Origin of the sequence: Streptomyces sp. Y7 (assembly GCF_043195415.1) — a bacterium.
Classification (GTDB): domain Bacteria; phylum Actinomycetota; class Actinomycetes; order Streptomycetales; family Streptomycetaceae; genus Streptomyces.
Genome location: NZ_JBIDDQ010000001.1, coordinates 230,687 through 285,731, shown reverse-complemented (window position 1 = coordinate 285,731; position 55,045 = coordinate 230,687). Strand labels below are relative to the sequence as shown.

Sequence of the window (55,045 nt, the reverse complement as noted above, 5' to 3'; positions counted from 1 at the left end):
CAGAAGCAGTACGGGCAAACTGTCGCGGTGAGGATGAACGAGACCTTCGCTACAACAGTCGCTGCAGTAGTGCCAGTTGTTCTGCTGGTGGCTGTAGTCGAGATGTCCAATCGCAGACAGGTGCTCCGCGCTTGGTACGCCAGGGCGGGTGAACACCAGAGGCGAATCGATGCGCTGTACGCCGATGGGCAAACGGTCAGTGGGGAGCAGTTGGAGGCTGCGGAGGAATCCCTACTCAGTTCCTCATCTGCTCCGCTGAGGGATCTGTGGCCCCTGCTTTACGTACTTTCCGCCGCGGCGGTCGGCACGCTGTTGCTCCTGGCGGAGGCTGTCGCGCTCGTGTGGCTCGCCACCCCTGGATCCGGCAATGCGCCCGGTCTGGCCGTCTTTTGCCTGGCGGCCACCCTCATCGGCTTCGGGTGGGTCACTTTCGCGCCGCTGCTTGCTTCCGTGGTGTCTTCTGCCTCTGATTTCTGGGTCGTGACGAAGGGGCTTGGACGGCAGCTACGGTTCGTGCGCGAGCTATCCGCGCATCGACGTCAGCAGCAGCGCCAGGAGGAGTAGGTCTGATCAGCCTCGTGGGCGTCAGCTTTCGTCCTCCTCGATGGCGGTCTCAAGTTCCTTGGAAAACCAGCCCCAGCTGCCCGCCATCGTGTCTACGGTGCGCATGCGAGTGCTGTGCATGGGAGCGGTGTGCCCACGTATGTGGGGGCGACATTGTTCGCCGGCGGTTCGTCGTGCCCGGAGAAGCCATGGCAGCGACCGAGTACAACGCCCGCGACGTGGAGTTCGACGTTGAACCGGCGGAGTTCATGGAGGCCGGCCGCAGCGCTGAGCGTCGCTCTCAGCCGCGCAGGGTGCGGGACGGGCTGGTGCCGTACATGTCCCGGTAGAGAGCGGAGAAGCGCCCGGGATGCGGGAAGCCCCAGCGGGCGGCGATGGCGCCGACGGTGGAGTCGTCGCCCGGCCGCGCCGCCAGCAGATCGCGGTGGGCGTGGGCGAGGCGGACCCGGCGCACATAGCCGAGGGGCGTGGTGTCGAGCCGGCGGCGGAACGCGTACTGCAGCGTCCGGACCGTGACATGGGTGGCGGCCGCGATGTCGGCGACGGTGATGGGCTGGTCCGCGTGGTCCTCGATGTAGGCGATGGCGCGTCTGAGGGTCGCCGAGTGGGCGTCGGCACGGTCCCGTGCCGTGGGATCGGTGGTCGCGTTGTTGGGGAACGCGGCGAGGACGCTCGCGGCCAGCAGTTGGCTTCCGGCCGAGACGACCAGCGGCTCGGCCGCGGCGGTCTCGTCCCCCAGGACATGGTCCCGCACATAGATGATCGTGCGCTTCAGCCGCTCGGCCGCGGCCGGTGAGTGGGGCCGGTGCCCGGTGAGCCGGACGGGCTCCAGAAGCGGCTTTCCCGCGCTGGAGGCGACGTGGTCGAGCAGTCCGGGATCGAGCATGGTGATGTTGTAGCGGGCTTCGCAGATCCGCCCCGCGTACGGCAGGTCGTGGGGCGCGAACATCACGACGTCGCCGGGACCGAAGGCGTCCCGGACGCCCTTGAAGGCATGGTCCTGGATGGTGCCCTCGTGGACGACGCACAGGCAGATCCTGCCGAGCGGGGCGACCGAGTACGTCATCTCGAAGTTCAGGTCCAGCTCGTCCACGCTCACGGACGGCCCGGCATCCCGCCGTACCCGCGCCCTGCTGGCCTCCGGCGTGCTGCTGCCGATCCGCATCCTGGCGTAGGCGCGGCAGAGGAACTCCTCGGTCTCTTCGAGGTTGTCACTGTCGAAGGTCAACGAACCCATGAGGCCCTCCTGCCAGGAATCACGCTCACGAAACCGGTCCGGTCACGGATGCTACTCAGTTCCGAAGCATCGCATTTCGTTTTCTGGACAGCCCGCCCGGTGACGATTCGTTTGCGGCACCCTCGCGGGCGCCGATCGAGGGCAGCGTGTCAGTAACGGCACGACTGACTTTCGGAGAGCGTTTCGCCATGTCGGACCAGGTGGACAGCGACCAGACGATCGCGGCACTCCAGGAGGAGATCGCGCAGCTTCAGCACGCCGTCCTCTCGCACGCGATCGTCGACCAGGCGATCGGTGTGGTGATCGCGTACGGCGGTGTGCGCCCGGAGACGGCCTGGGTCGTCCTCAAAGAGGTGTCGCAGAACACCAACACGAAACTGCGGGAAGTGTCGGAGCACATCGTGCGGTGGCCACGCACCGGACGGCTCCCCGACGAACTGCGACACGCCCTCACCACGGCGGTGACCCGCGCGTCCTCGGCCCGCGGCTCCGAACCGACAGCGGCCCCTTGACCGCCACCCCTACAGGCACAGCGGTACGTGCGGGTCATCGCCCCAGTCGGCCCGGTGGTTATATCTCACACGTGTACACGAACAGGGTGTCGATGAGGGGCTGCACGTCAGGGGCGCTGCGTGTGGGTCAGCCGGATGCGGCGGACAGGATCACGTCCACGAGCCGGTCCGCCGCATCCGGCCTCCCATGCGTCCGTGCCCGCTGTGCCATCTCTTCTCGCCGTGCGGGATCGGTGAGGAGAGGGCCCAGCGCGTCTCGGAGGTGGTGTGCGGTGACGTCGCCGAGCAGCGCGACGGCGGCCCCGGCCTCCTCCAAGTGGCGGGCGTTGTGCGTCTGCTCGTTGCCCGCCGAGGAAGCCAGCGGGATGAAGACAGCCGGTTTGCCGAGCGCGGTGAGCTCGGCCAGGGTCCCGGCGCCGCTCCTGGACACGACGACGTCCGCCAGCGCGAGAACGTCGGGCAGCTCCGGACCCACGAACCCGGCAAGGTAGTACCGGCCTGCTGATGCGGCCGGCAAGGACGCCGCATGCTGCCGCAGCTCCCCGACGTTGTCCGGGCCGCACTGGTGGATCACGTTCGCCCTCTCCAGCAGCCAGGGCAGAGCATCCCGTACGACGCCGTTGATCTGCTGAGACCCCTGCGCGCCGCCGGTGACGTACACGGTCGGCAGCCGACGGTCGAAGCCATGAAGTCCCAGAGCCTGCACCGCCTTGTCCGCGTGCCCGGACAGCACCTCCGGCCTGATCGGGTTGCCGGTGACCACCGCAGCGCCGCGTACCTCTTGCGGCAGAAGAGGCACCGTCGACTCGGAAGACACCGCGATCCGCGTCGCCGAACCGGCCAGCTTCCGGTTGGCCAGGCCAAGACGCACCGTCTGCTCGTGCAGCACCAGCGGACGCCGGCACATACGCGCGGCCAGCCCCGCGGGGACAGCGACGTAACCGCCGGTGGCCAGGACCACGTCCGGCTCGAAGTCAGACACGATCTTCCTTGCCTGGGCCACACCGAGCGGCACCCGCGCCATGTCCCGCAGATTCGCCGCCGACATCATCTTCAGCGGGTTACTCGAACGGCGGATCTTCCCCGTGGCCACCGTGGCGAAAGCGATCCCCTCGGCGGGCGCCACACGTGCCTCCAGGCCCTCGGCCGTGCCGATCCACAGCACTTCGAGGGCTCTGCCCTCGGCCGCCAGCCGACTCTGCAACGTGCGGATCGCGGTGAGCGCCGGGTACGTGTGACCTCCGGTGCCCCCACCCGTGACGATGAGGCGGAATGCGTTGGTGCGACGGGGTTCGTTGTTCACTCGGCGCACCTTACTGGTCGAAGCACGCGCGGACCCTGGCGACCGGGTCGACCCCGGAAGGAGGCTGGGTTCGTACCGCCATGTCGGCTCGGTGGGTTCGGCGGTGAGATCTGCTCTGGCGCTCCGTCAAGAGTCGTGCAGAGAACGGTCCTCCCTGTGAGTCCCGTAGAACTCGGCCTGGCGTGCCATGACCGTGCGCATCGAAGTGCCCCGCGGCACACCGTAGACCGTGCCGGGGAAGTCGAGGTCACGCTGCTTCTCCCACAGTTCGTCATGACGATCAGGGGAGAACAGCTCGGCCGGATCTCCGGCCGCGACCCAGCCGATAGGCAGGACGGTGTCCGGCTCCAGCCTCGAGTTCACATGCAGCACGCTGTTGATTCGCAGCTCGGAGCGGGTGCCAGCCACGGCGCCCGGGAACAGCGAAGCACCGGTTGCCACGAAGACCTCGTCCTCGATGGTCGCCCCATTGACATGAGCGTGGGGACCGATCAGCACGGAGTCACCCACGAGAGCTGGGTGCCTGGCCCGCCCTCGGATCAGCGCGTTCTCCATCACGACCACGTTCGCGCCCGTCCGAATCTCGCCATCCTCCGCGGTGAGCACGGCACCGTGCAGGATGCGTGCTCCTTCTCCCAGGACGACTGCCCCGCAAAGCACCGCGGTGGGAGCCACATATGCAGACTCGGGAACCACGGGCCTCATACCTCGATGCTCCAGCAACATGCCTGCAGGGTAAGTCGTCCCACCGGTGCCGACCTTGATCTGCGAACAGGCCATAGCCGACGCGCCGGGACGGGCGCGTCGCAGCCCATCGCCGCGGACGGCGCCTGAGTACGGCGGTTGGCTCAGGGGGTGGCACCAGACACTGCGGTTGCCCCTGCTACACCCGTTCAGCTACGGCAGCAATGCCAGATGCCCGAAGCCTCCGGGCCAGCAGCTCCATCTCGGGAAGCGTCCCGCAGTAGTCGCCGCTCAGGACTCGGCGCACCAGCGCCTTGGCGTCAACGAGGTCGGTGCCGAGTTCCACTCGCAGCACCCGCATGATCTCGACCCTCTTCGTCGACGGGCTGACCACCCTGAGCCTCACTCGACCGTGCTCGGCCAGCATCTGCTCACGCTGCTCGCTCGGGAGGTCCCCACCACACAAGGCGACAGCGAATCCACAGACGACACACGTTGACTCGACATCCCACCGCAAACGGCCGGCCACGAGGGCCTGAACGCCGCAGCACTCCAGCTCCGCCCCACAGTCCTGACACACCGTGGAGTACCTGACGGATTCGAAAACAGGCTGTTCCATCCCCACCCCCCTTCAATCAGGCAACGCTACTGGGATCGTGGGGTGTTCTGCGCCGCCCTGTGGGGACGGGCATCGGACACGCGGCATCACATGTAGATCATCAGTGGAGGGTCAGCGCATGCTCCAGCGCAGCACGGTCTGTCGGTGCTCCGTGCGCCGGGAGTACGACCTCGACCGTCATGGTGAGCAGCGGCCGCAGTCTTTCGACGACCTGCTCGCGGGTGACGCCGCCCCGCAGCCAGTCGTTGATCTTCAGGCCGTCTCCGAAGTCGACCAGGGTGTCGCCCGTAACCACGGCTCCCACGCTGTCGATCCAGAGCACGAGGTCGTTGTGCTCCCTGCCGAGAAGCGCCTCGACGCCGATAGGCAGCAGGTCGCCGGCCGCATACAGGTGCCCCTCGGAGTTGTCCCCGGCGAGCAGCCAGGCCACGTCGGGGCTGCCGTCGGCGGCCTGATCAGCAGTGATGCCGAACTTGCGTACCAGATCGTCGGCGGTGTCGGGCGGTGGCACGAACACCGGCAGGCTGAGGCGCTCGACCAGGCTCTGCGTGTCGCGTTCGTGCCACGGCGCGGTGAGCACCACCACCGACTCGCGGTGGGCCGCGAGCCCGAGGAGCTCCTCCGGCACGGACAGCGGGTCGAACAGGAGCAGCCGGGCGCCGTCGTCGATGGCGTACGACGAGACCTCACGCGGCCATCGCTCGCCCAACGTCCAGTCGGGGTGCGGCGCCTGCCAGTGCCAGACTCCGCTCGCCACTTCGCGCATGGGGGGACTCTAGTGGCGCTCGCGTAGGTCGGTGTGGACGTGGTGCTCAGTAGCGATGGTGATCCACAGGCTGAGCGGGCTCCCGAGGCCGGCCAACGGGGTGGGTTGTCAGTGCCGAGTGCTTCCATGGTCTTCTCAGGGGATGTGAGGGGAGAACGATGACGCGTACGACGCCGCCGCGACCTTTGGATCTGGCCGCGGTGTTCCCGGAGTTGGCCACGATGTCCAGGAACGTCACTCGGCTGCATCCGCGGTCGGGTTCACCGGGGGTCGAGGACAGTTCGGTGGGGGGTCCGCTGCTGTGGCCGCGGGACGAGCCGTGGCCGACCTGCACCAAGTCCCACGAGGTGTACGAGGTGGTGGACCTGGACGCGGTGCGGGCCGCGCATCACGCCACGGTCGCCCGGTGGTCACGGTCGGAGGATGAACCGAGCACACCCGAGGAAGAGGCGATCTACGACCGGAGCAAACCGAAGAAGGTCGACAGCCCCCATACGGATCCGGTGCCGCTCCTGCCCGTGGCGCAGCTCTACGCTCGGGACGTCCCCGGCCTACCCACCCCCGATGGCGCGGACCTGCTGCAGATCTTGTGGTGCCCGTTCATGGACCACGAGGACGACATGCCGGCCATCCGCGTGCGCTGGCGCCGCGCCGATGAGGTCACTGCGGGACTCTCGCCGGCGCCGGAGCCGTCGGTGATCGAGCTGGAAGACTATTGGCCCGCCCCCTGCGTCCTGCATCCGGAACAGGTGACCGAGTATCCGGACCTCAACCAGTTGCCCGCTGCAGTGGGTGCGCGCGTGCACGCGTGGCAGGAGGAAACCGGCCACCACTACACCGAGTTCGCGGTGGCACCGGGCTGGAAGACCGGCGGCTGGGGTGTTGTCTCATCGGATGAGCCCGACTGCGCCGACCCGCCACGTTGTGCGTGCGGCGCGGTGACCGAGCCCCTGTTCACGGTCGGTCCCGGTGAATGGAACGGGAACAACCGGGGCGGTTGGCGCCCGGTCGAGGACGCCGACGCTGATGACCGGCACTGCTACCCACCGGTGGGGGGTGCGACCAAGATCGATCTGGGAGACGAGCAATTGCAGATCTACCGGTGCCCGGAATCCTGCGAGCACCCGCCGGTGATCGTTCGGGTGTACCAAACGCTGTAGCCGGTGCATCAAACGCCATAGTTCGGGTGTTCCAAACGCCGCAGAGCGTCACGGGCGCCATCGGGTGACAAGTCCGGTGTGCCGAAGCAGCGCCCTCTGTGGTGCTTCGGTGGAGTGGCGCCGCAATGCAGCGTCGATCGGGGGACGACTATCGCGCGTCGGCACACCGAGCGCACGACGTGCCGCACCCGGTTGGTGGTGCAGCCGCGTTCAGCGCGAGCCTGCCGCTGCCGCCGCTGCCGCAAGGAGGCGGTGCAGGACAGAGACCGGGATCGCCGGGTTGGTGGCTGCGGCGATGGCGGTGTCGCGGTCGTGCAGCAGCCCGGAGAGGACACGGGCCGGCAGCCGAGGGTTGCGTAGGGCGGTGCCGCGGATGTAGGCCTCGGGGTCGTTCAGCAGACGCACGGCATCGGCCGGTGACAGCCGAGGGTCCCCAGCAGCGCGGCGGCGCACCTCGGCTTCGGGATCCCGGGCCAGGCGCGCGACGTCGGCCGGTGTCGACTCGGGATCGTCCAGGGCCAGGCGGCGCATGCGTCCGCTCGGGTCGGCGGCGTAGCGCAGCAGCCCCTCACGGGGGAAGTTGGGATGGCTGCGGGGCCGGCCGGGGTGGCTGAAGCTGCCCTCCCACCAGCGCCAGACCTCGAGCAGCATGTCGGCCGGAGCGTCCTCGCACGATTCGGCGAGGAACAGCTGGACCACCCGGTCCTCGTCCCGGGCAAGGCGCGCCAGCACATCCGGTGGGAGGTGTCGGGCTCGAGCCACACTGCGGCGGACCAGCGGGTGGGACGACGCGGCGAGACGGCGCATCGCATCGGCGTCGCCGTGCAGGTCCTCGACCCAGGGCAAGGTGCGCGACATCGACTTCGGGTCGAAGTCGTGGCGGACGGCGGCACGTTGCTCCTCGGTGAGGTCGGGGCGCAGTGCCACCTCGGAGCGGATGCTGTCCTGCGGATCCTGCGCCAGCACGGCGACGCCGTGCGCGCTCAGGCCCGGATTGGCGGCCAGCGTCCGACGCACCTCCGCGTCCCGGTCCCGGAGCAGCTCCGCCTCCAGGACGGGTGCGAGGCGGCAGCGTTCGAGGGCCCGCCGCGGCTCGGGCAGGGCGGCGAAAACCTCGCGAGGCATGGGTACGTCGATGTGGTGGGCGAGCAGCGCAGCCGTTCGTACCGCGTCGTCGGTGTCGGCCAGCAGCCGCTCCCGGGACGGCGCAGCCAGGTCTCCCCACCGGGCACAGGCCGCCGTCCGCACCCGGGGATCGGCGTCGGCGGCGAGGCCGGGGAGGTGACGTTGGGGGAGCCCCGGGAGTTCGGCGGCTTCGGCGCGGGAGGGGCCGGCGAGCAGGTCGTCGTACACGTCCTCGGGGAGTTCGGCGCCCCAGGCGCAGGCGTGCTCTGCCCAGAGCACCCGTCGCTCGGACGACGGCTCGGCGCGGACCAGCCTTACCCACTGAGCGGACGTGAGCTTGGGCCGGAACGTGTCGGCGAGCCTTGCCCGCACCCGCGGATCGGGGTGCGCCACGGCGGCGTCGAGGACGGCGGGCCGGTCGCATCCGTGCAGGAAGCCCTCCTCCACATCCAGCAGCCGGATCAGCAGTTCGTCCGTCGCGACCGGATTGAACCCGATCCCCTCCGCCCAGTGCAGAGGCCACGCGGGTCGGCCGGGCACCGCCGCCCACACCTCTGCGCGCTCGGCCTCGGTCTCGCGCCCGGCGGCCGTGGCGGTCTCCTCCAGCCGCTCGCGCAGTCGGTCGAGAGCCGTCACCCGAGGCTTGCCCGCGACGGACACCTCCGCCAGCAGTACCTGCCCGTCGAGGGAGAGCGCCACGAACCCGGGGTCGCCGGTCAACTCCGGCACACCGGTCCCGGTAAGCCGGACCCGGGTCCACCAGGAGTCGTTGCCGCCGATCCGGTGCCTGTGGACGGCCACCAGGAACTCGCCGTCGACATCGCGAAGACGGCTCCACCACGCGGCATCGAGCGCTTCCCGGGCCACGCCGTCCGGCGCCGCGATCCCGCGCGCGATCCGCCAACCGGCCTCCGGCGGAAACAGACTTCCCGGGCTCACCTCCTCGACGACCATGAGTCCGGCACGTGCGAGTAGATCGTGGAGCTTCTCTCGGTTCTGCACGCGGTCATGATCCCCACCGGCTCACGGTGGATCAAGGCCCGTAGCCCGGGGGTACGACCCGTCCTCACTACGCGTGACACCGCTGCCGTTGTCAGGGCCCACAACACGGCCCTGAGCTCTGCGCGTTGCGAAGCCGAGCGCCCTCACCTGACCGGAACCGTGCCTCTCAATAGTCAAGCGCCACAGTGACCCCACACCGCCCTCGCGATTGCATGCTCGTGGCCCCCCGGTGGGGACCGGGGGAGAACGACTACGTCGTGTCCAAGGGGGGACAATGCGGGGAACTGCGAATCGGAGCACCACCAGACGCGCACCGGCCGCCTTGAGCGTCACGGCCGTGATCTGTGCAGTTACGGCTGCGCTGCCCGGAGCCGCATCGGCGGAGCCCATGACCGTGCTGGGCGTCGCGAGCGACAGGGGAGCCGGCGTCGAACGGATCAGCGTCGCGACCGACGGCACGCAGGGCGACGGCGACTCCGTCGGCGCCACGATCACGACCGTCGGCGGACGGGTCTCCTTCGCGTCGTCGGCGAGGAACCTCACACCCGCCAACCCGGGCACGGGGGAGAGGGAGGAGGCCACGTCACAGCCACTGGCGCCCTACCTGTCCCAGGTGAGCTCGGGAAGCACGATCGGCATCAACTGCCCGGGCCTCAGCTGCAGTCAGCCGTCGCTGAGCGCGGACGACCGCTACATCGCCCAGGTCGCCACGTTCGATCGACCGCCGTCCCGGCAGCGCATCGAGGTACGGGACTGGCGCGCCGACACGACGAAGACCGTCGCCGAGTTCGGGCACACCGTGTCGGCCCGGCCGTCCGTCAGTGGAGACGGCCGCTATCTCGCCTACCAGGACGGCCGGGCGGAGGACGTCTTCGTGTGGGACCGGACCGCCGACACCTCCTCCGGCCCGATCGAGGGCCCGGCCAGGGCGGCGACACTCGTCCAGCTCAGCAAGGGCGGCAGCAAGGTCGTCTACCTCTCGGGCTCCGACACCTACGTCCACGACGTGAGCTCGGGTACCGAGCAACTGGTACCGAACGTCCGGGGCGTGGCCATCGATCCCACCGGACACTATCTGCTGTACGCCCCGACCGACACGAGCGGACCGTCGCTGATGCTGCGGGACCTGGAGACGGGCACCGAGGAGATCGTCTCGAACCACGTCGCCTCGGCGGGCACCGACGCGGTCAGCGCCGCAGGACGCGACGTGGTCTTCCACTCCGCGGCCGTCGACATCGTGCCGGGCGACACCAACGGCAAGTCGGACGTGTTCATCCGCCGCTTCTACTGATCGCGCGGACCACCACGCTCTCCTGCTGCCGCACCGCCTCCCCCACGAGGTGGTGTTCCGGCAGCGCCCCGACTGCCCGGAGCACAACATCGTGCGTGATGGCGACTTCATCTGCGTCCTCGCCATCAGCGATCTGCTGCGGAGCCCCGGGGACCGGCCGAACAGCGGCGGTGCCCCGGTGCTCTGCGCGAGATCACCTCATGGGTACGAGGTGTCATGGACGCCTGTAGGCGCGCCCATGGCCTCCTGCAGGGATTCCAGGAGCGAGGGCAGGTGACGGCCCTCGGGCTCGTTCAGGAACGCGGTCACGGCGGCGTACACGTCCACCGTCGCGTCGCCGTCGTATCCGCCGATGAGGAAACGCCCGAATGTCGGCGACGCGGAGTCCTCATCGAGCACCCAGGTGCCGTCGACGTCTCTGAACATGTACTCGGCGCAGTACACGGTCAGATACAGGTCGAAGGGCTGGTAGCCGATCATCTCGAACGGAGTCAGGTCTCCACTGGAGCTGATCGTGCTCATGTGCATGAGCCCGTGGCTCGGCGACTCGAGGAGCAGCTCGGGCGGTTCCCATCGGGACAGCTCGCCCAGCCGGACGAGCAGGGCTCGACTGGCGTCGATCCATTCGGGCAGCAACGCCCGGCGCTGTTCGAGCACGTCCGCCGCCGCGTCCGTGGACAACGGTACGGGCAGCGGTTCCTTCGGGTCGAACGGGAAGGCCATGGATCCCCCTGATCTTCAAACGGCAAAGACAGCACCCTAGTTGCTGCCAACGCCGTCGGATCAGCAGGTCCCTGTGCCGCGAGTCCGACGCCCTTGTCCGCCGGACCCCACCTCCGACCCTGAAAATGCGCGGAACGCCAGCCACCTGTGCGGAGGTCGATGCATGCGCAGGTCGAGGCCTGCGGCGGTACACGCTCACATGCCCCTGAGTCAGACGGTCACCTGCTCACCTGTGTCGCCGTCCGGGACAGCGCGGGGGCCGCGCTGAAGAGCGCGTGTACGGAGGCGCGGACCTGGTCGGCGACCACTTCGGGTGTGGAACTGTCCAGCTTGCCGTCGAGGTGCAGGAACGCCAGGCCGTGGACGAGGGCCCACACGGTGGTCGCCAGGGCGCCCGAGCTGTCCGCACCCGGGAAGGCGTCGCGGACGATGCCCTGTACGTACTCGGTGATCACGGCAGTCGCCGCGACGCGTTCCGCGCTGGTCGGGTCGCAGGGCTCGGCGAACATCGCCCGGAACAGGGCCGGGTGATCGAGGGCGAACTGGACGTAGACAACCGCGACCGCGGCCAGGTCGTCGGGGGTCGCAGGCGCGGGGTGGACCGCTGCCAGGTGCCCGGCGAGCTCGCGGTACCCCTCGGCGGCGACTGCGGAGACGAGGGAATCGCGGTCCGCGTAGTGACGGTAGGGAGCGGTCGGCGACACGCCGGCCCGGCGGGCGACCGCGCGCAGCGACAGGCCCGCGCTGCCGTCCTCCTCCAGCAGTTCCCGCGCGGCGCGCAGGCACGCGGCGCGCAGGTCGCCGTGATGGTACGTACCGCTTTGCGACACAGGTCACACTCCCTCATGTTTACAGTGCTCACATCGGGCCCTAATGTGAGTGGTGCATACATCCTAATTGATCGATATGGAAGAGGAAACCGGGATGACCACCGAGCTGTTCTCGCCACTGCTCCTGAGCTCCGGGCAGGTGCTCGGCAACCGGATAGCGAAAGCCGCCATGGAGGAGAACATGGCCGGCGCCGGCCAGCTTCCCGACGAGCAGCTCTTCACGCTGTACCGGCGCTGGGCGGACGGCGGTACCGGGCTGCTGATCACCGGGAACGTGATGGTGCATGCCGAGGCGCTGACCGGCCCTGCCGGAGTGGTGCTGGACGAGCACGCGCTCCTGAAGCCGTTCGTCGAGTGGGCGAAGGCGGGCAAGTCCGGTGGCGGCGCGCTCTGGATGCAGATCAACCATCCCGGCCGTCAGGTCACGTCCGACATGCCGGGCGTCGTATGGGGCCCCACCGACATCGGCGTCGACCTCGGCAAGCACAGCAGCCGCTTCGGCCGACCGACGGCCATGACCGCGCAGCAGATCGAGGACACTGTGACCCGGTTCGCCGTCACGGCCCACCGCGCGGAAGAGGCCGGCTTCGACGGCGTCGAGATCCACGCCGCGCACGGCTACCTGCTGTCGCAGTTCCTCTCGCCGTTGGTCAACCAGCGCACCGACCGCTGGGGCGGATCGCTGGAGAACCGCGCCCGGATGCTCCTGGACGTCGTGCAGGCGGTCCGTGCCGCCGTCTCGCCGTCCTTCGCGGTCGCGGTGAAGCTCAACTCGGCCGACTTCCAGCGCGGCGGCTTCGACGCCGACGACGCGCGCCAAGTGATCGCGATGCTCGAACCGCTCGGCGTCGACCTGGTGGAACTGTCCGGCGGCAGCTACGAGAGCCCCGCGATGACCGGCCGCCCCGCCGATGACCGCACCCGGGCCCGGGAAGCCTACTTCCTGGACCTCGCGAAGGACCTGGTCAAGACCAGCCCTCTCCCGCTGATGCTCACCGGCGGCATCACCCAGCGCGTCACTGCGGAGCGGGTTCTCGACAGTGGGGTGGCTGTCGTCGGCATGGGCACCGCCCTCGCGGTCACCCCCGACCTCCCCGCGCGCTGGAAGCGGTCTCGGGAGGCGGACCGCCAGATGGAGCCGGTGACCTGGTCCGACAAGGCCCTTGCCTCCGCCGCCGGTATGGCGCAGGTCCGCCATCAGATGCGCCGCCTCGCCCGTGGCCGCACGTCCAAGCCCGGCATCCACCCGGCGATCGCCCTGATCTCCGAGCTGCGCAAGCAGCGAAAGGCCCTGCGCGGCTACCGCACCTGGCTGTCCAAGGAGCGGGTCACCGCGAGTCGTTGAACCCGCCTCGTGGCGACGTCCTCGGATGTGCCCGGCGCCCAGTTCGGCTGGGTGCCGGGCACATCCGCACGCGGCCCCGGGATGGGTTGCGAGTCGCGGTACGACGCGGCGACACGGTCGGGTGCGGCCCGCGGCCTCGGCCGTCCCGCGGTCCTGCCGCCGCGGCAGGACCGTACGTAAGGCGAAGAGGGCGAGCCCGTCGTGTGGACGGGCCGCCCTCTTTGTCGCGGCGCGGCCCGTTCGGGGCCGCGGTCGCACGGCAGTCGCTGTTCAGCGCATGCCGGCTGCCTTCATGACCTTCAGGGCGCCGGTCAGGAGAGTGGCCCAGGTCTCCGGGGAGATGCGCTTCGGCGGGGTGAACCCTTGGATGCGCTGGTGGGCGACGGTCTGGGGCTCGGTGTACTTGAGGATGCCGTCGGTGCCATGACGGCGGCCGAGTCCGGAGTCGCCCATGCCGCCCATCGGCGCGTCGATGCTTCCCCAGGCGGCGGCGAATGCCTCGTTGACGTTGACCGTGCCGGCGTGCACGCGGGCGGCGACGGCACGGCCACGGGCCCCGTTCTCGGTCCAGACGCTGGCGTTGAGGCCGTAGGGCGTGGAGTTCGCCTGCGTGACCGCCTCGTCGACGTCACGGTAGGAGTGGACGGACACGACGGGGCCGAAGGTCTCGTGGTCGTACAGCGTCATCTCGGGGGTGACGCCGGTGAGGATGGTCGGTTCGTAGAACAGCGGCCCCAGGTCCGGGCGTGCTCTGCCGCCGGCGAGGACGGTGGCGCCCTTCGCGACAGCGTCGCCGACATGTTCGGTGACGGTCTTGAGCTGGGACGGGGTGGTGAGGCTGCCGACGTCGACGCTGTAGTCGTACGCGGCACCGACCTTGAGCTTCCTGGTGCGCGCCACGAACGCGGCGACGAAATCGTCACGGATGGACTCGGCCACGTACAGACGCTCGATGGAGACGCACAACTGCCCGGCGGAGGGGAAGCAGGCGGCCACGGCACCGTCGGCGGCCTTCTCGATGTCGGCGTCGTCCAGGACGATCATGGCGTTCTTGCCGCCGAGTTCCAGTGAGGCGCCGATCAGGCGGCGGCCGGCGTCGCTCGCGATCTGCCGCCCGGTGGCGGTGGAGCCGGTGAACATCATGTAGTTGGCGTTGTCCATCAGCGCGCCGCCGATGGAGCTGCCCCTGCCGATCACCATCTGCCACACATCGGCCGGCAGCCCCGCCTCGTGCATCAGCTCGAGCGCCCACAGAGCGGTGAGAGCGGTCTGGGTGTCTGGCTTCTGCACCACGGCGTTGCCGGCCATCAGCGCCGCTATCGCATCGCCGGCGGCCATGCTCAGCGGGTAGTTCCAGGGGGAGATGACGGCGACGACACCCTTGGGGTGGCGCAGTTCGGTGGTGTGGGTGAGGAGGGGGATGGCGCCGCGGCGCCGTTTGGGGTTGAGGTACTTGGCGGCGTTACGGGCGTAGTAGCGGGAGGTGATCGCGATGTCGACGACTTCGAGGTGCGCGTCCCGGCGGGTCTTGCCGTTCTCGGCCTGCATCAGGTCGAGTGCTTCGTCCTGGCGGGCGAGGACGAGGTCGTGGTAGCGGAGCAGGATCCTCTTGCGCTCGTGGAGCGGCGTGGCCGCCCAGACCTTCTGTGCGGTGCGGGCGCGGGCGAACGCCTCCTCGACGTCCGCGGGCGTGGAGACCGGAAGGTCGGCGAGCGGGACACCGGTGTAGGGGGCGTTGGTGGTGACCCGCGCGGCGTTCGGCGCGGCCGAGACGCGAGCGGCCAGACGCTGGAGCACGGTGGGGGAGAGGGACGCGGGCAGACTCGGGCCGCGGGTGGAGGTGGGGCGGGTGGCGTGGTCGGTGGCCATGACAGGGGTCCTCGCTACTTGTTCCGGCTCTGGACCGAGGTGGGGACCGGCATGTGCAGGGCGAGTTGGCCTTCGGTCATGACGTCGAACTGAATGGTCCTGATCGGCTTGAGCGATCGCAGGTCGTCGGCCATGCGGCCCTCCCCGACCTGGAGGGCGACGTCACGCGGGAAGCGCGTGGTCCCGGCGCTGAGCACGTTGGTCTGGCTCAGGGTGGAGTGCCACGCGCCGTTGATCGTCGTGTAGGAGGTGAGCGAGCTGACGCGCTCGCCGCTCGGGTGGGCGGTCTGCTTCGGCGTGGTGGCCTGGAGCGACAGGTCGACTCCGCCGGTGTCGTTGGTCACGCGGGCGGCCGTCCGGCTGTCGTCGATGTCCACGTCGAGCTCGGTGACCCACTTCGGGAAGCCGTAGCCGTCGTGTCCGCGAACCTGGGCGATTTCCGTGGTCACCGGCAGGGACAGGACGTAGGAGTCGAGGTGCTCGTTCTTGAGACCGGCGACGAGGTCGAAGAAGCCGAGCCTTCCGTGACGGGCGGGCTTGACGGCGATTCCCACGGCGGCCTCGGTGTAGAAGTCGATGTCGCACACGTCATAACGGAAGAACATGACGGAGACCAGCCCGAGCCCCGGGGCGATCTCCAGCGGGGCCAGCTCCTCGGGCAGCCGGGTCCGGATCGCGCGGGAGGGCGCGAGCATCGTGAGCCGGGCGGTCGAGATCGAGTAGTAGAAGTTCGGCGTGAGCGTGGGGCCTATCGGAGAGTCGACCTTGATCTTGGGCAGCTGCCGGAAGAAGTCCACGCCGCTGACGCGGGGATCACGGGCGATCTCGTCGAGGTCTGGGTTCATCCGGTACCGGTCGTACAGGCCTCCCTTGGGGACCGTGACCGCATGGCCGCCCAGGTCGACCTTGAGGGTGTCCGCGTGTGTCGAAGCCATCGTGTAGGTTCCTCGCATTCATGTAAGCGGTGCACACATGACTGTAAGAGGGTAATGTAAGCACTGTCAACACCAGGGTCGCGGGCGCTACGGACAGGTGCCTGCGGGTGCTCGCACCGGTCACCCACACCCGGCCCCGGGTGAGAACGGTTCGAGGTTCTCGCGTCGGACCCGGTTGACATGTCCACCGGATCGATGGTGGGTCCGTCTCGGTAGAGGAGAGTCGTCATGACCAGAGTGCTGTTTGTCGTGTCGGCAGCTGATCGTTGGACGTTGAGGAACGGGGAGGTGCATCCGTCGGGGTTCTGGGGCGAGGAACTGGCCATGCCGCACAAGGTCTTCTCCGCGGCGGGGTGGGAGATCACCCTCGCGACGCCGGGCGGGAAGGTTCCGACGCTGGACCGCCTCAGCATGTCGTGGACGGCCGGCCGGCCGTCGAAGCTGCGTGAGGTGGCCGCGTATCTGGAGTCGATCGAGGGCGAGTTGAACAGTCCGCGAGTGTTGGCGGAGATGCATCCGGACGACTTCGACGTGGTGTTCTATCCGGGTGGGCACGGTCCGATGGAGGATCTGTCGGTCGACGCGGTCTCGGGCGAGCTGATCACGCGGGTGCTGCGTTCGGGCAAGCCGCTGGCGTTGTTGTGCCATGCGCCTGCCGCGGCTTTCGCGGCGCGGAACGAGGACGGGTCCTGGCCGTTCACCGGATATCGGATGACGGGCCTGTCGAATGCGGAGGAGAAGTTCAACAGCTTCGGCCGTAAGGCGATATGGCTGTTGGAGGACCGGCTGCGCGAGAGCGGTGCGGAGTACTCCAAGTCCAGACTGCCGTTGCGGCCCCACGTGGTCGTCGACCGCAACCTGTACACGGGGCAGAACCCGGCGACCTCGGAGCGCCTCGCCGAACGAATCGTCGCCGATGTGAACGCGACGGCGGTGCGGCGGCCCTGACCGCACGCCGGACCCTGTTCCGGAAAGGGCTCGACCCAAGCCGGGACAGGCCCGCCGGCTCAGTTCCATCGCCCTCCCACCGCCGGCGGCCCGCACTCACCGCGCCGGGAAGAACGCCGTGGGCGGGACCCGCGCCACCCGCGCCAACTCGACCGTTCCAGACACCCGTAGATGGTGCGCACCTGCCCACACGCTCTTGCCGGGGAGCCGCAGAGGCCCATCACCTCGGGTTGCGCCGTGCGCACAGGCGCGGATCATGAGCTGTATACCCCGCCCGCCCCCTCCCTGGACGACATGTCGGCGGAGGGCGACCGCAGCGAGAGGAATGAACCCATGGACAGCTTGTCTCCAGGGTTCCATGGGAAGACCCACGCGTTCGAGGGCCGGCTGCCGCCGGGGCAGTATCCGACGGAGATGTTTCCTGTCCTGTCCGCCGGGCCCACTCCCCGGATCCCGACCGACCGGTGGTCGTTCACCGTGACCACGGAGGCGGGCGAGAGTCGTGCCTGGACGTGGGACGACATGATGGCCCTCCCGCAGGAGGAGCCCACGGTCGACATCCACTGCGTGACCCGGTGGTCGAAGTTCGACACCCCCTGGCGGGGCGTCCCGCTCGACGCCTTCCTCGACCAGCTGGAGACCGGGGCCGACTTCGTCGTCGCCGAGTCCTTCGACGGCTACACCACCAATCTCCCGCTGGAGGACGTCACCGACGGAAAGGCCTGGTTGGCGCACTCCTTCGACGGCTACGCGCTCTCCCCGGACCACGGCGGACCGGCCCGCCTGCTGATCCCTCACCTGTATTTCTGGAAGTCGGCGAAATGGGTCAAGGGTCTTCGTCTCACCCTCGACAACGAACCCGGCTTCTGGGAGTCCGCCGGCTACCACGACTACGGCGACCCCTGGCGTGAACAGCGCTACTGGAACGACTGATGCACGGATGGCGACGGGCCCGCCTCACCGGGCGGACGGACCAGACAGCGACCGGCCGCACCCTGAAGTTCGAGGTTCCCGAGTGGCCGGGACATCTGCCCGGGCAGCACGTCGACGTACGGCTGACCGCCGACGACGGATACCAGGCCGTACGCAGCTACTCACTCGCGGCACCCGCCGACACCGACGGCATCGAGCTGGGCGTCCAGGCGCCAGCGGGCGGTGAAGTCTCGCCGTACCTCGCCGACACCCTGCCCGTCGGTGCCGCGGTCGAGGTCAAGGGGCCGCTCGGAGGATGGTTCGTGTGGACGCCGCAGGACCGCGGCCCGCTCCTGCTGATCGCCGGAGGCTCCGGCATCGTGCCCTTGATGGCCATGCTGCGCGCACGGCTGGCATCGGCGTCGGACGAGTCCTGCACGCTCGTGTACTCCGTCCGCGACCCGGACGAGGTCTGGTACGCCACGGAACTCGACGCCGCGGAGGACCCCGTCCGCGTCCTGCGCATCTACACACGCCGAGCACCGCAAGGCTCCGAACGCTCCGCGGGACGCATGACCGAAGGCGACGTACAGGGCCTTCCTCCTTCCAAGGACCTCCGCTGCTACGTCTGCGGTCCGACCGGATTCGTCGAGCACGTCAGCACGCTCCTCCTGGCCGGCGGATACGCACCCCACCAGATCCGTACCGAGCGTTTCGGCTGACACACCCGCGCCGCACAGTGAGGAACCCCCGCCATGAACGAGCATCCGCTGTACCTCGATGGCAACGCCCTGGCCGGCCCGCTCGGGGACGTCTTCGCGATCGACCCGACCACGGCATGGCGGTTGTGCCCTTCCTGCCGGCTGCCGGCGACCATGGCTCAGTTGCACGTCTACGGCCCTGAGCCCGGCCTGACCGCTCGCTGCCCCGGATGCGCGGCCATCGCCCTGCGCGTCGTCACCCAGCCCGAGCACCTCTGGCTGCAACTGGGCAGCGGAGCGGGCGCTTTCCGCTTCGCCCTGCCCCACGACACCAGGCCCTGAGGGGCGGGGGAGCGGAGACCGTGAATGTTGACACCGCGTACTTCCATGACCTAATGTGTGCACTGTAAACATCTGGCCCTCGGTTGTACCGGGCGCAGCAGGACTATGCGCCTGTTCCTCTCGGTACCGCGTCCCTGGCGTTGTGCCGCATTCCCGGAGCCGTGACGCCTTTCGGCGCCGCACGGCTCGTCACGTGCACGCTCGGCCCGGACGCCCGAAGGAGCCCTTTGCCTCAAGACCTGTGAACGGAGTACCCATGAAGGCCGTGTCGATCAAGGAACCCGGTGGCCCCGAGGTGCTGGAGTGGATCGATGTCGACGATCCGAAGCCCGCCGCCGGAGAAGTGGTCATCGACGTGGCGGCCAGTGCCCTGAACCGGGCGGACGTCATGCAGCGCTGGGGCCTCTACCCACTGCCGCCGGGGACGTCCCCCTACCCGGGCCTCGAGGTATCGGGCCGCATCAGCGCTGTCGGTGAGGGAGTGACCGGGTGGCAGGTCGGTGACCCGGTCTGCGCGCTGCTGACCGGCGGTGGCTACGCCCAGAAGGTCGCCGTGCCCGCAGGGCAGTTGCTCACCATTCCCGACGGGATCGACCTCGTCGAGGCGGCCGGCCTTCCCGAGGTCACCGCCACGGTTTGGTCCAACATCGTCATGACCGCGCAGCTGAGGGCCGGCGAGACCCTCCTCGTGCACGGCGGGGCCGGTGGCGTCGGCACCATGGCGATCCAGATCGCCAAGGCGCTCGGAGCCCGTGTCGTCACCACCGTGGGCGGTCCGGAAAAGGCGGCCCGGGCCACTGAGTTGGGCGCCGACGTGGCGATCGACCACCGCACCCAGGACTTCACCGAGCATGGACCGTACGACGTGATTCTCGACGTGGTCGGTGGCGACTACCTCGAACGCAACATCCGCTCCCTGGCCGCCGACGGGCGCCTGGTCGTCATCGGCCTGCAGAAGGGCCTGGAGGGCCGGCTGGACCTCGCCGACATCGTGTTCAAGCGCATCTCCGTGTACGGCACCACCCTGCGCACCCGCTCCAAGGAGCAGAAGGCGGCCATCGTCGCCGAAGTGCAGGACCAGGTCTGGCCGTTGATCGAGAACGGAACCGTAGAGCTGGTCACCGACCGGACCCTCCCCATGTCCGAAGCCGCGGAGGCCCACCGGCTCATGGAAGAGGGCGGTCACATCGGCAAGATCCTGCTGGTCAACTAGGGGAGCGATAGGTGTGCTGGAGGGGCGTCCCGGCAGCCGGTAGGTTCCATCTGATGCAGCCGAATCGGCACAACTGGGCTGGACACGAAGAAGGTTGATCGCGGGGGGGGGGCTTTGGTGCAGGCAGTCAAGCTCGGACGTCTTGGGTCCCTGCGCGAGCGCTTACGGTCGTTGCCGTTGTGGCTCCGAGCCTCCGTGACAGCGGTGCTCAGCCAGCTGGAGACGCGCGGGGCGCATGACCTGCGGCATCCGCGGCATGATCGACATCGGCTGAACCACTGGTATCGGAGGCTGCTCGCGGTACTTCTCGTCCTGCTCGTCGGGCTGACGAGCCTTTGGAAGCTCGACCGCGACGCGTCGTCGTGGCGCGACGAGACCGTGAGCTACGCCGTGGGGAAGCGCTCCCTCGGTGAGTTGTGGCACCTGGTGCAGAACATCGACGCCGTCCACGGGCTGTACTACTTCCTGGCGCACCTGGCCCTCGCGGTATGGGACGACGGTGTCCTGACGTTGCGGGCCCTGTCGGTGCTCAGCACGATGACCGCTGTCCTGGGAGTACACGCCATCGGCAGCCGACTCGGCGATCCGGCGACCGGGTTCCTGGCCGGGGTCGCCTTCCTGTGTGTTCCGCAAGTGCAGTTCTACGCGCAGGAGGCCCGCTCATACGCGCTGGTGAGCGCCGCGGTGGTATGGGCGACGTGGTTCTTCGTCCGCGCGCTGCAGGACGGCCGACGGCGCTGGTGGGCCGGGTACGCGGGGTTGCTGCTGCTGGCCGGGTGGCTGCACGTGTTCGCTCTCCTGGTGATCCTCGCGCACGCCGTGACGCTCTCGCGCAGCGGCTGCATGAGCCGCCTCGTGCGTCGTTGGCTGCTGGTGATCGGCGTCGTCGGTTGCGCCGTGGCGCCGCTTGCCGTGGTGAGTGCCGGTCAGGCGTCGGCGCAGCTGGACTGGCTGGGCCGTCCGAGCCTGCAGGACTGGCTGGGGTTCGCGGTGCCCGCCGCCGCGGCAATCGCCCTGGGGCTCCTGCTTCGTCAGCAGGACCCGGGCGCGGCGAGGACGGTGACTCTTCCGGCGATCGGTGTGCCGCTGCTGATCGTCCCGGCCGGGTTCCTGATCGCGGTGTCCCTGGCACGCCCCTGGTACGTCGATCGCTACGTCCTGTACTGCATGGCCGGGCTGGCGCTCCTCGTCGGTCAGGCCCTACGGCACGGGCAGCGGATCCTCCGAGCGGAGACGCACCCGACACGCAGGCGGCGCCGGCTGCAAGCGGCGGCAGCAGTCGCCTTCACCCTCGTCTCAGTGCTTGGCCCCTGGTACTGGCAGATGCGCCTGCCTGCCAGCCGCACGGACACGGTGGAGAGCTATTGGGGGCTCACCGTCACCGTTCCGGGAGACCCTGAACCGGTCCTGTTCCTGCCTGCGCGCCGCCGCGTGTGGGTGCTTGCCCGGCCCGCGGTCTTCGGTCCGCTCGACGACATCGCGCTGCAGCAGACGCCGAACGCCTCCGGCACCCTGTACGGCGTCGAGGCGTCCCCGGACGTCATCCGGCAGCGCATGCTCCGGCACCGTGAGATCAACGTCCTGCGCGACCGTCCCGGTCAGCCCTTGGACAACACCCCCGCAGAGATCACCAAGCGAGAAGTCCTTCGCCGGCACTTCCAGCTCTGCTGGGTGATCCCGGTCAACGGCGGCGAGTCGGCCCTCTTCATTCGCCGCGACGCCGCGGTGACGGACCCTCTGTGTGCTCCCGGGCGGGACATCTACAGCTGAATCGACCAACGTCAGTTCTGGGGGACACAGGGCCGTCTCGTCTCGGAGGCGAGTGGGAGGATCCGCTCGTGATGTGATCGTCGCCACAGAGACGACGAGTGCCGAGCGGACAGGGCTGGTTGTGGAACTTTCCCTGCGCGACCGGATACGCGCCGGCGATCCGGAAGCCTTTGCCGAGCTGTTCGGCGCACATGCCCGGGCCGTCTACGGTCATGCCGCCCGCCTGTCGGCAGACCGGAGCACCGCGGAGGACGTGGTGTCCCTGACCTTCCTCGAAGCCTGGCGGCTCAGGGAGAGACTGAGACCCGAAGCCGCGCCACCGCCTGAAGACGCCGTCGCGTCTGACGACGAGGGACTGCGCCCCTGGTTGTACGGCATTGCGACCAACGTTCTGCGCAACACGCGCCGCGCCGCCCGCCGGCACAGCGCCGCGCTCGCCCGGCTCCCCCACCGTCCGGCGGACCGTGACACCGTGCCCGACTTCGCAGAGGACCTCGTCGACGGCATCGAACAGGCCGAGCGGCTCGCGGCTGCGCGTACCGCGCTCGGCCGGCTGCGCAGAGCCGAGCGTGAAGTGTTCGCGCTGTGCGTCTGGTCGGGTCTGAGCTACGCGGCCGCAGGGGAGGCCCTCGGTGTGCCGGCGAGCACCGTACGGTCGCGGCTCGCCCGGGCCAGGCAGCGTCTACGGGCCCTGTCGGAGGCGGAGTTGGCCCGACACACGTCCGCTGCTCGGCCGGCCACGCCCCCTCGGCAGCCAAGTGCCGACGCGATACGTGACGTTCCGCCTCAGCAGAAAAAGCCGGGACTCGACCCGCGCACCGGACAGGTACCGGGTGGCCGTCCCGAAACGGCCCGGTCGACACAGGAGAAACACCGATGAACCCCGAAGAACGCGAGGAACTGGCCAGGCTGCTGCCGAGCCCGGGTGAGCCGGTCCTGACGAGCGACCGCCACGACCTGCTGAAGGACCACCTGATGAGTGAGCTCACCGAGCAAGCCCTGGATCGCACGGACTTCGAGTCGGCAGCCGACCACGGCGGGCGAACGCGCGCCCTCCGCCGCCGGATCGCTGTCGTCGCCGTACCTCTCGCCACGGCGGCAGCGATCGTCGCCGCCGTCCTGGTCGGCTCCGCCGGCTCCAAGTCCACCACGACCGACGCCGACGCGGTGGACCTCCTCAATCGCATCGCCGAGGTCGCCGCCGCGAAGCAGTCCGTGCCCGTCCAGGACGACCAGTACGTCTACGTCCGCACGCAGGGCTCCATGGAGTTCTCGGACACGGACATCCGGGTCCTGCGCGAGGCTAGTTGGACCGCCGTCGACGGAAGGCGCGCCGGATTGCGCCGGGTCACCGTGCTGGAGGGTCCGCCGTTCCGGCCCGGGGACCCGTTCTCCTCGTACTCGAAGGGCACCCGCGACATGAGGCTGAGCCCCGACCCGAACGTCACCACCTTCCGTGAGCTTCGGGCACTGCCCACCGAACCCGAGGCGCTGCTGGAGAAGATCTATGCCGGCACGAAGGGAGAGGGCCAGGTCAGGCAGAGTGCGGCGCTGGAGAGGATCGGAGACATGCTGCCCACCGCCACGCTCCTGCCCGAACTGGACGCCGCGCTCTACCGCGCGGCCGCGAAGATCCCCGGCGTCTCGGTGGTCACCGGCGCCAAGGACTACACCGGCCGCTCCGGCATCGGCCTCAGCTTCGAAGAGCGCGAGAGCCGTACGGTCTGGGTCTTCGACAAGGAGTCCCTCGACTTCCTGGGTTCGGCGGACGAGGCGCTGCTGGATGTCGGGGTCGCGGACGAGGCAGGCGAGACGCCGGCCGAATGAACCGCTGTTCCGGGAGGTGAACGCCCCTACGGCCGCCCGGCCCTGTTCCCAAATGGTGGGATTTGCCCCGATGCCCAGGAGAAGCACCTGCAAGGGAGCCTCCCGCGGGGTGAGGCCGCGCTTCGGCGGGCCCTGTATGTGCCCGGAACTGTGGCTTCCACCACGGCGGATGTGACCTTGGCCTGATGTGATCACCGGATGCTCGGTTTCCTCATCCGTCTCCTGCCGTTCTGGGTCCGCGAGCCCCTCCTCATCGCGGTCGGGACCGTTCTCGGCGTACGGATCATGTATCTCGCCGTCCGTGATCAGGATCGGGTCGCGGCCGGTCTCGGCCTGGTGTTCCTCGTGTTCACCGCGACTCGCGTGTACGCGGTGGTCCGGGCGCTGCGCGCACGCCGCAAACCGAGTGAGGCAGTCTCTGCAGCAGGTCCTACGGACGTGGCAGCCGACCAGGCCCAGGGCGGGGCCCCGGCCCAGGCTCAGCCCCAGGCCCCTGCTGCGGCGGTGCCTGGGTCGGGTACCGGCTCGGCCACCGCGGAGAAGGATCACAACCCATGGGTTCAGGCCATCGCGGCCGTGGCCGTGTTCGGGGCAATTGCCGCCGTGCTGTGGGTGGGTCCACGCGTGATGCCGTCCGAGGAGGTCGCCTCGGAGCCCGCCTCCTGTTCCGGTGAGACGCACGAGGCGCTGCCAAAGGCATTCAAGAAGACGCCCCCGCCTGTGACCGGTGAGGAACTGTGCAAGGCGCTCAACCGGTCGGACCTCGCCAAGCTCCTGGGAACGCCTGCGGAGACGGCGTCCACTGCCTCCGGCACCAACAACACCGCGCCGCTCACTGATGGCAAGGTGGCCCAACCTGAGGCCCAGATCGCGTTCGACACGTACACGGTGAATGTCTCGGCCACATACAACGAGCTGACGATTGATCAGTACGTGAAGCTGATGAAGTACGGGACGGAGACGGACATCAAGACGCTTACGGTGCTCGGTCGGCCCGCGGTCTTCTTCTCGGATCACACCATGAAGATCGAGATCGATCTCATGAATGGCGGCTCCGGGGGACCGGTCGAACAAGGCCCCCTGGCCAGGACTCTCACCGTGGCCCTGGACCGTAAGGACCGCGGCGGCTATTTCGACATCACCGTGTGGAGCACGTCCGGAGCCCTGCCCGACGACGGCGCCCTCCTCGACATAGCTGAGAAGGTTCTCCCGAAGGTCCCCGAACGGCCGGTGCGTTGAGGCGCCGACTATATTTCGTCCTCGATACGGCCAAGAATGCCGCGCGATTCCAGCCGTCCGTGTCAAGCAGAATCGAGCCCCCAGCGTCCCGATGCAAATGAGGGGAGTTCTCGTCCTGCCGAAGAACCTCGCGTGATAGTTGGGGCATGTGCCGAGGACCGGATGACTCCACCGCCGCGAAGCCATGCGCAGGACGCTGAAGTACCGGCGGCTACAAATCCTCGTCTTGATCCAGGCTTCTACTCACAGCGTTGCGCACCTCACGCAGGAACGGCTCGATTCCACGCCTGCGTAGCGCCTGCCGCCAGGCTTCCCTCGCTTCGGCCACGTCCTCGTTGCCAACCCATTCCTCATACGCGGCGCGGTGGCGCAGGGCCGACAACAGGAGGCCGATCATGGCGCTCATCAAGCTTGCCGCCGTGGCTGCAGCGAACGACCACCCTGCGGTGAGCAATGTTGAGGCGACCGCCGGTTTCGGACTTGTCATACCCAGTGCGTAACCCACCAGCAGGAAGATCACGGCGGCGACTCCGAAGAGCACGGGCGTAAGGACGGCAAGGACCGCCATAAGCGAAGTACCGGGCCGCCTATCTGGCTGATCATCCGTGAGCGGCGCTCCAGATCCCTGTGTGTCCTTGACCCGTTCCCGCACCTCAACGTACTGCGCGTACTCCGAAGCCGCAGTCGCCGCGATGAGCCCGGACGCTGCGAGCGCCATGGTTCGGAGTTGCTCGGCACTGAGGCGCGCCGTCGGGTGGCCAGTGGCTTCCGCGGTGAGTACTTCGTCCAGTGTGCGCTCGAAGTCGGGACGGTCTTCTGCCAGAAGATGAGACTTGGCCGGGCGATGCGCCTGCGTGATGGTGTCCGATGGGCCGCTCTGGGACGGTGGCGACTCGTCAAGGACGGGTGTGCGGCGTGCGAGCGAGGTGATGAGTTGTTGCATGAATGACTCAGCCATCGCCTGCTCCTTCCGCCGGGGCGGGGCCCGAACCAGAACGCTGATCGGGGACAGGTTCGGAAAGACGCGTTGCATCGACGTGGGACTGCAAGGAGTCTGCCGCAGCACCCTGCTCAGACTCGGCTCCTGCGTCCGGCCGGTCAGCGGACCCGCCGCCCCGGCCTGCCCGGACCATCTCGAGCTCTGCCAACCTCCCGCCGGCCAGTTGTTCCAGGACCTTGGGCGCGGCAATTCCGACGGCAACCACCCCCACTGGACCACCCGCCTGCCCGGAGGCTCCGAACGCCGCGGCCATCCCCACGCCCAGCGCGAGTCTGAGCACCAGGGCCACCAAGTACGGCTTGAGCGGTAACTCGCCTTGGACCCTCCACGGAAGGTTCTTCACCCGGCCAATGGCGCTGTGCAGTTGATGAGCCTCGATGGCACTGGCCCCCAGAAGGCCCCATACACATGCCATCCATACCGACACCGGGAGATGAACACCTCCTCACCCAGACCAGACGCGGACTCCCCGGTTATCCGGGCTGCTCCTGTTGAGCAGGATTGCACCTGGGCAAGTCGTTTTGGAAGAGTGCCGGACAGAGCGGACCAGAGGCGTCAAGAACCTTGAGCTCGAACCGCAGAACCCCGACGGCATCGAGCCCCGCACGGTCGACCAAGCCGTCGAACCGTCCTCAGGCAGCCGTCTCGCCGGCCTCGAGCACGGCCTCGATGTCCACCACGACATCGACCATGGAGCTGACGACGACTCCGCCCCGGTCGACCGCGTCGTTCCAACTCACCCCGAAGTCATGGCGATTGATGCGGGTGGTGGCCGTGAACCCGGCACGCCTCCTGGGGCCCAGGTCGTGACCGTCCTCCCACCAGGGCGTGTCCCACTGTCCCAAGTAGGTGACGTCGAACGCCACGGGATGGGTGACACCCCGCACGGTGAGGTCTCCGACGACCTCGAACTCGGTCGTACTGAACTGCTGAACGGACACGCCGGCGAACGTCCACGTCGGGTGATGCTCCACGTCGAAGAAGTCGGCGCTGCGCAGATGGGCGTCCCGGTCGGGCTGACCGGTGTACACCTGCGTCGCGTCGATGGTCGCGCTCACGCGGGCCTTCTCCGGCTCGTCGGGATCGACATGCAGCCAGCCGTGCACGTTCTTGAGCTGCCCGCGCACGTAGGTGATCATCATGTGTCTCGCCCGGAACTCCGCGCCGGTATGGCCGGGCTCGAAGAACCATCTCGTCCAAGCCATAGCGGCTTCCCTGGAGTCATTCCCCTGGGTGTGATGGCCTGATCAGCGTCGCCGCCTGTGGCGCCGAGGGCCGCGGGCAGTGCATGTGGGTCCGCGGTGTCCGTTGACGCCCTCGGCGATGAGGGCGAGGCCGATGCCCAGTATCCAGGCGTCCTTGGCCAGCGCGATCCCCTGCTCGGTGGGAGCCAGGCTGCCTTCCTGGCGCATGCCCGGCGTACGCAGGTACAGCCCGAGAGTGCTGCACGAGAACGCCGTGAGCGCGGCCCCGGCAACAGCGGCAGGGACGACCGGCAGAAGCAGCGCGGCCCCGATGGCGATCTCCTCGGTGGAAAGCCGCCGGGTGAACGTCTGCGCGTCGACTTTGCCCAGGAATGGGTAGGTGCCGGAGGCGAACTGATGGAGTTGCTCGGCGGTGGCCTCGTCCGCGTTGCGTTTCGCCAGTCCGGAGTTGAGGAAGAACGCACCGACGGAGAGCCTCAGCGGCAGTTGCCGCGCTGCAGAACGCCATGCGGAACCGGATGCCACGTCGAACCTCCCAACCTCGGCCCCGCCTTCCACGATGCCACCGGCCCGAACCATGTCAAACGGGGAGCGATCGCCGCGTGCAACGCGTATCCGGGCGTGCACCGTGGCACATCGCACATCGCACATCGCACAGTGCTCGCCGCGTTGCCGATTCGATCGTGGCTGCCGGTTGATACTCCCCGTGACCACCGTCGTGACGCAGCCGCAAGAGCGTCGCGGTGCGGGAGCGACCCGTGCCTGCGGGCCGTTCGGCGGACTGGCGCCTGCCCGGCCGCCCGTGCCTGTCCGGCTGCCCGGTGCGTGCCCGGGCTGCCCGGTGCCTGCCCCTGCCGCCCGATGCCTGTCCGGCCGCCCGGTGGCCCTCCGACCACCCGATGCCTGCCCGGGACCGCCCGGTGGCCGTCCGGCTCACCCGTTCAGGATGCCGCCGACCTCCGTGACAGGGACCGTGTCCGCAGGCCGCGGAACGGTCACGCGGACCGGCTCGCCGATGTCCGACAGGGTCATGGTCGACGTCACCTGCGCCCCGGACATGTTGACGTTCATGCGGGTCTGCACCAGGCGGCCCCGGCCGTCGACCCATGCGTCCGCGAAGACCGGGAGGTCACTGCCCAAGACGTCGCGGGCCCGGTCCGTCCTCGCGCTGACATCGGGGGCCATGCGCAGAGTGACGGTCCGGTGGTCGAGGATGCCGCGGTAGTGCACGGCACGTACTCCCTGGACGTTCTCCTCGCCCTCCCGGGAGATCTCGCGCATCGCGGCGATCTGCTGCAGGACGTACTCCGGGTCGTTGAGCGGGGCCCGCAGCAGGTAGTGGGCCTGCGCCTTGTCCCGGGGCATGACCCCCCAGGCGTCCTTGCCGATCCCCTGGACACCGCTGATGTAGATCTTGCCGTCCGCGAAGACCTGTTCGCTGTGGTCGATGGCACCGCCGGGAAGGTCGACCGCCAGGTGTCCCTTGTCCGCGGCGAAGTCGAAACCGCCGGCGACGGTGAGGCCGTATACCTGGCCCTCACCCTCCAGTTCGATCTTCTGGCGGAACCCGGCGCTGTCCTCGCGAAGAGCCGCGACGGCCGCTCGTACGGCGGAGCCGGCGGAGCCAGAGCTCGACGACGACGGGGACGACGGTGACACGGCCGCAGCCTTGTCGCCGTTTCCGGCGTCGGCTGTGGAACAGCCGACGCACAGCAGCGCGGCGGCAGCGACGAGCACGAGAGGACGGCGCATGGGATTCTCCGAGGTTCTTGGGCGAGCAGTCGGCCACTGCGGCACCGCCTCGCGCCGTGATCTTACGAAGTTACGCACAACAGTGCGAACCAAATCCGGTGGGAGTGTGCGGTGACAGCCATGAGGGCAACCTCCACGCCCTGATCGTTGGCCGGCACGTCTCGCAGCGCTAACGCCGGCGCCCTCTGCCCCATGCGCCGCCGAGAGTGACTCGGCAGACGACAGGACTCACTCCAGGCTCACGCATTACGCGGCGGAAGCGTGGAAGACGGGGTGCATGACTACGCATACGGATTCGCAGAACGCCGCCGATATCTACGACTTCGAAGGCGCCCTGTCGCCTGAGGAGCGCAAGGTCTTGGTCAAGACGCGGGAGTTCATGCGGGACCAGGTCGCGCCCATGGTGGCCGAGCACTGGGCCGAGGGTGTATTCCCCAAGGAGTTGATCGGCCGGTTCCGGGAGAGCGGACTTGTCGGACTGCCGTATGAGGGCTACGGCGACCACGGCCCCGCGGCCAGCCACCTCCTGACCGGGATGATGGCGATGGAGATGAGCCGGGTCGACGCCTCGGTCGCCACCTTCTTCGGCGTCCACAACGGGCTCGCGATGTACGCCATCCAGGCCGGTGGAGACCAGGCGCAGCGTGACCGCTGGCTGCCCTCGATGGCCAGAATGGACACCGTCGGGGCGTTCGCACTCACCGAGCCGCTCGACGGTTCCGACATCGCCGCCGGCATGCGCACCACGGCCCGACGGGACGGCGACACGTGGGTGCTCAACGGCGCCAAGCGCTGGATAGGCAACGCGACGTTCGCCGACCATGTGGTGGTCTGGGCCCGGGACGTCGACGACGACCAGGTCAAGGGGTTCGTCGTCGGCAAGGGGACCCCGGGGTTCACGGCGGAGAAGATCGAGAACAAGACCTCACTGCGCATGGTGGAGAACGCGGACATCACGCTCGAGGATGTTCGCGTCCCGGAAAGCGACAGGCTGCAGAACGCGTCCTCCTTCCGTGACGTCGCCGAGATCCTGCGCGCCACACGCAGCGGCGTCGCCTGGCAGGCGCTGGGCGTCATGATCGGCGCCTACGAACTGGCGCTGCGCTATGCCACCGAGCGCCAGCAGTTCGGTCGGCCGGTCGCCGGCTTCCAGCTCGTGCAGGACCTCCTGGTGAGGAGCCTGGGCAACATCACGTCGAGCTGGGGCATGCTCCTGCAACTGGCGCGGCTGCAGGACAGCGGAGTGTTCCGGGACGAGCACTCCTCACTGGCGAAGGCGCACGTGACCGCTCGTATGCGCGAAGTCGTGGCCTGGGCGCGGGAGATCTTCGGAGGAAACGGCATCGTCCTGGACTACGACGTCGCACGCTTCTTCGCGGACGCGGAGGCGATCTACTCCTTCGAAGGAACCAGGGAGATGAACACGCTGATCGTCGGCAAGGCGATCACTGGGGAGAGTGCGTTCGTCTGACCGGCGGGGAACGCCGGCCTGACGCGCCGAGGGCGTGGCTGCAGGTTCGCCGCAGGACGCGAAAGCAGCACCAGCGGTGAAGCTTGCAGAGTCGGCCTCCCGGTCCCCAGGGCAACCAACACAACGGCGTGGGTCGCCACTCAGCGTCAGTGAGGCTGCGTGGCGACCACGCTCCGATGAGGTTCCGTGGTGCGCTGTGAAATTCGGTCGACAGGCGGAGCCGCGAACCCTTGTGATGGCTCCGACTGCCCGTCGCAGGGATCGGGCCGGCCACAGGAGTTGCCTTCGGTGACCGCAAGCGTTGCAGACACTCGCCCTCGGATTGATGGGGCACTGGTCAGGCGCCTGGTCGATACACAGTTCCCGCAATGGGCGGAACTGCCCTTGAAGTTGCTCAACCCGGCCGGCTCCGACCACGTGATCTACCGGCTGGGCGAGGAGCTGTCCGTCCGGCTGCCACGCCATGCCGGAGCGATCGGGCAGGCCAGGAAGGAATTCGAGTGGCTGCCTCGACTCGCCCAACACCTTCCGCTGGCCATCCCGGTGCCGGTGGGGGTGGGGGAGCCGGACTTCGGTTATCCCTGGCCCTGGGCGGTGTCCCGCTGGCTGGACGGTGAGGTCGCGACCGTCGAGGCGCTTGCCGACTCCGCCCAGGGCGCCATTGAACTGGCCCACTTCTTGGCCGCCTTGCAGCGGTTCGCCCCCGAAGGCGTCCCCGCCGAGAACACCCGGGAAGACCTCACCGGGCCGCCGTTGTCCGACCGGGACCACGAGACGCGGCTCGCCATCGCCAAGGTCGATGGCACGTTCGACGCCACAGCGATGACCGCCCTGTGGGACGCGGCGCTGAGCGCCCCCGGCTGGGACCGCCCTCCGGTCTGGTTCCACGGCGACTTCCACACCGGCAACCTGCTGACCCTCGACGGCCACCTCACAGCCGTCATCGACTTCGGCGGACTCGGCATCGGTGACCCGGCCTGCGACCTGATGATCGCCTTCACTCTGATGACGGCCGACAGCCGAACCGCCTTCCGTGACGCCCTCGGCGTGGACGATGCCACCTGGATGCGGGGGCGTGGCTGGGCCCTGGCCACCGGTCTGAATGCCTACACCACCTACGCCGCCGTCAACCCGCAAGTCGCCGCGCAGACCACCCGGCAGATCACCCAGGCTCTCATCGGCTGACGACGGCAACACAGAGGTCCCCCCGGGAGAACGCCCGCCCCGTCACCTGCACCGGCCCGCACCGGCACGTGCGCATGGGCGACACCGCAGCCGCTGGGACACGGGAGGGAGGGTGTTCCCGGGGGTGACGGTGCCAGGTTCGTTGGTGGGCGAGGCGGCTGTTCAGACGACGGTCAGGTGGTCTGCCGTGTGGCCGTGCCATTGGGCCATGAAGAGGGTGGCGTCGTCGCTGGTGCGTCCGCCTCGTTCCGTCTTCAGCGTGTGGGAGAGCCGTCGCAGGTCGGCTCGTACTCCCTGGGATGGCTCTTCGCCAAGGCGGTTGACGCAGCGGATGAGGCGATCCTCACCGAACGGTTCGCTGCCGGTGACGTGTTCTTCGATGATGCCGTCGGTGTAGCACAGCACCCGGTCGCCGGGCTGGAGGAGATGCTGGCGGATTCGGGGTTGTTCACCGCCGAAGCCGACCGGGAGTGTTGTGGCGCTCTCCAGTTGCCGCGTGACCCGACCTTCCCGGATCAACAGAGGTGCGGGGTGGCCCGCGTTGACCAGTTCCAGCTCGCCGGTGGCGATGTTGATGTGCATCAGCTGGGCGGTGACGAAGTGGTCGGGCCCGAACTGCCGGGAGATCGCGTCGTCCATGTACTTGTACTTCTCGGCCAGGCTGACGAAGACGCGCCGGGCGTGCCGATAGGCGCCGATGGCCACGGTCGCCATGACGGCGGCGTCCAGGCCGTGGCCCATCGCGTCGATCACGGCCATGTGCAGGATGTTGTCGTTGAGGGCGTAGTCGAAGCTGTCCCCGGCGGCACGGTAAGCGGGCTCCAGGATGCCCGCCACCTCGATCTGCGGCACGGTCATCGTCAGCGGCGGTAGCAGGTTCCACTGGATCTCCGCGGAGACACTCATCGGCTCCCGACGCCGTGCCAGGAAGAACATGTCGGTGTAGGCGTTCTTGGTGACCAGCACGTCGGCGACCAGGCTGGCGAGCCTGCGCAGGAGGCGTCGGTCGTCATGGCCGACGGCGTCCAGGGTCAGGGCCAGCACTCCCACCTGGTCGCTGCCGTCCAGCAGCGGCAGATACATCCGCACGCCGCCGCCATGGTTCTGTTCCACCTCGACGACGTCCGCGCTCAGGAAGGCCCGGCCTGCGGGGGATTCGGCCATCGGTTCGGGCTGGCCGACGTGCAGCTTCCTGCCCACGAGCGGCACCAGCACGTCCTGCGCGTAGTCCTGGAGCAGGATGGAGACGTCACGACCCCCGATCCTGGCCACCTCCTCCGCGACCAGCGGCGCGATCAACTGCGGTGGCATCAGAGGCACCCGGTCCAGCAGCAGGCCGAGCAGCCGCTCGCCGAAACCCTCCGCCCGGTCCACGCTCTCCTCACCCATGCCCCGCCTCTCCGCCTCCCTACGGCCACTGCATGAGCACAACGTGACCTGGCGAGCCGCCGCAACGGCTCATTACTCCATAGGCAGCGTGTCGGCGACGCCGTCCGTGCGCATCAGATGGTCCGGAGCAGAGAGGGAGCGCCGTCCCGGCTCGGGCGAGGGACGGCTCACGGGCCGGTCACTGACGCGCCGTCACCGACCCCTCACCTGTTCACGGTGACGCGAACCCATGCTGGGCCAGGGCGCGAGGGCGGCAGGGTGGGCCGTGGGGGCCGGGTGGCTCACTGTGGCCATGGCCGTGCGTGCGTCGTAGCCGCACCGATGGCTGCCCGGGTGGCCCGTTCGACGAGTTTGATGCCGCTCTTCATCGATGGGTTGCCGCTGCTCAGGACGGAGATCAGGTAGTGGTGACCGTGCACGGTGACGTGTCCGACGCTGTTGATGACCCACAGGCCGGTGGTGTTGCGTTGGTTCCAGCCGTTCTTCAGGGCCCATCGGGAGCCGGGGGAGGCGGCTGCGGAGACTCCCCAGCTCTGGTCGTCGGTGATGTGGGCCATCAGGTGGCGGATGGAGGCGCGCGAGGTTTGGTCGAGCCCTTGCGGCGGGCCGGGGGAGGCGGCCGGTCCCCGGGTGAAGATGGTGCGCAGCAGTCGGATCTGATCGCTCGCGGTGGTCTGGGTGAGGCCCCAGCTGGTGCCGGGGCCGCCCTTGGTCGCCTTCAGTCCCAGCCGTTCATGTGCCGCGTCGAGGCCCTCGGCCTCGCCGATCGTCTGCCACAGAGTGTTGGCCGCTTCGTTGTCGCTGGTGCGGATCATCTCCTCGGCGTCTTCGCGTTCCGCAGCCGTCAGCGCACGGTCCTCGTCCTGCGCCTTGAGCAGCAGCGCTGCGAGGATGCCCAGTTTGCTGATGCTGGCCGTGTCGAACGACTCGTTCGACCTGTAGGCGGCGACCTCCTGGTCGGCGCTGTCCAGATCGAGTACCGCCACCCCCAGCCGTGTTCTCCCGTCCGGCCGGAGGGGCTTCAGCGCCCGGGCAAGTGTCGTGGTGCGGCTCTCACGCGGTGGGCCGGGTACCGGCACCGCCGCCCGTACTGACGGGCCTTGTGTCCGAGAGGGCAGGCCGACGGGGGAGCAGGCGGCGAGCGAGGCCGCAACCGTAGTGGCGGCGCACGCGGCGCAGATCCTCAGCATGCGTGTGCGTAGGCCGCGAGTGGGGGGCGTCAGATTCGGTCCATCGGGCATGAGCGGGCAAGCCTTGGCGTTTCTGGGGGCGAAAGAAGACGGGCAACTGGAAAATATGACAACCCGCATGTGAGAGGGCTGATCTGACGCCCGGACAGGCGGCTCACTACCTGAAAGGCGGAGCGCCCTCACACATCCGGCCCCGCCCCAGCCCGGTTCATACAGGTCCGGCCCCGTTCTCTGGGACAACGGACCTGTAACCACCTCGGCACCCGCGCCACCGCAGGCGACGCGTCCCCTGCCCCGGGGGGCAGAGCATGAGTGTCCAGGTGAGCAGTTTCTGGCGGTGCGGCGGCTGCTGCCGGGCTTCGTCCCGCTCGGCGCAACTTCCCGACCTCCACCGAAAGCACTCGATTCATCGAGACGGCCTTCAGCCCGCCCCTGCGGGGCCGCCCGAATGACTCATCTCTTTCCGTTGTCACATAAACCGTGACTTCGGCTATGGTTCTCACCTCAGCGGCCTGATGGGATTCGTGCAAACGTTCCCACAAGGAGGTCGCAGGTTGATACGCCTCACCGCAAGAACACCTGCAGGACGCCGCTTAGCCCTCGGCGCGATCTTTGCGATCGTCATGGGGTCTGTTGTGAGTGCCGGTACCACCGGCACTGCCAACGCGGCTGGCGAAGCCGACAGCCCACCGCCCGTTCACGGCCCCGGCGTCCGGGCAGTTGCGGCCAGAGCCGAACACTCCCAACGGACCGGAGGTCGGCCCGCCGTTCACCAAGGCCAACAACGTATGGCAGGCCGACACCACCACGCCGACGCTACGTAACACCGTCACGGCGCGCAGCGGTCACAAGACCACCGCGACGTTCGAGGTTCACACCACCGACTCCGCCGGCAAGCCTACGGCCACCGTCGTCAAGCTGACCGACGAGAACGAGTGGGGCGTCCTGGTCTCCGGCGAGGTGACCGCCGGTAAGCCGGCCTCGGTCACGGTGCCGGCCGGCAAGCTCAAGAACGGTGTCACCTACGCGGTCCGCTCCTCCGGGTACGACGCCACGAGCGACGTGTACGAGAACGACTGGTCCCCGTACTCCACCTTCAAGATCAACGTTCCTCCGGCTGAGAAGCCGTACGTCACCTTCCCGGCACCACAGGCGACCTCCGGCATCGACTCGCTTGCTCAGACGCCGATCGAATTCACGCGTACCGATCCCGGTCCGATCACGGGACTGCGTGGCGAGGGCAGCGACCGGAAGTGCTCCGCCCCGGATGCTGAGGGGCGGAAGCTGTGCATCGAGATCACTCGTGACGCGCCGAGTCCCGAAGACGCAGCAGTCGCCAAGAGGGCGATTGCTGATCGTCCGTCATACCCGCGACCCTACGGGGCCCACCCTCCTCAACGGCACACCGCCCGTCGGCACGACACTCGTCTGCGTCCCGGGCGCCGGAGGTTCGCCGACGCATGCGGGACTAAGCGGGCAGAGCCCCGCCGTCACCTTGCTGCCGTTGCTCACGCCGCACGCCGCACGCCGCACGCCGCACGCCGCACGCCGCACGCCGGCCCGCGCACGCAGCCCGCCCTGCGGCCCGGGAATGTGCACGGGGGTCGGCTGGGTGTGGAGCGAGCGGTGCAACTTCGAGTTGACCTGGTAAGCGGTCGCCTCGAGCAGAGTCGTTGGCTTCAGCATCGCGCTGCCTTCTGAAACTCCCTACGACGGGTGCCGGGCCACGTCCCTCGGTGCGGGCGCACCGTGCATGAAACTGTGCGACCCCACCTCATCACCGGCTTGACCGGTGACGGACGCGCTGCCATGATTACGTCACCGCCTCAACCGGTTATGCGGAGAAAGTGTCCAGGTCGGCGGGCGTCCGAAACCAATCGACCCAGATGGAGAGCAGCAGTCATGGCAGTCAGCTACACCGCAGTTGTCGACGTTGACGGAGAAGGCCGGAACGGCGGTCATGTCCGCTCCTCCGATGGTCTGTTGGAGACCAGCCTCGCCCTTCCCAAGGAACTCGGTGGTGCCGGGACCGCGACCAATCCGGAGCAGCTGCTGGCCGCCGGCTGGGCCGCGTGTTTCCTCGGTGCTCTGCGCCGCGCGGCCACCTTGCGCAAGATCCGGCTCACCAGCACGACCATCACCGCCGAGATAACTCTCACCCACGGCGACGACGGTGAGTTCTCGCTCTCCGCGGTGCTCAGTCCCGTCCTGGGCGGCGTCGACCAGGCCACCGCCCAGGAACTCGCGCATGCCGCCCACCAGATCTGCCCGTACTCCAAGGCCACGCGCGACAACGTCCCGGTCACCATCAACGCCGGCGCCGCCGCCTGATCCGTCCCCTGGACCGCGGGTCCCGTGTTCCCCCTGCACGGGACCCGCCACTTTTCAGCAACATCAGCACCACCTACCGAGAAGTGAGGGCCGGACATGGCTTCCGCAACGCACACACACGTACGGATCGCCCCGCAGAGTTGTGTGGCCCCTGCCCGAGCCTCTGGCGCGCGGACGCCCCATGAAGCGGCGAGCAACGGGGACCGGGGCTGGCCGACCGACACGCAGGTGTGGAACTGGGCGGAGAGCGCGGCCCTCTCGGGATACGGCCCGTCCGTCTTCAGCTTCACGCGACAGCCGGCGGAATGACCGACCCCGGCGCCGGAGGCAACGCCCGGACCGGTCACCTCAAGCTCTGTTCTTCCGTCATCAGTCCATCGGTCTCGGCACACGCGATCGGCGGGCGGATCCTTCACACCTCACACGTATCGATCGCCTGGACGTGCTCGACTCCGGTAGCGGCATGGCTCAGGGGCCTGGAAGCAACGTCCGGACGAAACACACCGTCAGGTGACTGAGGCCGCGCACATGTGTCGCGGCCGACACTGAGCGGACGGCATCAGCCGTCGTACGAACGAACCACCCGAAAGTGAGAGCACAGACATGGACATGAAGCTCGAAGTCGTCATCCTGCCCGTCGCCGAAGTGGACCGGGCCAAGGGCTTCTACGTGGAACAGCTCGGCTGGCGCCTCGACGCCGACTTCCCGATGAGCGACGGCTACCGGATCGTGCAGGTGACCCCGCCCGGTTCCGAGTGCTCGATCATCTTCGGGGAGGGGCTCACCCGGCAGGAGGCGGGCACGCTCCACGGCCTTCAGCTGACCGTCACGGACATCCTCAAGGCCCAGGAAGAGCTGACTTCCCTGGGTGTGGAGGTCTCCGGGCCGTTCCGCGACGAGACCGGTGCCTTCCACCACGCCGGCGACACGCACCGGGTGCCCGGCGTGCACCCCGAGCGGGCCAGCTACGGCACCTTCGCAGCCTTCAAGGACCCCGACGGCAACGAGTGGTTCCTGCAGGAGGTCACCGAGCGCGCCCCCGGCCGCTGAGACCCGCTCCGTCCCCACCCCATCCCACCGGCAAACGGCCACCGGAGGACCCATGCCGATCGAGAACTCCCGTACGTACGACGTCATAGTGATCGGCGCCGGCCCGGTCGGCGAGAACGTCGCGGACCGCACCACCGCCGCGGGGCTGAGCACCGTACTCGTGGAGAGCGAACTGGCAGGCGGCGAGTGCTCGTACTGGGCCTGCGAGCCCAGCAAGGCCCTGCTGCGCCCTGTCCTGTTGCGCGCCGATGCCGCGCACGTCCCGGGCCTGGACCCCGCCATCAAGGGGCCACTGGACGTCGAGGCCGTCCTGGCGCACCGCAACAGAATGTCGGGCGACTGGCAGGACGACGGTCAGGCCGAATGGATCAAGTCGGCCGGCATCGAACTGATCCGTGGCCACGGCCGGCTGACGGGCACGCGGGAGGTGTCCGTGTCGACTCCCGAGGGCGACACCGTCCGGCTGCGGGCCCGGCACGCGGTCGCCCTCTGCACCGGAAGCAGCGCCGCCCTGCCCCCGCTGCCCGGGATCGAGAAGCTGTGGCCCTGGACCAGCCGTGAGGCGACCAGCGCCCAGCGGGCGCCGCAGCGCCTGGTGATCGTGGGCGCCGGTGTGGTCGGCGTCGAGATGGCCACCGCCTGGCAGGCCCTGGGGAGCCGGGTGACCCTGCTCGCCCGGGACGGCGGACTGCTGCCCAGGATGGAGCCTTTCGCGGGCGAGTTGGTCGCCGAACGGCTGCGGGAAGCAGGCGCGGACGTGCGGTTCGACGTCTCCGTCGTCGGCGCGGAGCGGGTGGGCGAAGGCGGGAACGAGGTCCGGGTGACCTTGTCGGACGGTGATGTGATCACCGCTGACGAGATCCTCTTCGCCACCGGTCGCGCCCCACGCTCGCAGGACATCGGCCTTGACACCGTCGGACTGAACCCGGGGGACTGGCTCACCACCGACGACAGCCTCACCGTCACCGCCGTGCCCGGACACTGGCTGTACGCGGTCGGCGACGTCAACCGCAGGGCCCTCTTCACCCACCAGGGCAAGTACCAGGCCCGTGTCGCCGGAGCCGTGATCGCCGCTCGTGCCCGGGGCGAGCGTCTGATCACCGGCCGCTGGGCCCCGCACAGCAGCACGGCTGACAGCGAGGCCGTCCCCGGCGTCGTCTTCACCGACCCCGAGGTCGCCTCCGTGGGGCTGACCGTCCGCGAGGCCCAGCGCACCGGACGGGACGTCGAGGTCGTCGACTACGAGATCGGTCACCTCGCGGGCGCCGTGCAGTACCGCCCTGACTACCAGGGCCGGGCGCGGATCCTCATCGATCGAGAACGTCAGACCGTCGTCGGCGCCACATTCGTCGGGCCGGGCGTCGCCGAGCTGCTGTACTCAGCCACCGTTGCCATCACCGGGGAGGTGCCGGTGGAGCGTCTGTGGCATGCCGTGCCCGCCTTCCCCACCATCAGCGAGGTGTGGCTGCGGCTGCTGGAGACGAGGAGGGATTCATGACCACCGCACGCGATCTCATCCTGGTCGCCCTGGCTCTGCCGGCCGAGCGGTCCGTGGCACAGGGAGACCTGTCCCTGGCGCTCGCCGGCGCCGAGGTGATCGATCTGCTGGAGCGTAAGGCGCTGCGCATGGACGGCGACCGAATGGTGCCCGGCACACCGGCCGCCACCGGTGACCGTCTGCTGGACCAGGCGGCTGCCTCGCTCACCTGGCGGAAGCCGTACGACACGGTCGCTGAGTGGCTGTGGCGGCGCGGCGGCGCACTCGCCGCGGCCTATGTCGACGACCTGGAGCGCGCCGGGCTGGTGATCCACCCACGGGGCCCCCTCGGGCTCCGGTCCCGCCACACGGTCCTGGCCCAATCGCAGGCGCGCCGTGCCGCGGAGGAGCGCAGAGCCACGGGTGAGCCCGTCCTCGCCGCGCTGCTGGCGGCCGCGGGGATCGAGGAGAAGCCGGACGAGGCCGCCGAACGTCTCACGGAGGACGCGGTCACGACCGTGCTGGCCGCGGTGGGCGACGCGGTGACGCAACTGGAGGCCGAGCGGCTGCGGCGGGACGTCGAGCAGGCGGCGTTCGACAACGTATGGCGGGCATAGACGCGCTTGAGGTGCGCGCCTGTGGCCATACGTGGGTGAGGTTTCACGCCCGACGCCGGTGCATGTGTGCCGGGCCCCGGGCGCCCTGGGACGCCCGCCGTCCTGGTCCGGCCTCAAGGGCGCGTGTCGACCCGCCGACCGTCGTCGGTGTCAGTCGCTGTCCGTCTCGCCCTGCTCGACCAAGGTGTACACGACGGAGCGCCGATGCTTGTGGCGCCGGACACGGCCCTTGGCGACCAGGGACTCGAGGGTGTTGCGCACCACCTGCGGGGTGGGGTTGCGGTCCGGGTGCTTCTCCAGGAGTTCGTCCCGCAGCTCCTTCGCCAGACGCGCCTCTTCGTACTGGCCGAGCAACTCCGCCAACAGGTCACCGAGCAGAGGCCGGTGCGACTTCCCCTTCGCGCCGGCCTTCGCCGTCCCGGTGGACGGTGCGGACTTGGCGGGCGCGGAACGTCGTGCGGCAGCGCGGGCCGGGGTCTTCCTCTTCGCGACGGTCGGCTCGTCCTGCGACTGTTCGGGCAGACGGGAGGCGTCCGCGAAACCCTGGTACCGCTCGGCGAGGTTGAGGATATCCGCGAGGAGGGCCTCCTCCTGCTTCAAGACGGTGATCCTCTCCGCCAGTTCCTGCTGTCGCCGGCGGTTCTCCTCCAGGTCCGATGCGGCTTGCGCTACGTACCGCGATCGGAGCGTGGCGGCTGAATGGTCGGTCACAACCGTTCACTCCCTCGATATGAATGAATTTGCGCATGGTACCCACGCCCGAGGGTCCCGTGCGGATAAGTGTCAACGCCAGATGGTCGGCCCGGCATGCTCACCCTTCACGATAGGCGCATGTGCCGGTGATTGTTCGGTAGGTGTGGACGCCTCTCGACTTCCTACAGGTTCGACGACATCGCCAGTACGTGGTGCCCTTCGTAGGTACTGCTCTGGGGGACGTCTTCGCCCACCGGAGGCATGTGTGGGCATACAGATATGGGTGTCTTGGCGCCTCGAGGAAGCTCTCCCTCATCTGTGAGGCAGCCACACATGTGGCGGTCGGCTGCGGTGCACGGCACTAAGGCCACACGAACGCCGCACGTTGGTGGCACTTGCTCCTGCCCAGAGTGTGCGGGCGAGGGGTTGATTCCGGCCCCGGTCCCCGCCCGACAGAGAACCAGGATGGTTCAGAACCCCATGCCCACGCCCCTCACGGCTATGTCCCGATCCGACCTGCTCAGCACCATCATGAGGGAACACCGGGACAGCCTCGTCTCGTACGCCGAGAAGATGCTGGGCGATCACGGACTGGCGGAGAACATCGTCCAGGAGGCCATGATCCGGGCCTGGCGGAACACGGACCGGTTGCTCGGGATGGAGGGGTCGGTCCGCGGCTGGCTGTTCACCGTGACCCGGCACCTGGTCATCGACTACGTACGCAAGCCGCATGTCCGCCGGGAGGCCGTCGGGGTCACCTACAGCGAGCCCGTGGCGGGCGCCGACGCCACCGAGGCGGTGCTCGACGCCTTGGTGGCCACGCCCTTCCTGCGCCGGTTGTCTCCCGATCACCGGGCCGTGCTGATGCACATCTACCTGTGCGACCGCAGCATCCAGGAGACCGCGGGCATACTCGGCGTCCCGGCCGGCACGGTCAAGAGCCGACACCACAACGCCCTTCGCAAACTGCGCGGTGTCGTTCGTCGGGAGGCAGGGACCGCCTAGAAGCCCGTCCACTCGGCGGAGTCCGCACGGTCGCCGAAGGCCCGGGCCCGTACGCCCGGCCGCGGCGGCGGCAGGATCGTGGGACCGGAGTGCGGTGCGAGGAGCGCGGTGACGGCCTTGGCGCTGTAGAGATCATGCTCGAGCATCCTGGACAGCGCCTCGGGATGCTCAAGAAGCTTGCCGCGGGCTGAGCCCCGCTTCGCCGGGACCGCGCGCCGCCCAGGTGAGGAGGTCAGCGGGTGGCTGCGGCGGGCGCGGACTTCTTGCGGGCGCGGTACGCGGCGGCCTTGATCTTGTTGCCGCAGGAGTCCATGCCACACCACTGGCGTCGCATGCCGCGGGAGCGGTCGATGTACACCCGGGTGCACTCGGGGTTGCCGCACTCCTTCATCAGCGGCACGTCCGGGCCGCTGAGGAGTTCCACCGCCTGTCGGGCGACAGTTGCGAGCGCCTGACCGGGTGTGGCCTCGGTGTGCCGCCCGGTCATGGCGAGCTGGGGCGTCACGGGAGTCTTGCGCGCGGCTGCGTTCACCATGGCGAGCGCCTCGGCGTCGAACTTCTCGCCGAGCCGCCGGTCGGTGATGAGGCGGTAGATGGCCTCGCGCAGGGTCGTGGCCTCCCGGACGTCGTCCTCCCCGCCGGGGGTGATCGTGTCCACCAGCCCGGACTCCAGGTACCAGGCGTTCAGCCGCTCCGGCGTCACGAACATCTCGAACCGGGTCGAGCGCCGGGCCCGGAGCGTGGCCGCGAAGTCGAGAGCCGGGTGCCCGCATACGAAGACATGGTCAAGATTCACGTCACCATCCTGACAGGTGACTCACGTCGAGCGCAAGAACTGTCGCCGCTCCGGGTGACTCCCTCCGGCTGGAGCGCGCTCGTGATCGTACGTCACTGGGTACGGACTCGCTGGTCAGGGCCCGTGATGAGGGGTGGCCGGCGAGAGTGGCGCAGCTGCCTTCCGTTCGGTGGCCGTCAGACCTGGGCCTCAATCGGAGACGCCGCGTTCACCCACGACGTCTGTGCCTCCTCGGTCAAGCGTCGACGTCATGCGTGGCTTGCCGGTCGGTGCCCCGTCAGGTCGGAGGTGCGGCGCTGGGCGGGCTCATACGTGTGCGAAGGCGGAGCGTGTTGACAGTCCGTGACCCCCATGACAGCATCGTCACCTGTTAAACCGGTGACGATGTCGCGAGGGTTCGGCAGAGGTCACATGTGTCGGAAGGAGCGCACACCATGGCGGAGAAGCCAAAGCCGCAGCCCAGGACCGGGGGTGCACCGGTCGGGCGGCGGGCGATGCTGGGGATGCTGGGCGCGGGCGCGGCCGGGCTCGCCGCCGCGCCGTATCTCCAGCGCGGCTGGGAGGGGTTCCTCGCCACCGCCTCCGAGGTCGACGCCACCGGCCTGACCGGCCTGCTGCCCAACCCGGGCGGCTTTCGGTACTACAGCGTCGTCGGCTCGGTGCCGCACAAGGACGAGACCAACTACGAACTGCGCATCGACGGGCTGGTGGAACGGCCGAAGACCTACACGCTCGGCGAACTGCGTGCCCTGCCGCAGACCCGGGTGGTCCACGACGTCCTGTGCACCGACGGATGGCGCGTGGACGACACGCCGTTCGAGGGTGTGAAGCTGGCGGACCTTCTGGATGCCGCCGGGGTGCGTTCCCGGGGCGCGGCGATTCGCTTCACCTGCTTCGACGGCGCCTACACCGAGAGCCTCACCCTGGAACAGGCGCGCCGCTCGGACGTCCTGGTGGCACTGAACATGCAGGACAAGCCCATCACCCACGCGCACGGCGGCCCGGTCCGCCTCTATGTGGCGCCCATGTACTTCTACAAGTCGGCCAAGTGGCTGTCCGGCATCACGGTCACCGACAAGGTCGTTCCCGGCTACTGGGAGGAGCGCGGATATGCGGTCGACGGCTGGCTCGACGGCGCCGACCGGCACGCGGCCTGAACTCGAGGGCCGGGTACGTCGTTTCAGCACCGCCGAGCGCATGGTCCACCGGGCCACCGGCTGTCTGATGCTGCTGTGCCTGGTCTCGGCCGCCTGTCTCTACCTCGGGCCGCTGGCCCAACTTGTCGGGCGACGCCATCTGATGGTCACGGTCCACGAGTGGTCCGGCATTTCACTGCCGCTGCCCTTCCTTCTGGGCCTTCTCTCCCCTTCGTTCCGCGCGGACCTGCGCAGGCTGAACCGCTTCGCGGTGTACGACCGGCAGTGGCTGCGCGCCGTCCGCAAGCGTCGCACCTCGCCCGAGGCGCGTCCGGCCGGCAAGTTCAACGCGGGCCAGAAGCTCTACGCGGGCTGGATCGCCGGCGCCGTGCTGGTGATGATGTTCACCGGCCTGCTCATGTGGTTCATGGGGCTGCTGCCCTTCATCTCCCGCACCAGCGCGATCTTCGTGCATGACCTCCTCGCCTGGGCGATCACCTTCGTCCTCGTCGGGCACATGCGCAAGGCCGCCGCGGACCCCGAGGCGCGGCTGGGAATGCGCACCGGGTATGTCAGCCGGTCATGGGCGCAGCGGTACCACTCGCGGTGGCTGGGCGAGGAACACGCAGGTGACGGCGGCGGGGACGCGCCGAACCGTCGGATGACCTAACGCGTCCACGGCGGCGCCGGGCCGCTGTTCGCGGCTGTGGACCGTCAACTGACTGTTGCGGGCCCATGTTGTGCGTCGCCAGAGTGGGACCGGGTCGGAAGCCACCGATTCCTTCTGTTCGCCGATCTTCGGCTCCACCCCTTGCCGTCACCGGTTCAACTGGTGATAGCGTTCTGATCAGTCTTCGGCCCGCCGCGTGTGTCGTGCACATGTGTCGCCGTGGCCGGACTAACACCTACTTCTTGGATGGGAAACCCCATGAGACGACTTCTGACTGTCCTCGCGGCCGGTGTGCCGCTGGCCGCGGCGGTGTATCTGCCGACCGCCTCGGCGGAGACCAAGGACACCGCCGCCACCCCGTTCACCTGCTCGGCGCCGTCCGTGAAGGCTCCCGCGGGCACCAAGGTGGAGTCGGTGACCGCTGTCGACCAGGAGGGCGGCACGGTCAACGGCACGGGCGTCCTGGGCGGCTCGGTCTCCGGTGTCCCTGCCTACTGCGAAGTGACGGTCACCCTCACCCACCCGGGCGCCGGCGACCACGCCAAGGTGCGTACCTGGCTGCCCGCCAACGGCTGGAACGGCCGCTTCCAGGGTCTCGGCGGCGCCGCCTACCTGGCCGGTGACAACGGTGTCGGCCTGGGCACCGCGATCAAGAACGGTTACGCCGCCGTCTCCACCGACGCCGGTGTCGGCGACGCCCTCGACACCAGCTGGGCGCTGAACGGCGAGGGCCGGGTGAATAGCGCCCTGCTCAAGAACTTCGCCTCCCGCTCGCAGCACGAGGCGGTGGTCGTGGGCAAGGAGGTCGTCGACGCGGTCTACGGCAAGCGTCCGGCCTACTCCTACTTCACCGGCTGCTCCACCGGCGGCCGCCAGGGCTACATGGAGGCCCAGCGTCACCCCGACGACTACGACGGCATCCTGGCCGACGCCCCCGCGGTCAACTGGGACGAGTTCGAGATCGCCACCCTGTGGCCGCAGGTGGTCATGAGCAACGAGAAGACCTACCCGTCCCAGTGTGAGTTCAACGCCTTCACCGACGCCGCCGTCAAGGCCTGCGACTCCCTCGACGGCGTCAAGGACGGCCTGGTCAACGACGCCTCCCGGTGCGACTTCGACCCGCGCCGGCTGGTCGGCACCAAGGTCGTGTGCGACGGCAAGGAACTGACCATCACGTCGGCCGACGCCACCGTCGTACGCAAGATCTGGGACGGCCCGCGCACCACCTCCGGCAAGAAGCTCTGGTACGGCGTCCCGGTCGGGGCGGACATCTGGGCGCTGGCCGGGCACAGCGAGCCCGACGCCGACGGCAACGTCACCGGAGCGCCGTTCCCGGTGCCCGCCGCCTGGGCCAAGCTCTGGGTGGCGAAGGACCCGTCCCTCGACCTCTCGAAGATCACCTACGCCGGGTTCACCCGGCTGTTCCAGCAGTCCCAGGCCGAGTACGACAAGGTCATCGGCACCGACGACCCGGACCTGTCGGACTTCCGCAAGTCCGGCGGCAAGCTGCTGACCTGGCACGGCGAGGCCGACCAGTACATCCCCACCCAGGGCACCGTGCAGTACCGCCAGAAGGTCGAGCGGGAACTCGGCGGCACGAAGAAGGTCGACGACTTCTACCGCCTCTTCCTCGCCCCGGGCACCAACCACTGCGGCCTCAACGGCGCCGCCGGCTCGGCCGACGGCCTCGCCGCGCTGACCGCCTGGGTCGAGCACGGCAAGGCACCCAAGACGCTGCCCGCCACCCTGATCAACGCCGACGGGCAGAACGTCACCCGCGACCTGTGCACCTACCCGCAGGTGTCCCGCTACAAGGGCTACGGCGATCCGGCCGTCGCCTCCAGCTTCCGCTGCGTCTCCCCCTCCCGGCACTGACCGGGTCGGCTCCCAACCCCTGACCTGAGAAAGGCCGAACCGACATGAGCACCCCGACCGTGGCCTCCATCCCGACCGGACACACCGGCGCAGGAGAGCGCTCCTCCCTGTTGAGGCTGTACCTGATCCGTGGCGTCCTCGCCGTGGTGTGGGCCCTGGCCTTCGCCGCCGTCCGAGGGGACCAGGAGGAACTCGACGCGGCGGCCATCGCAGTGCTGGTCGTGTACCCGCTGATCGACGCGGTGTCCTCGCTGATCGACTACCGAGCCACACCGGACGGTTCCGAGCGCCAGGTCACGGCGTTCAACGGGGCGCTCAGCACGCTGGCGGCCATCGCGCTCTGCCTCGCCGGGGCCGGCAGCCTGGCAGCCGCGCTCCACGTGTTCGGCGTCTGGGCCGTCATCTCCGGTGCCGCCCAGGTGATCGTCGGAGTGCGGCGGCGCGGTCCTGAGCTGGGCAAGCAGTGGCCCACCCTGATCTCGGGCGGGCTGTCCTTCCTGGTCGGCATCACGTACAACATCCAGGCCGCGGGCGACAATCCCTCGCTCGACGTGCTGTCGGTGTACGCCACGGGCGGCGGGGTGTGGTTCATCCTGCAGGCGCTGCTGCTGGGCTGGAAGTCCCGCCAGCTGCGGGCCGGGACCACCTGACCCCTCGTACCACGCACATCGACCCGAGACCTCACGGCCTCGGGTCGATGTGCGTTTGGGCCCGTCCTCCGCAACCGGCTCAGTCGGGACGGGCGAGAGAGCGATAGCGCCCGCGGTGGAAGATCAGGGGTTCTCGCGACGTGTCCGCCCGGAGCCCGGTGACCCGGCCGATGACGACGGTGTGGTCACCGGCGTCGTACTCGTGGACCAGATCGCAGGAGATCCACGCGCAGGAACCCTCCAACAGCGGGGCGCCGCCGTGTCCCGGAGACCACCTGACTCCGCGGAACCGGTCACCCGGCCCGGCGAAGGCAGAACCGAGGTCCTGCTGCCCCACGGCCAGCACGTTGACGCAGAACGCGGCCGAAGCGCGCATGAGCGGCCAGCTGCGGGAGGTGCGCGCCGGTGCGAACGAGACCAGCGCGGGCTCCAGCGACAGGGACACGAAGGACTGGCAGGTGAACCCGAGGGGCCCCTCGGGTCCGGCCGCCGTCACGACGGCGACACCGGACGCGAAGTGCCCGAGCACATCACGGTGTACGGCGTGGTGCCCGAGGGCGGTGGTGGGGAGATCGGCCATGGTGGGTGCCTCGATCCTGAAGTCTGCTGCGGTTCGGGTCGGTTGGCTCGTCAGACCATGGGGCTGACGGGCCGCTCGTCGCCCACCAGGGCGCGGCCGTACATCTCCCGGGCTAGGCCGGGGTTGAGAGTGGGGTGTCGGGCCGCTGTCTCCAGATCGCGCCAGTAGCGCTGGACGGACGCGCTCCGTGCGAAGCTGCCCGCCCCGTTCACCGTGAGCAGCAGCTGTACCGCCTGCCGCAGACACGTGGAGGCGTGCCCCACGTCCATCCGCACCCGGGCCCGCTCAAGGAGGGTAGGAGTGGCCGAGGCCGCCGCCGCGGTGTCGACCGCCTCGGCCGAGCGTGTGAGGTGGAGGGCCGCGGAGTCGATCAGTGTGGCCGCGTCGGCGAGTGCCGCCTGGCCACTGGGGGAGTCGGCCAGCCGGCGATGCAGGGACATGGCCATCGGCTTGCCCCGCCCGACGGTTTCCACGGTCGTGCGGAAGACGGCGCGCGCGGCGCCGAGCAGCGGCGCCAGGGACGTCAGCGTCAGCGAGCCCGGAGGGATCCGGTACAGCGGTTCGCCCGCCCGCTCGTGGTCGGTCAGCACGTCGGAGAAGGCGCGGATCCGGTGGTACGGGACGAAGACGTCCTCGGCGACGAGGGTGTCGCTGCCGGTGCCCCGCATGCCCGCCATGTCCCAGGTCGCCTCGATGGTCAGCTCGCTCGTCGGGACCAGCGCGACCCCCGGCGCAGCCCCCTCCGCCGCCGGCTGGGGCATCGGCACACCGAGCACACCCCACTCGGCCTGGTGGCAGCCCGACGCCCACGACCAACGGCCCGACACCAGCAGCCCGCCTTCGACCGGTTCCGCGGTGACACCCACGCTGCTGAACACGCCGCACATGGGGACGTCCGGGCCGTCGCCCCAGAGGTCGAGGCGGGCCTTCTCCCCGAAGGACGCGGCGATCTGCTGGGCGACGTACGACACCATGACGACCCAGGCGCTGGAGGTGCAGGCCACACCGAGTTCGGCCAGGACGTCGACGGCGGAGGTGAGGGGGAGTTCGTGCCCGCCGAGGTGTGCGGGTGTGCCGAGCCGGAACATGCCTGCGTCCCGCAGCGCCTGTGCCGTTCGGGGAGAGAGCCGGCTCTCCCGCTCGGCGTCGTCGGCATACGTGCGCAGCACGGGAGCGGCGGCACGTGCGGCCTCGACGAGTGCGCGCGCTGTGTCAGCGGACAGGGTGTGCGCCTCGTGGTCCAAACGGTTCATCAGTGCTCCAGATCCATATCCGGACCCAAGGGTCCACTTATCGTTTCAGAGTACACGGATGTGGAGGTGTGCAAGGTTCACGGATGCTCGCCACGATCGGCCGGTGTCCTTCACGAGGCCGGGTAAAGGTGTGTGTGAACACGTTGGGAGGGGCACGCGCGGTGCGCGTGCCCCTCCCAACGGCGAAGAACTCAGTTGTCGCTGTTGAAGATGGTCAGCACCCGCAGCAAGGCGACCAGGGCCGCACCCATCGCGATGCCGTACGGCCGGCCGAGGTTCGCTTCGTCGACGGGGAGCAGGAGGCAGGACAAAGCCCTGTCATCGGGAATTGGGACGGCTTACGTGTGGCAGCGGCTGTGTACCTGGCCGTCGGCGGCAACCCTTGTGCGTCATCGCTCTGACAGGCGACGTGATCGTGGCCAAGTCACCTTGCCACGCACCCAGCCGCGGTCACTCCGAGGGCGCCGCCGGGTCGTCGATCAGGTCCCGGAGAAAGCCGTCCCAGTTCAGGCCGTCCATCTCCATCTCGGCCGGGGTGATCAGGTACGTCGCGTCCAGCCATCGCGCCAGCGGAGCCGCGGGCACCTCGAACAGGGCCTCCACCTCCTGCGATTCGAGAAGCAGCCAGGACGAGGGGCGCTCCCTGGGCAGCGCCGGCCACATCCGTACGTCGCCGCAACCGCTCATCGCCGTCAGGCCGCGGTACAGGAGTTCGCGGCCGATGTGCCAGATGAAGCTCGGGCCCCGCTCCGCCGAGAACTCGACCGTGATCACCGCGGGCGCGCCGGCGTCGAAGCGGAACTCCGCCCGGATCGGCAGCGGGGTGAACTCGTCCAGCAGCTGGTCGACTTCCAGGGACAGCGGGGGTACCGACTCGGACGCCGAACGCGCCTTCAGGGGTGACTGATCACGGTGCATGACGGGAGTTCCCTCCGTGGGACGAAGCCTGCGTATCCACTCTTCGCCGGGAACAGAACGCGCACATCGGTCAGTTGACGGTCGAAGGCTGTCGCAGGTGAGAGGACCGGCGGTCATCGGGCGGCGCCGGGAGGCGTAGCGACGACCGCGATGACGTAAGTCATCGGCGTCCTCGACGAGGCCCGATGCTTTCTCGGCGGCGGGCACTCGGCGGCGACGGCGGCTGAACCGCGTACGGCTCAGAGGTCCGCGGTGGGCGACGGGTCGATGCGGATCGTCGCTGCGTGCGCCGCGGGGTTCGCGACCAGGGCGTCGGCCACCGATCCGTACTTGTCGCGGAAGGCGGCGTCCAACCCGGCGGGCAGATCGAGGGCGCGGGTCGTGAGCAGCACGGCGTGGGAGGTCCCGCCCAACCGGATCGTTCCGTGGCCGTGCTTCCGCGCCGCCCGGTACCAGCGCGAGCGGACTCCGCGGTAGGCACGGACGTACAACTCCCCGTCGACGACGACCATGCCGATCTCCACCCCGGGGCGATCGCCGTCCCCGGCGGTCAGGACGAGCGAGTAGGTCTCGGAAAGCAGGGTCCCATCCGCGGAGGTCCACGTGGTCATCGGTTCGGCTCCTCGGTGCTGGGTGCCTGCGCGGCCCGGGAGGTGAGGTCGTACAGGGCGTCCCGGGAGGAGGCGCCGGGTTCGGAGGCGAGGGCCGTCAGGCGTTGTCCGGAGCCGACGGGAGAGTCGGGTGTCTGTCTCATGTTCTCCAGTGTCATGTGGCCGGGCCGGACACGGGACAGGTGTGAGGGGGCAGGTCCTTTCCCAGGCAGAAACCTGTCTCTCCCGCGGACGGGGCAGACGACGGATGGTGGTGATGTGCCCAGCACGGACCGGGCGCTCAGGACCTCGTTCGTCACCTTTTCCAAGGAGTGTTTCCATGGCCAGGACCCGTGTCCGCTTCGACAGCGCCGGCATTGAGATCGCCGCACACCTCTACATCCCCGACAGCCCCGTCGTGGCCCGACGTCCGGCACTGGTCGTCGGCCACCCCGGAACCGGGGTGAAGGAGCAGACATCCGGCACCTACGCACAGTTGATGGCCGAGCGCGGGTTCGTCACCCTCGCCTTCGACGCCGCCCACCAGGGTGAGTCGGGCGGTCTGCCCCGAGGGCTGGAGGACCCCGCCCAGCGCGTCGAGGACTTCAAGGCCGCCGTCTCCTACCTCACCACCCGCGACGAGGTCGACCCCGACCGCGTAGGTCTGCTCGGCATCTGTGCCTCCGGCGGCTACTCACTGGCCGCCACCGGCGGCGATCACCGCGTCAAGGCCGTCGCCACCGTGTGCACCGCCGAACCTGCCCGCCAGTTCCGCTTCGGCGCCGACGGCTCCCAGGACCCGGCCGTCTTCCAGGCACTCCTCGACGCCGCCGCCCAGGCCCGCACCCGGGCCGCGCGCGGTGAGGACCCCGGTGTGCTGACGATGTTCCCCGGGACCGCGCAAGAGGCGGGCGCCGTGGGTGGAGAGCACGGCATCGAGGGGTGGGAGTACTACTGCGGCGCGCGCGGCCACCACGAGCGCTCCGCGAAGTTCCTCACGTGGGACAGCGTCGACAAGATGGCCTCCAGCGACGTCTTCCGCGCCGTTCCCCTCATCGGCCCCCGCCCCGTCCTGCAGATCATCGGCGAGCGAGCGGTGACCGCGTGGATGGCGATCGAGGCCCACCAGGCCGTCACCGGCCCCAAGGAACTGCACCGCATCCCCGGCGCCAGCCACGTCGACCTCTACGACAGCGCGAGTACATCGACCAGGCCATCGACAAGCTCACCGACTACTTCACCACCCACCTCGACAAGTGACCTGCTGAGGCCACGGACGGGGGCACATGCGGGAGGGGCCGACAACGTGTGCTGTCGGCCCCTCCCGCATGTGCGGGTGTGTCACTTCGCCTGCAACGGCCCCGCGAAGGACTTGCGCAGGGAGCCGGGCGCGGCCAGGGGCAGAAGTGAGGCCAGCATCCTGCCCTTGAGGGTGCTCGGCTGCCGCGTCAGCTCGACGTCGACGCGGGTTCCGTCGCCCTCCGGGGTCATGGTGAAGACCCAGCCACCGCCGGCGCCGAAGAGCTTGGAGTCGAGGGTGGTGACGGTGACGGTGTCACCGGCGGGCGCCCATTCGTAGCGGGCTCGTTCCCAGGCGGCGGCGGTGCCCTCGGTGACTTCGGCCCAGGTGTCGCCGCGTTCGTGGACCTCGAAGTGGTCGGCGTCGATGGTGGGCCAGACCTGGGCGCGGGAAGGGCCGAAGTCGGTCAGCACCCCCAGGACCTCCTTGGGGTCGAGCCGGGAGACGAGGTGGAAGCGAACGACTGTCATGGGGTGTGTCCTCACCGAGAAGTAACCGTTCTGAGCGGTGACGAGAGATTCCCATGCGGTGTCGTCACCTGTCAATGCGGTTACGTGGGCCGACGGGTGCCGGGGTGACGCGCCTGCGCCCGGACGGCAGCAGTCGTCGCGGCACGGCGCACCTGCTGGGCGAAGCCGCCCAGCAGGTGTGCCGTGCCGCCGCTCCGTATCAGTCCCGGGTACGCAGCAGGATCGGGTTGGTGAGCGCCGCCATGGGGCCCCACTGGAGCTCCGGGGCCATGGTGTTGCCCTTGCCGGGGGTCCCGTCCGCCTTCGGGTGGCGGACCTCGGCGCGCACATACGCGGCGAGCGAGGCGGTCGTGCGCCACACGACCGTGCCGGTGCCGGAGGCGCTCAGCGACTCCTGGTGCATCTGGCCCTCGTCGGTGATGAACCGCACCGTGCCGTTGGGCACGCCGGAGACCTCCAGGCGCACGTCGACGGGGGTGTCCGCGGCCACCCGGAGCGTTTCGGCGATGCCGGCCGAACGCCCTCCTCCGGTCACGCTGAAAGCGAGCGTGACGGCGGAGGACTCCGCGACGTAGGTACGGCCCTCGCGGATGCCCTCCAGGACGGCGGGCCGGCTGAGGTCGTCGGCGAGCACGACCGTCTGCGGCAGCCCGATGACCTGCGGCACGCTGTGCGCGTCGCTGTTGGCCATGGCGGGCAGCCAGCCCTTGCCGGAGCGCATCGCGGTGCCGAGCATCGCGTCCCAGGTGTCCACGGCCGACTCGTCGTCGTAGGTCCAGGGGCCGTTCCACACCTCGACGGCGTCGGCGTCCTCGTACCCGAACTTCCACTGACAGGCCACGTACGGGCAGTAGGGGTGAGCCGGCACGACCAGGCCGCCCTGGCGGCGCACCTGCCGGGCGAAGCGCGGAAAGGCGTCGTCGCGGGAGCGGTAACGCCAGTCGATCCACGAGCCGTTGTCCAGGCCCAGTGCCAGCCAGTGGCCGTTGCGGGTCGTGATCTCCTCGCCATTGATGATCAACAGGTCGGGCCCGGCGTACTCGCCCCACACCGCGTGCGCGGAGGAGGTGTTGTGGTCGGTGGAGACGATGAAGTCCAGGCCGGCCGCGCGGGCGCCGGCCGCGACCTCCGACGGCAGGCGCTTGCCGTCGGAGTGCACGGTGTGCAGATGGCAATCGCCGCGGTACCAAGCCCGGCCGCGGCCCTTGGCGCGTTCGCTCGCGTAGTTCGGCGTGAAGGGTGTGCCCGTGGGGCCGTACCGCAGGGTGACGGTCACCGAGTAGTTCATGCCCTGGGGGGCCACCTGGTAGGGGCCGAGGACTACGTGCCAGGTCCCCGCGTTGACCGGGCCGGGCAGGTAACCCGGTGTGGTGTCGGCGCTGTTGACGACGAAGGAGGTGCGCGCGCCTCCGGACCAGCCACGGAAGCCCCGGCTGCCCAGCGCGGTGCCCCGCTCGTCGAAGACACCGATGTCGCAGGCGTTGCCCGGGGTGCCGCTCGGTACGGAGGGCTTGTCGTAGGTGTAGGAGACGGCGATCTGGTCGACCCCACGGGGGACTTCGACGGGCAGGTGGACGAAGTCGGCGGCGCCCGTCGGGAGGTGGCCGGTGATCGTGCGGGTGACCTCGGTGCCGTCGGCCGGTGTGCCCGCCGCGGCGTTCTCGTCGGCCTGCGCGAAGCCGACCGGGGCGAGGGTCAGCGCGCCGGCCGCGCCGAGCACTCCGCCCGCCATCAGCAGCGTCCGGCGCCCCGGGTCGGCCGACACCTCCTCGGCGGTGTTCGACGTGTGTTCACAGGTTCCGGCCTGACACATGGCTGTCCTCTTCCGACCGCTGGGTGTGTGTGACCCCGGCACATTTGTCGGCCCGGGTGAAAGGGCGGACACCCCGCGGAGAACCTTGCGCCACGCCTGGTTGAAGCCGCGACGACCGGAGGCCGCTCCCGCGTGACCCTCCTCACCATGCACCTCCCCGTCTCGACAAGAGGCCAGTGGCCTCTTACTGTGGACTCATAAGATTCCAGTGGCCTCTTAAGTGGGGCTGCTGGTCGGACTCCGTGGGGAGAGGTGGCCCGGACCCGCCTCACGCCTCCCGGCCGGCTCGCAAGCGGCATGGAAGCGGCGAAGGCTGTCGCCTTTCCGCTCCGATCCGGAGCTCCTACGCCACCGAGGCACCCCACCTCACTGTCGACGGCGGCGTCCTCGTCCGACCTACCGAGCCCCGTCCCTCCACCACCCGTCCCATCACCCGTCACGCGAACAGAAACAGAGGCACCGTCATGAGCAGGACCTGGCTGATCACCGGAAGCTCCCGCGGCCTGGGCCGCACCCTCGCCGAGGCCGTCCTGGAGGCCGGCAACAACCTGGTCGCCACCGCGCGGCGCACCGAAGCCCTCGACGACCTGGTCGAGAAGTACGGCGACCGGGTCCGGCTGGTGACCCTGGACGTGACCGACTCCGCCGCCGCCCGGCGGGCCGTGCAGGCCGCCGTAGAGGCGTTCGGCCGGCTCGACGTCGTCGTGAACAACGCCGGCTACGCCGACATGGCCGCCATCGAGGACATGCCCGAGCAGGCCTTCCGCGACCAGATCGAGGCCAACCTCTTCGGCGTCGTGAACGTCTCCCGGGCCGCGCTGCCCGTGCTGCGGGAGCAGGGCGCCGGGCACATCATCCAGATCTCCTCCGTCGGCGGCCGCGTGGGCGTCCCGGGGCTGAGCGCCTACCAGGCGGCCAAATGGGCGGTCGGAGGCTTCTCCGAGGTGCTGGCCAAGGAGGTGGCCCCCCTCGGCATCAAGGTCACCGTCGCCGAACCGGGAGGCATGCGCACCGACTGGGCCGGCTCCTCCATGGCCACCCCGCCGGTCAGCGCACCGTACGAGAAGGTCGTCGGTGCCGCCATCGCGGGCATCCGGGAGCAGGACGGCAAGCAGCCGGGCGACCCGGTCCGGATCGCCGGGATCCTCCTGGACGTCGTGGACACCCCGGAGCCCCCGCTGCGACTGCTGCTCGGCAAGGACGCCGTACACGTCGGCCGGGCCGTCGCCGAGACCCTCGCCGCGTCGGACGCCGCCTGGCGTGCGGTGAGCGAGTCGGTGTGACGCGCCGCCCCGCACCCGGTGGCCAGGTGCGGGGCCTTAGGGTTACCGCAGGCGGCGCCGGGTGCGGGCGGCGAGAAAGTTTCCCTGGGGAAAGCGACGATGACTGACGAACGGCCGACGCAGTTCCAGCGTGCGCGCAGCGCCGAACAACGCGAGATCCGCCGGCAGGCCATTCTCGACGCCGCGACACAGCTCCTGACGGAACTGCCGGTCAGCGAGATCAGCCTGCGGGAGCTCAGCCGGCGGGTCGGGCTGTCCAAGACCAACGTCGTGCGCTACTTCGAGACAAGGGAGGCGGTGTTCTTCGAACTCCTCAACCGCTCCCTCGCGCAGTGGATCGAGGAACTGGACACCGAACTCCCGCCCGCCGGGGCGGACGGCGCGACCTCGCCCGAGGCCGTGACGGACGCCCTGGCGCGGTCGCTGGCC

General features: G+C 69.2%; 54 protein-coding genes and 1 pseudogene (1 of these 55 only partly in view). 29 read left to right on the top strand and 26 right to left on the bottom strand.

Annotated elements, in window-relative coordinates:
* Window positions 1-33 precede the first annotated feature (33 nt).
* The gene (locus tag ACGFW6_RS01185; protein ID WP_393503138.1) at window positions 34-564 is read left to right on the top strand and encodes a hypothetical protein; all 531 of its coding nucleotides are present in this window, start codon (window positions 34-36) and stop codon (window positions 562-564) included.
* A gap of 280 nt (window positions 565-844) precedes the next feature.
* On the opposite strand, the gene ACGFW6_RS01180 is transcribed toward ACGFW6_RS01185, so the two are convergent.
* A complete protein-coding gene (locus ACGFW6_RS01180; protein WP_393503136.1) occupies window positions 845-1,801 on the bottom strand; it encodes a helix-turn-helix transcriptional regulator in 957 nt (318 codons plus the stop codon).
* 188 nt (window positions 1,802-1,989) lie between these two features.
* Here ACGFW6_RS01180 and ACGFW6_RS01175 point away from each other — a divergent pair, with 188 nt between their 5' ends.
* A complete protein-coding gene (locus tag ACGFW6_RS01175) occupies window positions 1,990-2,313 on the top strand; it encodes an ANTAR domain-containing protein (protein WP_393503134.1) in 324 nt (107 codons plus the stop codon).
* 127 nt (window positions 2,314-2,440) lie between these two features.
* On the opposite strand, the gene ACGFW6_RS01170 is transcribed toward ACGFW6_RS01175, so the two are convergent.
* The 4 genes from ACGFW6_RS01170 to ACGFW6_RS01155 all read right to left on the bottom strand — a co-directional run bounded on the left by ACGFW6_RS01170 (window position 2,441) and on the right by ACGFW6_RS01155 (window position 5,685).
* On the bottom strand, window positions 2,441-3,616 hold the full coding sequence (locus tag ACGFW6_RS01170; RefSeq protein WP_393503132.1) for a glycosyltransferase: 1,176 nt from the start codon (window positions 3,614-3,616) through the stop codon (window positions 2,441-2,443).
* A 126-nt stretch (window positions 3,617-3,742) separates the two neighbouring features.
* Window positions 3,743-4,342, bottom strand: a complete 600-nt coding sequence (locus tag ACGFW6_RS01165) for a gamma carbonic anhydrase family protein (protein ID WP_393503130.1) — start codon at window positions 4,340-4,342, stop codon at window positions 3,743-3,745.
* A gap of 157 nt (window positions 4,343-4,499) precedes the next feature.
* Window positions 4,500-4,919, bottom strand: coding sequence for a hypothetical protein (locus ACGFW6_RS01160; protein ID WP_393503129.1), 420 nt, complete (start codon window positions 4,917-4,919; stop codon window positions 4,500-4,502).
* A gap of 100 nt (window positions 4,920-5,019) precedes the next feature.
* Complete coding sequence (locus tag ACGFW6_RS01155; RefSeq protein WP_393503127.1) at window positions 5,020-5,685, bottom strand: hypothetical protein; 666 nt, start codon at window positions 5,683-5,685, stop codon at window positions 5,020-5,022.
* Window positions 5,686-5,843: 158 nt separating this feature from the next.
* Between ACGFW6_RS01155 and ACGFW6_RS01150 the strand changes: the two genes are divergently transcribed.
* Window positions 5,844-6,845, top strand: a complete 1,002-nt coding sequence (locus tag ACGFW6_RS01150) for a hypothetical protein (RefSeq protein WP_393503125.1) — start codon at window positions 5,844-5,846, stop codon at window positions 6,843-6,845.
* Between the two features lie 210 nt (window positions 6,846-7,055).
* On the opposite strand, the gene ACGFW6_RS01145 is transcribed toward ACGFW6_RS01150, so the two are convergent.
* Window positions 7,056-8,972, bottom strand: coding sequence for a hypothetical protein (locus ACGFW6_RS01145; protein WP_393503123.1), 1,917 nt, complete (start codon window positions 8,970-8,972; stop codon window positions 7,056-7,058).
* 274 nt (window positions 8,973-9,246) lie between these two features.
* Here ACGFW6_RS01145 and ACGFW6_RS01140 point away from each other — a divergent pair, with 274 nt between their 5' ends.
* Window positions 9,247-10,263 (top strand): TolB family protein, encoded by a 1,017-nt coding sequence (locus ACGFW6_RS01140; RefSeq protein WP_393503122.1) that lies wholly within the window; start codon window positions 9,247-9,249, stop codon window positions 10,261-10,263.
* A gap of 198 nt (window positions 10,264-10,461) precedes the next feature.
* Here ACGFW6_RS01140 and ACGFW6_RS01135 read toward each other — a convergent pair whose 3' ends face one another.
* Window positions 10,462-10,986 (bottom strand): hypothetical protein, encoded by a 525-nt coding sequence (locus ACGFW6_RS01135; RefSeq protein WP_393503120.1) that lies wholly within the window; start codon window positions 10,984-10,986, stop codon window positions 10,462-10,464.
* Between the two features lie 218 nt (window positions 10,987-11,204).
* Entirely contained in the window at window positions 11,205-11,816 is a 612-nt protein-coding gene (locus tag ACGFW6_RS01130; RefSeq protein ID WP_393503118.1) for a TetR/AcrR family transcriptional regulator, read from the bottom strand.
* A gap of 94 nt (window positions 11,817-11,910) precedes the next feature.
* On the opposite strand from ACGFW6_RS01130, the gene ACGFW6_RS01125 reads away from it, so the two are divergent.
* The gene (locus ACGFW6_RS01125; protein ID WP_393503117.1) at window positions 11,911-13,161 is read left to right on the top strand and encodes an NADH:flavin oxidoreductase/NADH oxidase family protein; all 1,251 of its coding nucleotides are present in this window, start codon (window positions 11,911-11,913) and stop codon (window positions 13,159-13,161) included.
* 270 nt (window positions 13,162-13,431) lie between these two features.
* Here the strand turns inward: ACGFW6_RS01125 and ACGFW6_RS01120 are convergent, their stop codons facing one another.
* Window positions 13,432-15,030: a succinic semialdehyde dehydrogenase gene (locus ACGFW6_RS01120; protein ID WP_393503115.1), complete on the bottom strand. Its 1,599-nt coding sequence runs from the start codon at window positions 15,028-15,030 to the stop codon at window positions 13,432-13,434.
* Between the two features lie 14 nt (window positions 15,031-15,044).
* Window positions 15,045-15,965: an acetoacetate decarboxylase family protein gene (locus ACGFW6_RS01115; RefSeq protein WP_393503113.1), complete on the bottom strand. Its 921-nt coding sequence runs from the start codon at window positions 15,963-15,965 to the stop codon at window positions 15,045-15,047.
* Window positions 15,966-16,193: 228 nt separating this feature from the next.
* On the opposite strand from ACGFW6_RS01115, the gene ACGFW6_RS01110 reads away from it, so the two are divergent.
* The 9 genes from ACGFW6_RS01110 to ACGFW6_RS01070 all read left to right on the top strand — a co-directional run bounded on the left by ACGFW6_RS01110 (window position 16,194) and on the right by ACGFW6_RS01070 (window position 24,917).
* Entirely contained in the window at window positions 16,194-16,913 is a 720-nt protein-coding gene (locus tag ACGFW6_RS01110) for a type 1 glutamine amidotransferase domain-containing protein (protein WP_393503112.1), read from the top strand.
* 333 nt (window positions 16,914-17,246) lie between these two features.
* Window positions 17,247-17,846 (top strand): molybdopterin-dependent oxidoreductase, encoded by a 600-nt coding sequence (locus tag ACGFW6_RS01105; RefSeq protein WP_393503110.1) that lies wholly within the window; start codon window positions 17,247-17,249, stop codon window positions 17,844-17,846.
* Window positions 17,846-18,547 carry a ferredoxin reductase gene (locus ACGFW6_RS01100; protein WP_393503108.1) on the top strand — a complete coding sequence of 234 codons (702 nt, stop codon included), beginning with the start codon at window positions 17,846-17,848 and terminating at the stop codon, window positions 18,545-18,547. The genes ACGFW6_RS01105 and ACGFW6_RS01100 overlap by 1 nt, the downstream gene beginning before the upstream one ends.
* 33 nt (window positions 18,548-18,580) lie before the next feature.
* Window positions 18,581-18,868 (top strand): DUF6510 family protein, encoded by a 288-nt coding sequence (locus tag ACGFW6_RS01095; RefSeq protein WP_393503106.1) that lies wholly within the window; start codon window positions 18,581-18,583, stop codon window positions 18,866-18,868.
* Between the two features lie 256 nt (window positions 18,869-19,124).
* The gene (locus ACGFW6_RS01090; RefSeq protein ID WP_393503105.1) at window positions 19,125-20,081 is read left to right on the top strand and encodes an NAD(P)H-quinone oxidoreductase; all 957 of its coding nucleotides are present in this window, start codon (window positions 19,125-19,127) and stop codon (window positions 20,079-20,081) included.
* A gap of 195 nt (window positions 20,082-20,276) precedes the next feature.
* Entirely contained in the window at window positions 20,277-21,851 is a 1,575-nt protein-coding gene (locus ACGFW6_RS01085; protein ID WP_393503103.1) for a glycosyltransferase family 39 protein, read from the top strand.
* Window positions 21,852-21,972: 121 nt separating this feature from the next.
* Window positions 21,973-22,731 (top strand): RNA polymerase sigma factor, encoded by a 759-nt coding sequence (locus tag ACGFW6_RS01080; protein WP_393505035.1) that lies wholly within the window; start codon window positions 21,973-21,975, stop codon window positions 22,729-22,731.
* Complete coding sequence (locus tag ACGFW6_RS01075) at window positions 22,728-23,678, top strand: CU044_5270 family protein (RefSeq protein ID WP_393503101.1); 951 nt, start codon at window positions 22,728-22,730, stop codon at window positions 23,676-23,678. The genes ACGFW6_RS01080 and ACGFW6_RS01075 overlap by 4 nt, the downstream gene beginning before the upstream one ends.
* 198 nt (window positions 23,679-23,876) lie before the next feature.
* Window positions 23,877-24,917, top strand: a complete 1,041-nt coding sequence (locus ACGFW6_RS01070; RefSeq protein WP_393503099.1) for a DUF6215 domain-containing protein — start codon at window positions 23,877-23,879, stop codon at window positions 24,915-24,917.
* Window positions 24,918-25,128: 211 nt separating this feature from the next.
* On the opposite strand, the gene ACGFW6_RS01065 is transcribed toward ACGFW6_RS01070, so the two are convergent.
* The 4 genes from ACGFW6_RS01065 to ACGFW6_RS01050 all read right to left on the bottom strand — a co-directional run bounded on the left by ACGFW6_RS01065 (window position 25,129) and on the right by ACGFW6_RS01050 (window position 28,874).
* Window positions 25,129-25,875, bottom strand: coding sequence for a hypothetical protein (locus tag ACGFW6_RS01065; RefSeq protein WP_393503098.1), 747 nt, complete (start codon window positions 25,873-25,875; stop codon window positions 25,129-25,131).
* Window positions 25,876-26,549: 674 nt separating this feature from the next.
* A complete protein-coding gene (locus ACGFW6_RS01060) occupies window positions 26,550-27,122 on the bottom strand; it encodes a YceI family protein (protein WP_393503096.1) in 573 nt (190 codons plus the stop codon).
* Window positions 27,123-27,164: 42 nt separating this feature from the next.
* Window positions 27,165-27,647, bottom strand: coding sequence for a hypothetical protein (locus ACGFW6_RS01055; protein ID WP_393503094.1), 483 nt, complete (start codon window positions 27,645-27,647; stop codon window positions 27,165-27,167).
* A gap of 408 nt (window positions 27,648-28,055) precedes the next feature.
* Window positions 28,056-28,874 carry a hypothetical protein gene (locus tag ACGFW6_RS01050; RefSeq protein ID WP_393503092.1) on the bottom strand — a complete coding sequence of 273 codons (819 nt, stop codon included), beginning with the start codon at window positions 28,872-28,874 and terminating at the stop codon, window positions 28,056-28,058.
* A gap of 277 nt (window positions 28,875-29,151) precedes the next feature.
* Between ACGFW6_RS01050 and ACGFW6_RS01045 the strand changes: the two genes are divergently transcribed.
* Together ACGFW6_RS01045 and ACGFW6_RS01040 are read left to right on the top strand one after the other, a co-directional pair.
* Window positions 29,152-30,345 carry an acyl-CoA dehydrogenase family protein gene (locus ACGFW6_RS01045; RefSeq protein ID WP_393503091.1) on the top strand — a complete coding sequence of 398 codons (1,194 nt, stop codon included), beginning with the start codon at window positions 29,152-29,154 and terminating at the stop codon, window positions 30,343-30,345.
* Window positions 30,346-30,633: 288 nt separating this feature from the next.
* Entirely contained in the window at window positions 30,634-31,530 is an 897-nt protein-coding gene (locus ACGFW6_RS01040) for an aminoglycoside phosphotransferase family protein (RefSeq protein ID WP_393503089.1), read from the top strand.
* 162 nt (window positions 31,531-31,692) lie between these two features.
* Here the strand turns inward: ACGFW6_RS01040 and ACGFW6_RS01035 are convergent, their stop codons facing one another.
* Window positions 31,693-32,919 carry a PP2C family protein-serine/threonine phosphatase gene (locus tag ACGFW6_RS01035; RefSeq protein ID WP_393503087.1) on the bottom strand — a complete coding sequence of 409 codons (1,227 nt, stop codon included), beginning with the start codon at window positions 32,917-32,919 and terminating at the stop codon, window positions 31,693-31,695.
* A 281-nt stretch (window positions 32,920-33,200) separates the two neighbouring features.
* Window positions 33,201-33,905 (bottom strand): serine hydrolase, encoded by a 705-nt coding sequence (locus ACGFW6_RS01030; protein WP_393503085.1) that lies wholly within the window; start codon window positions 33,903-33,905, stop codon window positions 33,201-33,203.
* A gap of 843 nt (window positions 33,906-34,748) precedes the next feature.
* Between ACGFW6_RS01030 and ACGFW6_RS01025 the strand changes: the two genes are divergently transcribed.
* The 5 genes from ACGFW6_RS01025 to ACGFW6_RS01005 all read left to right on the top strand — a co-directional run bounded on the left by ACGFW6_RS01025 (window position 34,749) and on the right by ACGFW6_RS01005 (window position 39,584).
* Complete coding sequence (locus ACGFW6_RS01025) at window positions 34,749-35,810, top strand: hypothetical protein (RefSeq protein WP_393503083.1); 1,062 nt, start codon at window positions 34,749-34,751, stop codon at window positions 35,808-35,810.
* Between the two features lie 201 nt (window positions 35,811-36,011).
* Window positions 36,012-36,440 carry an organic hydroperoxide resistance protein gene (locus ACGFW6_RS01020; RefSeq protein ID WP_393503081.1) on the top strand — a complete coding sequence of 143 codons (429 nt, stop codon included), beginning with the start codon at window positions 36,012-36,014 and terminating at the stop codon, window positions 36,438-36,440.
* A gap of 603 nt (window positions 36,441-37,043) precedes the next feature.
* Complete coding sequence (locus tag ACGFW6_RS01015; RefSeq protein ID WP_393503079.1) at window positions 37,044-37,490, top strand: VOC family protein; 447 nt, start codon at window positions 37,044-37,046, stop codon at window positions 37,488-37,490.
* 52 nt (window positions 37,491-37,542) lie between these two features.
* A complete protein-coding gene (locus ACGFW6_RS01010) occupies window positions 37,543-38,988 on the top strand; it encodes a dihydrolipoyl dehydrogenase family protein (protein WP_393503077.1) in 1,446 nt (481 codons plus the stop codon).
* Window positions 38,985-39,584, top strand: a complete 600-nt coding sequence (locus ACGFW6_RS01005) for a GPP34 family phosphoprotein (RefSeq protein WP_393503075.1) — start codon at window positions 38,985-38,987, stop codon at window positions 39,582-39,584. Before ACGFW6_RS01010 ends, ACGFW6_RS01005 begins: the two co-directional genes overlap by 4 nt.
* Before the next feature lie 150 nt (window positions 39,585-39,734).
* Here the strand turns inward: ACGFW6_RS01005 and ACGFW6_RS01000 are convergent, their stop codons facing one another.
* Complete coding sequence (locus tag ACGFW6_RS01000; protein WP_393503073.1) at window positions 39,735-40,295, bottom strand: hypothetical protein; 561 nt, start codon at window positions 40,293-40,295, stop codon at window positions 39,735-39,737.
* A 483-nt stretch (window positions 40,296-40,778) separates the two neighbouring features.
* Here ACGFW6_RS01000 and ACGFW6_RS00995 point away from each other — a divergent pair, with 483 nt between their 5' ends.
* Window positions 40,779-41,282 carry a sigma-70 family RNA polymerase sigma factor gene (locus tag ACGFW6_RS00995; protein ID WP_393503071.1) on the top strand — a complete coding sequence of 168 codons (504 nt, stop codon included), beginning with the start codon at window positions 40,779-40,781 and terminating at the stop codon, window positions 41,280-41,282.
* On the opposite strand, the gene ACGFW6_RS00990 is transcribed toward ACGFW6_RS00995, so the two are convergent.
* Together ACGFW6_RS00990 and ACGFW6_RS00985 are read right to left on the bottom strand one after the other, a co-directional pair.
* The gene (locus tag ACGFW6_RS00990; protein WP_393503069.1) at window positions 41,279-41,428 is read right to left on the bottom strand and encodes a hypothetical protein; all 150 of its coding nucleotides are present in this window, start codon (window positions 41,426-41,428) and stop codon (window positions 41,279-41,281) included. The two genes, ACGFW6_RS00995 and ACGFW6_RS00990, sit on opposite strands and share 4 nt — an antisense overlap.
* An 86-nt stretch (window positions 41,429-41,514) precedes the next feature.
* Entirely contained in the window at window positions 41,515-42,078 is a 564-nt protein-coding gene (locus ACGFW6_RS00985; protein ID WP_393503067.1) for a CGNR zinc finger domain-containing protein, read from the bottom strand.
* 434 nt (window positions 42,079-42,512) lie between these two features.
* Between ACGFW6_RS00985 and ACGFW6_RS00980 the strand changes: the two genes are divergently transcribed.
* From ACGFW6_RS00980 to ACGFW6_RS00965, 4 genes are all read left to right on the top strand, one after another.
* On the top strand, window positions 42,513-43,235 hold the full coding sequence (locus ACGFW6_RS00980; protein WP_393503066.1) for a molybdopterin-dependent oxidoreductase: 723 nt from the start codon (window positions 42,513-42,515) through the stop codon (window positions 43,233-43,235).
* The gene (locus ACGFW6_RS00975; RefSeq protein ID WP_393503064.1) at window positions 43,189-43,884 is read left to right on the top strand and encodes a cytochrome b/b6 domain-containing protein; all 696 of its coding nucleotides are present in this window, start codon (window positions 43,189-43,191) and stop codon (window positions 43,882-43,884) included. Before ACGFW6_RS00980 ends, ACGFW6_RS00975 begins: the two co-directional genes overlap by 47 nt.
* Window positions 43,885-44,142: 258 nt before the next feature.
* Complete coding sequence (locus ACGFW6_RS00970) at window positions 44,143-45,759, top strand: tannase/feruloyl esterase family alpha/beta hydrolase (RefSeq protein WP_393503063.1); 1,617 nt, start codon at window positions 44,143-44,145, stop codon at window positions 45,757-45,759.
* A 44-nt stretch (window positions 45,760-45,803) separates the two neighbouring features.
* A complete protein-coding gene (locus tag ACGFW6_RS00965; protein ID WP_393503062.1) occupies window positions 45,804-46,409 on the top strand; it encodes a DUF308 domain-containing protein in 606 nt (201 codons plus the stop codon).
* 79 nt (window positions 46,410-46,488) lie between these two features.
* Here the strand turns inward: ACGFW6_RS00965 and ACGFW6_RS00960 are convergent, their stop codons facing one another.
* From ACGFW6_RS00960 to ACGFW6_RS00940, 5 genes are all read right to left on the bottom strand, one after another.
* Window positions 46,489-46,989, bottom strand: coding sequence for a flavin reductase family protein (locus ACGFW6_RS00960; protein ID WP_393503060.1), 501 nt, complete (start codon window positions 46,987-46,989; stop codon window positions 46,489-46,491).
* 50 nt (window positions 46,990-47,039) lie between these two features.
* Entirely contained in the window at window positions 47,040-48,242 is a 1,203-nt protein-coding gene (locus tag ACGFW6_RS00955; protein ID WP_393503058.1) for an acyl-CoA dehydrogenase family protein, read from the bottom strand.
* 450 nt (window positions 48,243-48,692) lie between these two features.
* Window positions 48,693-49,160, bottom strand: a complete 468-nt coding sequence (locus ACGFW6_RS00950) for an SsgA family sporulation/cell division regulator (RefSeq protein ID WP_393503056.1) — start codon at window positions 49,158-49,160, stop codon at window positions 48,693-48,695.
* A gap of 239 nt (window positions 49,161-49,399) precedes the next feature.
* Entirely contained in the window at window positions 49,400-49,771 is a 372-nt protein-coding gene (locus ACGFW6_RS00945) for a DUF2255 family protein (RefSeq protein ID WP_393503054.1), read from the bottom strand.
* Window positions 49,768-49,914 (bottom strand): hypothetical protein, encoded by a 147-nt coding sequence (locus ACGFW6_RS00940; RefSeq protein WP_393503052.1) that lies wholly within the window; start codon window positions 49,912-49,914, stop codon window positions 49,768-49,770. Before ACGFW6_RS00940 ends, ACGFW6_RS00945 begins: the two co-directional genes overlap by 4 nt.
* Window positions 49,915-50,090: 176 nt before the next feature.
* Between ACGFW6_RS00940 and ACGFW6_RS00935 the strand changes: the two are divergent.
* A pseudogene (locus ACGFW6_RS00935) lies at window positions 50,091-51,010 on the top strand (alpha/beta hydrolase).
* Between the two features lie 81 nt (window positions 51,011-51,091).
* Here the strand turns inward: ACGFW6_RS00935 and ACGFW6_RS00930 are convergent.
* Both ACGFW6_RS00930 and ACGFW6_RS00925 read right to left on the bottom strand, forming a co-directional pair.
* Window positions 51,092-51,520: a hypothetical protein gene (locus ACGFW6_RS00930; protein ID WP_393503050.1), complete on the bottom strand. Its 429-nt coding sequence runs from the start codon at window positions 51,518-51,520 to the stop codon at window positions 51,092-51,094.
* 199 nt (window positions 51,521-51,719) lie between these two features.
* Entirely contained in the window at window positions 51,720-53,333 is a 1,614-nt protein-coding gene (locus ACGFW6_RS00925; RefSeq protein ID WP_393503048.1) for a CehA/McbA family metallohydrolase, read from the bottom strand.
* Window positions 53,334-53,797: 464 nt separating this feature from the next.
* Here ACGFW6_RS00925 and ACGFW6_RS00920 point away from each other — a divergent pair, with 464 nt between their 5' ends.
* Together ACGFW6_RS00920 and ACGFW6_RS00915 are read left to right on the top strand one after the other, a co-directional pair.
* The gene (locus ACGFW6_RS00920; RefSeq protein ID WP_393503046.1) at window positions 53,798-54,616 is read left to right on the top strand and encodes an oxidoreductase; all 819 of its coding nucleotides are present in this window, start codon (window positions 53,798-53,800) and stop codon (window positions 54,614-54,616) included.
* A gap of 99 nt (window positions 54,617-54,715) precedes the next feature.
* Window positions 54,716-55,045 carry the 5' portion of a TetR/AcrR family transcriptional regulator gene (locus ACGFW6_RS00915; protein WP_393503045.1) on the top strand. It continues 345 nt past the right edge of the window, so the window shows 330 of its 675 coding nt (coding positions 1-330); the start codon lies at window positions 54,716-54,718; its stop codon lies off the right edge, out of view.

Excerpts from the sequence above, each read along its gene's own strand:
- ACGFW6_RS01185 (WP_393503138.1), top strand. The coding sequence starts at position 34 with ATGAACGAGACCTTCGCTACAACAGTCGCTGCAGTAGTGCCAGTTGTT.
- ACGFW6_RS01180 (WP_393503136.1), bottom strand. The coding sequence starts at position 1,801 with ATGGGTTCGTTGACCTTCGACAGTGACAACCTCGAAGAGACCGAGGAG.
- ACGFW6_RS01175 (WP_393503134.1), top strand. The coding sequence starts at position 1,990 with ATGTCGGACCAGGTGGACAGCGACCAGACGATCGCGGCACTCCAGGAG.
- ACGFW6_RS01165 (WP_393503130.1), bottom strand. The coding sequence starts at position 4,342 with ATGTTGCTGGAGCATCGAGGTATGAGGCCCGTGGTTCCCGAGTCTGCA.
- ACGFW6_RS01160 (WP_393503129.1), bottom strand. The coding sequence starts at position 4,919 with ATGGAACAGCCTGTTTTCGAATCCGTCAGGTACTCCACGGTGTGTCAG.
- ACGFW6_RS01155 (WP_393503127.1), bottom strand. The coding sequence starts at position 5,685 with ATGCGCGAAGTGGCGAGCGGAGTCTGGCACTGGCAGGCGCCGCACCCC.
- ACGFW6_RS01150 (WP_393503125.1), top strand. The coding sequence starts at position 5,844 with ATGACGCGTACGACGCCGCCGCGACCTTTGGATCTGGCCGCGGTGTTC.
- ACGFW6_RS01140 (WP_393503122.1), top strand. The coding sequence starts at position 9,247 with ATGCGGGGAACTGCGAATCGGAGCACCACCAGACGCGCACCGGCCGCC.
- ACGFW6_RS01135 (WP_393503120.1), bottom strand. The coding sequence starts at position 10,986 with ATGGCCTTCCCGTTCGACCCGAAGGAACCGCTGCCCGTACCGTTGTCC.
- ACGFW6_RS01125 (WP_393503117.1), top strand. The coding sequence starts at position 11,911 with ATGACCACCGAGCTGTTCTCGCCACTGCTCCTGAGCTCCGGGCAGGTG.
- ACGFW6_RS01120 (WP_393503115.1), bottom strand. The coding sequence starts at position 15,030 with ATGGCCACCGACCACGCCACCCGCCCCACCTCCACCCGCGGCCCGAGT.
- ACGFW6_RS01115 (WP_393503113.1), bottom strand. The coding sequence starts at position 15,965 with ATGGCTTCGACACACGCGGACACCCTCAAGGTCGACCTGGGCGGCCAT.
- ACGFW6_RS01110 (WP_393503112.1), top strand. The coding sequence starts at position 16,194 with ATGACCAGAGTGCTGTTTGTCGTGTCGGCAGCTGATCGTTGGACGTTG.
- ACGFW6_RS01105 (WP_393503110.1), top strand. The coding sequence starts at position 17,247 with ATGGACAGCTTGTCTCCAGGGTTCCATGGGAAGACCCACGCGTTCGAG.
- ACGFW6_RS01100 (WP_393503108.1), top strand. The coding sequence starts at position 17,846 with ATGCACGGATGGCGACGGGCCCGCCTCACCGGGCGGACGGACCAGACA.
- ACGFW6_RS01095 (WP_393503106.1), top strand. The coding sequence starts at position 18,581 with ATGAACGAGCATCCGCTGTACCTCGATGGCAACGCCCTGGCCGGCCCG.
- ACGFW6_RS01090 (WP_393503105.1), top strand. The coding sequence starts at position 19,125 with ATGAAGGCCGTGTCGATCAAGGAACCCGGTGGCCCCGAGGTGCTGGAG.
- ACGFW6_RS01075 (WP_393503101.1), top strand. The coding sequence starts at position 22,728 with ATGAACCCCGAAGAACGCGAGGAACTGGCCAGGCTGCTGCCGAGCCCG.
- ACGFW6_RS01070 (WP_393503099.1), top strand. The coding sequence starts at position 23,877 with ATGCTCGGTTTCCTCATCCGTCTCCTGCCGTTCTGGGTCCGCGAGCCC.
- ACGFW6_RS01065 (WP_393503098.1), bottom strand. The coding sequence starts at position 25,875 with ATGGCTGAGTCATTCATGCAACAACTCATCACCTCGCTCGCACGCCGC.
- ACGFW6_RS01060 (WP_393503096.1), bottom strand. The coding sequence starts at position 27,122 with ATGGCTTGGACGAGATGGTTCTTCGAGCCCGGCCATACCGGCGCGGAG.
- ACGFW6_RS01050 (WP_393503092.1), bottom strand. The coding sequence starts at position 28,874 with ATGCGCCGTCCTCTCGTGCTCGTCGCTGCCGCCGCGCTGCTGTGCGTC.
- ACGFW6_RS01045 (WP_393503091.1), top strand. The coding sequence starts at position 29,152 with ATGACTACGCATACGGATTCGCAGAACGCCGCCGATATCTACGACTTC.
- ACGFW6_RS01035 (WP_393503087.1), bottom strand. The coding sequence starts at position 32,919 with ATGGGTGAGGAGAGCGTGGACCGGGCGGAGGGTTTCGGCGAGCGGCTG.
- ACGFW6_RS01020 (WP_393503081.1), top strand. The coding sequence starts at position 36,012 with ATGGCAGTCAGCTACACCGCAGTTGTCGACGTTGACGGAGAAGGCCGG.
- ACGFW6_RS01015 (WP_393503079.1), top strand. The coding sequence starts at position 37,044 with ATGGACATGAAGCTCGAAGTCGTCATCCTGCCCGTCGCCGAAGTGGAC.
- ACGFW6_RS01010 (WP_393503077.1), top strand. The coding sequence starts at position 37,543 with ATGCCGATCGAGAACTCCCGTACGTACGACGTCATAGTGATCGGCGCC.
- ACGFW6_RS01005 (WP_393503075.1), top strand. The coding sequence starts at position 38,985 with ATGACCACCGCACGCGATCTCATCCTGGTCGCCCTGGCTCTGCCGGCC.
- ACGFW6_RS00995 (WP_393503071.1), top strand. The coding sequence starts at position 40,779 with ATGTCCCGATCCGACCTGCTCAGCACCATCATGAGGGAACACCGGGAC.
- ACGFW6_RS00990 (WP_393503069.1), bottom strand. The coding sequence starts at position 41,428 with ATGCTCGAGCATGATCTCTACAGCGCCAAGGCCGTCACCGCGCTCCTC.
- ACGFW6_RS00980 (WP_393503066.1), top strand. The coding sequence starts at position 42,513 with ATGGCGGAGAAGCCAAAGCCGCAGCCCAGGACCGGGGGTGCACCGGTC.
- ACGFW6_RS00975 (WP_393503064.1), top strand. The coding sequence starts at position 43,189 with ATGCGGTCGACGGCTGGCTCGACGGCGCCGACCGGCACGCGGCCTGAA.
- ACGFW6_RS00970 (WP_393503063.1), top strand. The coding sequence starts at position 44,143 with ATGAGACGACTTCTGACTGTCCTCGCGGCCGGTGTGCCGCTGGCCGCG.
- ACGFW6_RS00965 (WP_393503062.1), top strand. The coding sequence starts at position 45,804 with ATGAGCACCCCGACCGTGGCCTCCATCCCGACCGGACACACCGGCGCA.
- ACGFW6_RS00960 (WP_393503060.1), bottom strand. The coding sequence starts at position 46,989 with ATGGCCGATCTCCCCACCACCGCCCTCGGGCACCACGCCGTACACCGT.
- ACGFW6_RS00955 (WP_393503058.1), bottom strand. The coding sequence starts at position 48,242 with ATGAACCGTTTGGACCACGAGGCGCACACCCTGTCCGCTGACACAGCG.
- ACGFW6_RS00950 (WP_393503056.1), bottom strand. The coding sequence starts at position 49,160 with ATGCACCGTGATCAGTCACCCCTGAAGGCGCGTTCGGCGTCCGAGTCG.
- ACGFW6_RS00945 (WP_393503054.1), bottom strand. The coding sequence starts at position 49,771 with ATGACCACGTGGACCTCCGCGGATGGGACCCTGCTTTCCGAGACCTAC.
- ACGFW6_RS00940 (WP_393503052.1), bottom strand. The coding sequence starts at position 49,914 with ATGAGACAGACACCCGACTCTCCCGTCGGCTCCGGACAACGCCTGACG.
- ACGFW6_RS00930 (WP_393503050.1), bottom strand. The coding sequence starts at position 51,520 with ATGACAGTCGTTCGCTTCCACCTCGTCTCCCGGCTCGACCCCAAGGAG.
- ACGFW6_RS00925 (WP_393503048.1), bottom strand. The coding sequence starts at position 53,333 with ATGTGTCAGGCCGGAACCTGTGAACACACGTCGAACACCGCCGAGGAG.
- ACGFW6_RS00920 (WP_393503046.1), top strand. The coding sequence starts at position 53,798 with ATGAGCAGGACCTGGCTGATCACCGGAAGCTCCCGCGGCCTGGGCCGC.